General features: G+C 63.4%; 57 protein-coding genes and 1 tRNA gene (1 of these 58 cut by a window edge). 35 read left to right on the top strand and 23 right to left on the bottom strand.

Annotated elements, in window-relative coordinates; all coding sequences use genetic code 11:
- A protein-coding gene (locus tag ACWGS9_RS11310) for an efflux RND transporter periplasmic adaptor subunit (RefSeq protein WP_454505318.1) crosses the window boundary here: on the top strand, window positions 1-998 show its 3' portion. The gene continues 76 nt to the left of window position 1, outside the view; the window shows 998 of its 1,074 coding nt (coding positions 77-1,074); the start codon falls outside the window, past its left edge; it ends in the stop codon at window positions 996-998.
- Window positions 995-4,087 carry an efflux RND transporter permease subunit gene (locus tag ACWGS9_RS11305; RefSeq protein ID WP_454505317.1) on the top strand — a complete coding sequence of 1,031 codons (3,093 nt, stop codon included), beginning with the start codon at window positions 995-997 and terminating at the stop codon, window positions 4,085-4,087. The genes ACWGS9_RS11310 and ACWGS9_RS11305 overlap by 4 nt, the downstream gene beginning before the upstream one ends.
- A gap of 525 nt (window positions 4,088-4,612) precedes the next feature.
- On the opposite strand, the gene ACWGS9_RS11300 is transcribed toward ACWGS9_RS11305, so the two are convergent.
- Window positions 4,613-4,774, bottom strand: coding sequence for a hypothetical protein (locus ACWGS9_RS11300; protein WP_454505316.1), 162 nt, complete (start codon window positions 4,772-4,774; stop codon window positions 4,613-4,615).
- 150 nt (window positions 4,775-4,924) lie between these two features.
- A tRNA-Ser gene (locus ACWGS9_RS11295) sits at window positions 4,925-5,014 on the bottom strand.
- A 463-nt stretch (window positions 5,015-5,477) separates the two neighbouring features.
- Here ACWGS9_RS11295 and ACWGS9_RS11290 point away from each other — a divergent pair.
- The 4 genes from ACWGS9_RS11290 (at window position 5,478) to ACWGS9_RS11275 (ending at window position 8,325) form a co-directional block, all read left to right on the top strand.
- Window positions 5,478-6,179, top strand: a complete 702-nt coding sequence (locus ACWGS9_RS11290) for a hypothetical protein (RefSeq protein WP_454505315.1) — start codon at window positions 5,478-5,480, stop codon at window positions 6,177-6,179.
- 84 nt (window positions 6,180-6,263) lie between these two features.
- Window positions 6,264-6,590, top strand: a complete 327-nt coding sequence (locus tag ACWGS9_RS11285; RefSeq protein ID WP_454505314.1) for a hypothetical protein — start codon at window positions 6,264-6,266, stop codon at window positions 6,588-6,590.
- A gap of 203 nt (window positions 6,591-6,793) precedes the next feature.
- Window positions 6,794-7,783 (top strand): BMP family lipoprotein, encoded by a 990-nt coding sequence (locus tag ACWGS9_RS11280; protein WP_454505313.1) that lies wholly within the window; start codon window positions 6,794-6,796, stop codon window positions 7,781-7,783.
- 86 nt (window positions 7,784-7,869) lie between these two features.
- On the top strand, window positions 7,870-8,325 hold the full coding sequence (locus ACWGS9_RS11275) for a GNAT family N-acetyltransferase (protein WP_454505312.1): 456 nt from the start codon (window positions 7,870-7,872) through the stop codon (window positions 8,323-8,325).
- Here the strand turns inward: ACWGS9_RS11275 and ACWGS9_RS11270 are convergent.
- Window positions 8,320-8,727 carry a hypothetical protein gene (locus ACWGS9_RS11270; protein WP_454505311.1) on the bottom strand — a complete coding sequence of 136 codons (408 nt, stop codon included), beginning with the start codon at window positions 8,725-8,727 and terminating at the stop codon, window positions 8,320-8,322. The two genes, ACWGS9_RS11275 and ACWGS9_RS11270, sit on opposite strands and share 6 nt — an antisense overlap.
- 21 nt (window positions 8,728-8,748) lie before the next feature.
- Complete coding sequence (locus tag ACWGS9_RS11265) at window positions 8,749-8,958, bottom strand: SlyX family protein (RefSeq protein WP_320214763.1); 210 nt, start codon at window positions 8,956-8,958, stop codon at window positions 8,749-8,751.
- Between the two features lie 193 nt (window positions 8,959-9,151).
- Between ACWGS9_RS11265 and ACWGS9_RS11260 the strand changes: the two genes are divergently transcribed.
- The 6 genes from ACWGS9_RS11260 to deoA all read left to right on the top strand — a co-directional run bounded on the left by ACWGS9_RS11260 (window position 9,152) and on the right by deoA (window position 15,448).
- The gene (locus tag ACWGS9_RS11260; protein ID WP_454505310.1) at window positions 9,152-10,684 is read left to right on the top strand and encodes an ABC transporter ATP-binding protein; all 1,533 of its coding nucleotides are present in this window, start codon (window positions 9,152-9,154) and stop codon (window positions 10,682-10,684) included.
- A complete protein-coding gene (locus tag ACWGS9_RS11255) occupies window positions 10,681-11,820 on the top strand; it encodes an ABC transporter permease (RefSeq protein ID WP_454505309.1) in 1,140 nt (379 codons plus the stop codon). Before ACWGS9_RS11260 ends, ACWGS9_RS11255 begins: the two co-directional genes overlap by 4 nt.
- Window position 11,821: 1 nt before the next feature.
- Window positions 11,822-12,793, top strand: a complete 972-nt coding sequence (locus tag ACWGS9_RS11250) for an ABC transporter permease (RefSeq protein ID WP_454505308.1) — start codon at window positions 11,822-11,824, stop codon at window positions 12,791-12,793.
- 61 nt (window positions 12,794-12,854) lie between these two features.
- Complete coding sequence (gene cdd / locus ACWGS9_RS11245) at window positions 12,855-13,247, top strand: cytidine deaminase (protein ID WP_320214832.1); 393 nt, start codon at window positions 12,855-12,857, stop codon at window positions 13,245-13,247.
- A gap of 81 nt (window positions 13,248-13,328) precedes the next feature.
- Entirely contained in the window at window positions 13,329-14,132 is an 804-nt protein-coding gene (locus ACWGS9_RS11240) for a purine-nucleoside phosphorylase (RefSeq protein ID WP_320309622.1), read from the top strand.
- Entirely contained in the window at window positions 14,132-15,448 is a 1,317-nt protein-coding gene (deoA, locus tag ACWGS9_RS11235; protein ID WP_454505307.1) for a thymidine phosphorylase, read from the top strand. The genes ACWGS9_RS11240 and deoA overlap by 1 nt, the downstream gene beginning before the upstream one ends.
- A 132-nt stretch (window positions 15,449-15,580) precedes the next feature.
- Here the strand turns inward: deoA and ACWGS9_RS11230 are convergent, their stop codons facing one another.
- The 3 genes from ACWGS9_RS11230 to ACWGS9_RS11220 form a co-directional block, all read right to left on the bottom strand.
- Entirely contained in the window at window positions 15,581-16,147 is a 567-nt protein-coding gene (locus ACWGS9_RS11230; RefSeq protein WP_454505306.1) for a TIGR02281 family clan AA aspartic protease, read from the bottom strand.
- Window positions 16,148-16,350: 203 nt separating this feature from the next.
- Complete coding sequence (gene upp / locus ACWGS9_RS11225; protein ID WP_027165262.1) at window positions 16,351-16,980, bottom strand: uracil phosphoribosyltransferase; 630 nt, start codon at window positions 16,978-16,980, stop codon at window positions 16,351-16,353.
- Between the two features lie 165 nt (window positions 16,981-17,145).
- On the bottom strand, window positions 17,146-18,120 hold the full coding sequence (locus tag ACWGS9_RS11220) for an adenosine deaminase (protein WP_454505305.1): 975 nt from the start codon (window positions 18,118-18,120) through the stop codon (window positions 17,146-17,148).
- A 168-nt stretch (window positions 18,121-18,288) separates the two neighbouring features.
- Here ACWGS9_RS11220 and ubiE point away from each other — a divergent pair, with 168 nt between their 5' ends.
- The 5 genes from ubiE (at window position 18,289) to coaBC (ending at window position 22,682) form a co-directional block, all read left to right on the top strand.
- Window positions 18,289-19,065: a bifunctional demethylmenaquinone methyltransferase/2-methoxy-6-polyprenyl-1,4-benzoquinol methylase UbiE gene (gene ubiE, locus ACWGS9_RS11215; protein ID WP_454505304.1), complete on the top strand. Its 777-nt coding sequence runs from the start codon at window positions 18,289-18,291 to the stop codon at window positions 19,063-19,065.
- 42 nt (window positions 19,066-19,107) lie between these two features.
- Window positions 19,108-20,682: a 2-polyprenylphenol 6-hydroxylase gene (ubiB, locus tag ACWGS9_RS11210; RefSeq protein ID WP_454505303.1), complete on the top strand. Its 1,575-nt coding sequence runs from the start codon at window positions 19,108-19,110 to the stop codon at window positions 20,680-20,682.
- Between the two features lie 76 nt (window positions 20,683-20,758).
- Window positions 20,759-21,019: a FitA-like ribbon-helix-helix domain-containing protein gene (locus tag ACWGS9_RS11205; protein ID WP_320214753.1), complete on the top strand. Its 261-nt coding sequence runs from the start codon at window positions 20,759-20,761 to the stop codon at window positions 21,017-21,019.
- Window positions 21,016-21,423: a type II toxin-antitoxin system VapC family toxin gene (locus ACWGS9_RS11200; RefSeq protein ID WP_454505302.1), complete on the top strand. Its 408-nt coding sequence runs from the start codon at window positions 21,016-21,018 to the stop codon at window positions 21,421-21,423. The genes ACWGS9_RS11205 and ACWGS9_RS11200 overlap by 4 nt, the downstream gene beginning before the upstream one ends.
- Before the next feature lie 26 nt (window positions 21,424-21,449).
- A complete protein-coding gene (gene coaBC, locus ACWGS9_RS11195; RefSeq protein WP_454505393.1) occupies window positions 21,450-22,682 on the top strand; it encodes a bifunctional phosphopantothenoylcysteine decarboxylase/phosphopantothenate--cysteine ligase CoaBC in 1,233 nt (410 codons plus the stop codon).
- Here the strand turns inward: coaBC and ACWGS9_RS11190 are convergent.
- From ACWGS9_RS11190 to ACWGS9_RS11150, 9 genes are all read right to left on the bottom strand, one after another.
- The gene (locus tag ACWGS9_RS11190) at window positions 22,679-24,145 is read right to left on the bottom strand and encodes an MFS transporter (protein WP_454505301.1); all 1,467 of its coding nucleotides are present in this window, start codon (window positions 24,143-24,145) and stop codon (window positions 22,679-22,681) included. The genes coaBC and ACWGS9_RS11190 overlap by 4 nt on opposite strands.
- 153 nt (window positions 24,146-24,298) lie before the next feature.
- The gene (locus ACWGS9_RS11185; RefSeq protein WP_454505300.1) at window positions 24,299-24,781 is read right to left on the bottom strand and encodes a DUF992 domain-containing protein; all 483 of its coding nucleotides are present in this window, start codon (window positions 24,779-24,781) and stop codon (window positions 24,299-24,301) included.
- 85 nt (window positions 24,782-24,866) lie between these two features.
- Entirely contained in the window at window positions 24,867-25,343 is a 477-nt protein-coding gene (locus ACWGS9_RS11180) for a DUF992 domain-containing protein (protein WP_454505299.1), read from the bottom strand.
- A 153-nt stretch (window positions 25,344-25,496) separates the two neighbouring features.
- Complete coding sequence (locus tag ACWGS9_RS11175; protein ID WP_454505298.1) at window positions 25,497-26,075, bottom strand: DUF4274 domain-containing protein; 579 nt, start codon at window positions 26,073-26,075, stop codon at window positions 25,497-25,499.
- A 141-nt stretch (window positions 26,076-26,216) separates the two neighbouring features.
- Window positions 26,217-27,068 (bottom strand): tetratricopeptide repeat protein, encoded by an 852-nt coding sequence (locus tag ACWGS9_RS11170; RefSeq protein ID WP_454505297.1) that lies wholly within the window; start codon window positions 27,066-27,068, stop codon window positions 26,217-26,219.
- Between the two features lie 132 nt (window positions 27,069-27,200).
- A complete protein-coding gene (gene rpsU, locus ACWGS9_RS11165) occupies window positions 27,201-27,467 on the bottom strand; it encodes a 30S ribosomal protein S21 (RefSeq protein WP_027165252.1) in 267 nt (88 codons plus the stop codon).
- A 176-nt stretch (window positions 27,468-27,643) separates the two neighbouring features.
- Window positions 27,644-28,030, bottom strand: a complete 387-nt coding sequence (locus ACWGS9_RS11160; protein ID WP_454505296.1) for an SET domain-containing protein — start codon at window positions 28,028-28,030, stop codon at window positions 27,644-27,646.
- 109 nt (window positions 28,031-28,139) lie between these two features.
- Window positions 28,140-28,898, bottom strand: a complete 759-nt coding sequence (locus tag ACWGS9_RS11155) for an SDR family oxidoreductase (protein WP_454505295.1) — start codon at window positions 28,896-28,898, stop codon at window positions 28,140-28,142.
- Between the two features lie 102 nt (window positions 28,899-29,000).
- Window positions 29,001-29,372: a DUF2568 domain-containing protein gene (locus tag ACWGS9_RS11150; RefSeq protein ID WP_454505294.1), complete on the bottom strand. Its 372-nt coding sequence runs from the start codon at window positions 29,370-29,372 to the stop codon at window positions 29,001-29,003.
- A 209-nt stretch (window positions 29,373-29,581) separates the two neighbouring features.
- On the opposite strand from ACWGS9_RS11150, the gene ACWGS9_RS11145 reads away from it, so the two are divergent.
- From ACWGS9_RS11145 to ACWGS9_RS11125, 5 genes are all read left to right on the top strand, one after another.
- Window positions 29,582-30,835 (top strand): sarcosine oxidase subunit beta, encoded by a 1,254-nt coding sequence (locus ACWGS9_RS11145; protein ID WP_454505293.1) that lies wholly within the window; start codon window positions 29,582-29,584, stop codon window positions 30,833-30,835.
- Between the two features lie 84 nt (window positions 30,836-30,919).
- Entirely contained in the window at window positions 30,920-31,216 is a 297-nt protein-coding gene (locus ACWGS9_RS11140) for a sarcosine oxidase subunit delta (protein WP_320214743.1), read from the top strand.
- Window positions 31,213-34,221, top strand: a complete 3,009-nt coding sequence (locus tag ACWGS9_RS11135) for a sarcosine oxidase subunit alpha (RefSeq protein ID WP_454505292.1) — start codon at window positions 31,213-31,215, stop codon at window positions 34,219-34,221. Before ACWGS9_RS11140 ends, ACWGS9_RS11135 begins: the two co-directional genes overlap by 4 nt.
- Complete coding sequence (locus ACWGS9_RS11130; protein WP_454505291.1) at window positions 34,214-34,798, top strand: sarcosine oxidase subunit gamma; 585 nt, start codon at window positions 34,214-34,216, stop codon at window positions 34,796-34,798. The genes ACWGS9_RS11135 and ACWGS9_RS11130 overlap by 8 nt, the downstream gene beginning before the upstream one ends.
- Window positions 34,799-34,970: 172 nt before the next feature.
- Window positions 34,971-35,195 (top strand): hypothetical protein, encoded by a 225-nt coding sequence (locus ACWGS9_RS11125; protein ID WP_320214740.1) that lies wholly within the window; start codon window positions 34,971-34,973, stop codon window positions 35,193-35,195.
- 86 nt (window positions 35,196-35,281) lie between these two features.
- On the opposite strand, the gene ACWGS9_RS11120 is transcribed toward ACWGS9_RS11125, so the two are convergent.
- The 6 genes from ACWGS9_RS11120 to ACWGS9_RS11095 form a co-directional block, all read right to left on the bottom strand.
- The gene (locus tag ACWGS9_RS11120) at window positions 35,282-35,509 is read right to left on the bottom strand and encodes a DUF680 domain-containing protein (protein WP_454505290.1); all 228 of its coding nucleotides are present in this window, start codon (window positions 35,507-35,509) and stop codon (window positions 35,282-35,284) included.
- Between the two features lie 167 nt (window positions 35,510-35,676).
- Complete coding sequence (locus tag ACWGS9_RS11115) at window positions 35,677-36,321, bottom strand: TetR/AcrR family transcriptional regulator (RefSeq protein WP_454505289.1); 645 nt, start codon at window positions 36,319-36,321, stop codon at window positions 35,677-35,679.
- Window positions 36,322-36,453: 132 nt separating this feature from the next.
- Entirely contained in the window at window positions 36,454-37,230 is a 777-nt protein-coding gene (locus ACWGS9_RS11110; protein ID WP_454505288.1) for an SDR family NAD(P)-dependent oxidoreductase, read from the bottom strand.
- A gap of 18 nt (window positions 37,231-37,248) precedes the next feature.
- Window positions 37,249-38,328 (bottom strand): phosphotransferase family protein, encoded by a 1,080-nt coding sequence (locus ACWGS9_RS11105; RefSeq protein WP_454505287.1) that lies wholly within the window; start codon window positions 38,326-38,328, stop codon window positions 37,249-37,251.
- Entirely contained in the window at window positions 38,325-38,810 is a 486-nt protein-coding gene (locus tag ACWGS9_RS11100; protein ID WP_454505392.1) for a MaoC family dehydratase, read from the bottom strand. Before ACWGS9_RS11100 ends, ACWGS9_RS11105 begins: the two co-directional genes overlap by 4 nt.
- A gap of 85 nt (window positions 38,811-38,895) precedes the next feature.
- Window positions 38,896-39,711, bottom strand: coding sequence for an SDR family oxidoreductase (locus ACWGS9_RS11095; RefSeq protein ID WP_454505286.1), 816 nt, complete (start codon window positions 39,709-39,711; stop codon window positions 38,896-38,898).
- Window positions 39,712-39,830: 119 nt separating this feature from the next.
- Here ACWGS9_RS11095 and ACWGS9_RS11090 point away from each other — a divergent pair, with 119 nt between their 5' ends.
- From ACWGS9_RS11090 to ACWGS9_RS11065, 6 genes are all read left to right on the top strand, one after another.
- Window positions 39,831-41,072 carry an acyl-CoA dehydrogenase family protein gene (locus ACWGS9_RS11090; protein ID WP_454505285.1) on the top strand — a complete coding sequence of 414 codons (1,242 nt, stop codon included), beginning with the start codon at window positions 39,831-39,833 and terminating at the stop codon, window positions 41,070-41,072.
- A gap of 5 nt (window positions 41,073-41,077) precedes the next feature.
- The gene (locus tag ACWGS9_RS11085; protein WP_454505284.1) at window positions 41,078-42,115 is read left to right on the top strand and encodes a zinc-binding dehydrogenase; all 1,038 of its coding nucleotides are present in this window, start codon (window positions 41,078-41,080) and stop codon (window positions 42,113-42,115) included.
- Window positions 42,116-42,416: 301 nt separating this feature from the next.
- Complete coding sequence (locus ACWGS9_RS11080; RefSeq protein ID WP_454505283.1) at window positions 42,417-43,406, top strand: glycosyltransferase 87 family protein; 990 nt, start codon at window positions 42,417-42,419, stop codon at window positions 43,404-43,406.
- Window positions 43,399-44,367: a glycosyltransferase family 2 protein gene (locus tag ACWGS9_RS11075; protein ID WP_454505282.1), complete on the top strand. Its 969-nt coding sequence runs from the start codon at window positions 43,399-43,401 to the stop codon at window positions 44,365-44,367. The genes ACWGS9_RS11080 and ACWGS9_RS11075 overlap by 8 nt, the downstream gene beginning before the upstream one ends.
- Entirely contained in the window at window positions 44,364-45,182 is an 819-nt protein-coding gene (locus ACWGS9_RS11070; protein ID WP_454505281.1) for a ChbG/HpnK family deacetylase, read from the top strand. The genes ACWGS9_RS11075 and ACWGS9_RS11070 overlap by 4 nt, the downstream gene beginning before the upstream one ends.
- Window positions 45,179-45,589, top strand: a complete 411-nt coding sequence (locus tag ACWGS9_RS11065) for a GtrA family protein (protein ID WP_454505280.1) — start codon at window positions 45,179-45,181, stop codon at window positions 45,587-45,589. The genes ACWGS9_RS11070 and ACWGS9_RS11065 overlap by 4 nt, the downstream gene beginning before the upstream one ends.
- Before the next feature lie 268 nt (window positions 45,590-45,857).
- Here the strand turns inward: ACWGS9_RS11065 and ACWGS9_RS11060 are convergent, their stop codons facing one another.
- On the bottom strand, window positions 45,858-46,682 hold the full coding sequence (locus tag ACWGS9_RS11060) for a MurR/RpiR family transcriptional regulator (RefSeq protein ID WP_454505279.1): 825 nt from the start codon (window positions 46,680-46,682) through the stop codon (window positions 45,858-45,860).
- A gap of 143 nt (window positions 46,683-46,825) precedes the next feature.
- On the opposite strand from ACWGS9_RS11060, the gene ACWGS9_RS11055 reads away from it, so the two are divergent.
- The 7 genes from ACWGS9_RS11055 (at window position 46,826) to ACWGS9_RS11025 (ending at window position 54,225) form a co-directional block, all read left to right on the top strand.
- Window positions 46,826-47,650, top strand: a complete 825-nt coding sequence (locus ACWGS9_RS11055) for an N-formylglutamate amidohydrolase (protein WP_454505278.1) — start codon at window positions 46,826-46,828, stop codon at window positions 47,648-47,650.
- Between the two features lie 21 nt (window positions 47,651-47,671).
- Window positions 47,672-49,213: an amino acid permease gene (locus ACWGS9_RS11050; RefSeq protein WP_454505277.1), complete on the top strand. Its 1,542-nt coding sequence runs from the start codon at window positions 47,672-47,674 to the stop codon at window positions 49,211-49,213.
- 81 nt (window positions 49,214-49,294) lie between these two features.
- Window positions 49,295-50,665, top strand: a complete 1,371-nt coding sequence (locus ACWGS9_RS11045) for a glutamine synthetase family protein (protein ID WP_454505276.1) — start codon at window positions 49,295-49,297, stop codon at window positions 50,663-50,665.
- A gap of 61 nt (window positions 50,666-50,726) precedes the next feature.
- Window positions 50,727-51,203 carry a DUF7662 domain-containing protein gene (locus ACWGS9_RS11040; protein WP_454505275.1) on the top strand — a complete coding sequence of 159 codons (477 nt, stop codon included), beginning with the start codon at window positions 50,727-50,729 and terminating at the stop codon, window positions 51,201-51,203.
- On the top strand, window positions 51,200-51,616 hold the full coding sequence (locus ACWGS9_RS11035) for a type II toxin-antitoxin system VapC family toxin (protein WP_095817064.1): 417 nt from the start codon (window positions 51,200-51,202) through the stop codon (window positions 51,614-51,616). Before ACWGS9_RS11040 ends, ACWGS9_RS11035 begins: the two co-directional genes overlap by 4 nt.
- Window positions 51,617-51,648: 32 nt before the next feature.
- Window positions 51,649-53,034 carry an aldehyde dehydrogenase family protein gene (locus tag ACWGS9_RS11030; protein WP_454505274.1) on the top strand — a complete coding sequence of 462 codons (1,386 nt, stop codon included), beginning with the start codon at window positions 51,649-51,651 and terminating at the stop codon, window positions 53,032-53,034.
- A gap of 18 nt (window positions 53,035-53,052) precedes the next feature.
- Window positions 53,053-54,225 carry an iron-containing alcohol dehydrogenase gene (locus ACWGS9_RS11025; protein WP_454505273.1) on the top strand — a complete coding sequence of 391 codons (1,173 nt, stop codon included), beginning with the start codon at window positions 53,053-53,055 and terminating at the stop codon, window positions 54,223-54,225.
- Window positions 54,226-54,451 lie beyond the last annotated feature (226 nt).

Below are 54,451 nucleotides of genomic sequence, written 5' to 3'. Positions count from 1 at the left end.
CACCGGAGGCCCGCCCTGTGCGGACCGTGGTCGCCTCGGCCAGCACGGAAGGGGAGCCCGTGTCGCTCACGGGCCACGTCCGCGCACGCACCGAGGAGAACCTTGCTTTCCGCATCGACGGCCGGATGATTGGCCGCAAGGCCAGTGTGGGGCAGGTGGTCCAGCCGGGCGACGTTGTCGCCGAAATCGATCCGCAGCCCCAGCAGGATGGGCTGCATGCCGCACAGGCGCAGAACGAAGCAGCGCAAGCGGCCCTCCACGAAGCCGCCAACACCCTGGAGCGTCAAAGGACACTGCTCGGGCAGGGCTGGACCACCCGGGCCCAGTTCGATGCCGCCGAGAGGGCATATCTTAACGCGAAAGCCCAGGTGGATTCTACGGCGGCCGTATTGCACACGGCCCAGGACCAGTTCGGCTACACCAAACTGGTCGCCGACTCGTCCGGCGCCGTGATCGCCACCGGTGCGGAGGCCGGGGAGGTTGTCAGGGCAGGTCAGACGATTGTCACGGTCGCGCACGGTGACGGTGCCGACGCGGTATTCGACGTGCCCGCGAGCCTCATGCGCCAGGTCGCCCCGGACGCGTCGATCGACATCGCGCTGACCGATGATCCATCGGTGCGCGCCGTTGGCCAGGTCCGGGAGGTGGCGCCACAGGCCGATCCCGTCACCCGCAGCTATCGGGTTAAAGTTGGGCTCAGCGCCTGGCCGAAGGCGATGCGCCTTGGGGCAACGGTGACCGGTCAGACGCATATGCAGGTAGCGAGCGGCATAGAGCTGCCAGCAACCGCCCTGACGACGGCAGGGGACCGGCCGGCGGTCTGGATCGTCGACGGCAAAACGCAGCAAGTCTCGCTTCGCACCGTCGACCTGCTTCGACAGGATTCTTCCCGCATCGTGATATCGCGGGGGGTCGAGAGCGGCGAAATCGTGGTGACCGCCGGCGTGCATGCGCTGCGGCCCGGCCAGAACGTCCGGCTGCTGGGAGGTTCCCAATGAGCCGCTTTAATCTCTCCGCTTGGGCGCTCGCGCATCGCTCGGTCGTCTACTATCTGATGCTCGCTGTCCTGGTCCTTGGCATTGGGGCCTACCTGCAACTGGGGCGCAACGAGGATCCCACTTTCACCATCAAGACCATGGTGGTGCAGGCGAGATGGCCTGGCGCCACGCTCGACGACACCCTGCACCAGGTAACCGAGCGCCTGGAGCGCAAACTTCAGGAAACACCTTATCTCGACTACCTGAAGAGCTACACCAAGGCCGGCGAGTCCACCGTCTTCGTGTACCTCAAGGGATCGACGGCACCGAAGACGGTGGCGGATACCTGGTATCAGGTGCGCAAGAAAATCGAAGACATCAAGCTGACCTTGCCGCAGGGCGTGATCGGCCCGGTAGCCGATGATGAGTTCGGCGACACCTACGGCATCATCTATGGTTTTACCGCCGACGGGTACACCAACCGCGAGCTACGAGATTACGTGGAAAGCGTCCGTTCTCGGCTCTTGCAGGTGCCCGACGTCGCCAAGGTGAATTTGATCGGCGCGCAGCCTGAGCGCATCTACATCGAGTTCTCGCCTCAAAAGCTCGCGGGCTACGGCCTTACCGCGGAAGCTCTGACAACAGCGCTGCAGGCCCAAAACGTCGTGGTTCCCTCGGGTGAGATCGTCACCGATCAGGAAGGCATCAAATTGCAGGTAAGCGGCGCGCTGAAATCCGAGAAGGATATCCTCGCCGTCAACTTCGCCGTGGGCGATCGCATCATTCGCCTTGCCGACATCGCTCAAGTGCGCCGCGAGGATGCCAACCCGCCAGATCCGATCTTTCGCATCAACGGCAAGCCTGGCCTGGGCCTCGGGATCTCTATGCGCGACGGCGGCGATGTGCTGGCGCTCGGTCGCAACGTCGAAGAAACGATAAAGGAACTTAGGAAGGACCTGCCGGTCGGCATCGAGCCCACAATGATCGCGAACCAGCCAGAGACAGTCAGTCATGCAATCGGCGACTTCATGGAAGCGCTGTGGGAAGCGATCGCCATCGTCCTCGTCGTGAGCATTTTGAGCCTCGGCTTCCGCGCAGGCTCTGTTGTCGCGATCTCGATTCCGCTGGTCCTTGCGATCGTATTCGCGGCAATGCTGGCCTTGGGCATCGACCTTCAGCGTATCTCGCTTGGCGCCCTTATCATCGCTCTCGGCCTGTTGGTCGACGATGCCATGATCACCATCGAGACCATGGTGAGCCGTCTCGAACGTGGCGACGACAAGCCGACCGCGGCCGTCTTCGCCTACGCTTCGACTGCCATGCCGCGGCTTGCCGGGACGCTCGTCACCGTCGCTGGCTTTGTGCCAGTTGGTTTTGCGCGCAGCGACGCGGGCGAATACACTTTCTCGCTCTTCGCCGTGGTGGCGCTGTCTCTAATCGCTTCCTGGGTGGTGTCGGGCCTCTTTGCCCCTGTCGTGGGCGTCGCGCTCCTGGGAAAGCCAAAGCATTCGCATAGTGAAATGCTGAGCGCGCCGATGCGCTTGTTCAAGCGTGCTCTGCTGGCTGCAATGCGCGCCAAATGGATCACCATCCTTGTGACCGCGGGTCTCTTCGCTGCAGCCCTGGCCGGAGCCAATCTCATCCCGCAGCAGTTCTTTCCGTCCTCCGATCGGCCTGAGTTATTGGTGGATCTGAAGCTGCAAGACAACGCCTCGATTCTTGCGACAAACGAGGTCGTGCAACAGTTCGATGAGATCGTGGCCGCCGATCCTGACGTCGAGCATTTCTCGACCTATGTCGGTCAGGGCGCCATTCGCTTCTATTTGCCGCTCGACGTAGCCCTACCGAATCCGTTCTTCGCGCAGTCAGTCATTGTCACCAAAGGACTTAAGGAACGTGAGCAGGTTCGCGCGCGTCTCGAGAAGGCTTTGGCGACGCGGTTCCCGCAGGTCGTCGCGCGTGTCAATCCGCTGGAACTCGGTCCCCCTGTCGGCTGGCCGGTGAAATACCGAGTGGACGGACCAGACCCGTCCCAAGTTCGCTCCATTGCTCTGCAGGTTGCCGATGCCCTGGGCAAGACGGCGGGCCTCCGCAACGTCAACTTCGACTGGGTCGAGCCATCACGGGTTATGCGTGTCCGCGTCGACCAGGACCAGGCGAGACAGCTGGGCCTTAGCTCCGCCGTGGTGGCGACCGCGCTCAATGCCATTGTCTCCGGCACGACGATGACGCAGGTTCGCGACGATATTTACCTGGTCGACGTGGTCGCGCGCGCCGAGCAGACGGAGCGGACCTCTCTTGAATCGCTTCGCTCATTGCAGATCCCGCTCCCGGGCGGGCGGGTGGTTCCCCTAAGGCAGATCGCAACCTTTGACTATTCCCAGGAATACCCAATCGTCTGGCGGCGCGATCGTGTTCCAACCCTGACCGTGCAGGCCGATGTGGTGCCTGGTGTGCTGCCGGCAACGGCCGTCAAGGCCTTTGAGCCTCAACTCGGCAAACTCGTGGCGGCGCTTCCGAGCGGCTATCACATCTCGACTGGCGGCTCGGTGGAGGAGAGTGGCAAAGCCCAAGCTTCGGTTATGGCGGTGCTGCCGGCGATGGGTCTGCTTGTGCTGACGATCCTGATGTTCCAGCTACAGAGCTTCCAGCGCATGTTCCTGGTCTTGAGTGTTGCTCCGCTCGGCATCATCGGCGTGGTGGCGGCCCTGCTGCTTGCACAAGCTCCGCTCGGCTTCGTCGCGATCCTGGGTGTGCTGGCGCTGACCGGCATGATCGCGCGCAATTCGGTCATCCTGATCGATCAGATCGAGACTGAAAGGAGGACCGGCGCCGATCCGTGGGACGCCGTCGTCACAGCCGCGCTGCACCGGACACGTCCGATCTTGCTCACGGCGGCCGCCGCGACACTCGGCATGGTGCCGATCGCGCCGACTGTCTTCTGGGGGCCAATGGCCTTCGCCATCATCGGCGGCCTCGCCGTCGCGACGGTTCTTACCCTGATCTTCCTGCCGGCTCTCTATGTCGCGTGGTTCCGGATCAGTGAACCGCATCAGGCTGAATCCTGCGCGGAGCCCGCTGAGACAGGAATTCTTGCGTTGCAAGCGTGATCGACAGGCGGGCCACGGATCGGCCGTGGCTCGCCTAACGGGGTTTCAGGAGTAGCTTGCCCGGAGCTACAGACCGAACGCCATATATGGCAGCCCAGGCCGCTCCAGTGAATCCGCGGGACGTTCGGTTCTGCGACCAAAAGCGCCCGGCTGGTCCATCCGGCTGAACAATGAGGTTCTACATGATATGCATAGCATGCAGCCGCCTATTTAATAGTCGCCCGGTGCGGTACTACTTCTGCTCGCCGATGTGCTGGGAAGACGCCAAGGCAAACACCCCTTGGAGGATCCTCGCACAGGGTTGGCACCCGTCCTGGCCCCCTGCAAAGCTCACCACTACCGCCCACTTTCCTAAGCCATTCGAGTCGCGCCAGCAGAGGAGCACTCTACGCGACATGAGTGCCCCTCGCACGCCGGATGGACCTTCGGCAGAATCCCGTTGGGGGAATTCTCGGGAGAGCAAGGAGCCACGGGTCAGTCCTCGGGTGAAATGGTCGTTAGCACGCATTCGAGGGCTTGCCGACGTCAACCGATGATTTCCGCCTCTTGATCGATAGCGCTTTGTTGTTGGCCTCGAGCCCGCCGTATCATCTTCTCTCGATCGCCCGCTTCGGCGATCGCGGTCGCGATGAAGATCGGGTTTTCAACCAAATAACCCGAAAGCAGGCAGTCCGTTTGCGGCCCCAAACAGGACGCTGACCTCCTCGATGTTGAGCGACGCCATGGCGGACTATGCGGATTCTGACCGTTTGTTACACAGACTAACGATGCGTCGACCTTGAAGCGCCTCTATGAGTTACCTAACTATCTGAAATAATTTACTTATTATCAAAAATCTGGCGGAGAGAGCGGGATTCGAACCCGCGTTACGGTTTCCCGTAAACACACTTTCCAGGCGTGCGCCTTCAACCACTCGGCCACCTCTCCGTCCTTAGCATCTCGCGCGGCCGGTTTCGCCGCGCGGGTTGGGGAGATGCTCCCATGGGAAGTCCTCAACGGACTAACTGGTGTGCCTTCAACCGGCGGGCAACCCTTCCCTGCACCGCTAGCCGTCTAGGCAAACAGTCGCGGGGGCTCATCTAGTCGATCCGAAAGCGAATGCCAAGCCATAATGGCATTGCGGCGGCTTTTGCCGTGGATGGCGCAAAGGCGGGGCACGGGAGGGGCCGATGCGTTCGAATGATGTGCACAGGCCGGACGCCTCCGGCCGGCGATGCTTGACTTCGGCTCCGCCCGGCTGTCGACTGCCGCGAATCTTTGTTTTCATGCAATCCCGGTTGGAACGGTTGCGAGCTTTCCCTGGAATTGACGGTTCAGTTTTTGCAATTCCTGACGGAAAGCCCGTTGCGCGCTTTCCTGGAATAGCTTGGGCAAGGGGCATCGTCCTGGCATGGCGTCGATCGACCAGCAACCCGCGGGGCGGCCGGATAGCGGGCTTTCCTTCATCCCGGTGGGGTGGCTCGTCATCGTCATGGGCCTGTCGGCATACGGCCTGATCTCGAACTGGCGGCTGATCGGCGACTTCAGCCTGCCGGATAACGTCTTCTTCCTGATCTATGGCGGCCTTACCGGCGGCGTCATCACCATTCTGTGGGGGCTGTACCTGCTTGGTCTTGCCTTCAACCGGTCCGCCCGTTTCCCGCGCCATTACACGATCTGGCAAATCGCCATCATCATCTGGCTCCTCGTGCGCCAGGCCTATGTGTTGCTCATGTCCGACTTCGTCTTTTCGGCCGAGGCGCTGGGTTTCACCATCGCCGAGATCGCCATCGGCCTGCTCTGTATCTATCTCCTGCGCCGCGGCGCCGGCGCCGAGACGGTTTACGCCAACCCGGAGACCGAACGGCCGCCGGTCTTCGTCTCGATCCTTGCCGCGCTGCTCGGCATCATCCTTGGCGGCGCGATCGGCGCCTGCGCCGGATTCTTCGCCGGCTCGCTGATCGCGGACCTGACCCATATGAGCTGCTTCGAGGGCGCCTGCGGATTTTTCGCGGCTTTCGTCGGCCTGGGAGGCCTGATCGTCGGCGCGATCGCCGGCGGCATTTTCGCCATCTGGCGGGTCAACCGGCGCAGACCTGCGCGGACCCGTTAATTTCATCGGTCGCGATTGCGCGGGAACTATGCACACTCTATGTCGATTGCGGGGTAGACGGGAGCGTTCCCGGGGAGAGCGTGGATGTTGCGTTTCATCTTTCGGCTGGCAGCCATGGTTGCGCTGTCGATTTCCGTCATCATGGCGGTGACCGACACGACACGCTCGGTCGCCGCCTCGTCGCTGGTGATGACGCCGCTCAACGCAAGCTGGCTGGCGGTCTCGCCGGATACCCGCGCAGCCTTCGAGACCTTCGTGCGCGCCAAGGCAAGCCCTCTGGTCTGGGACGGCGCCGTCGCCTTGGTGCTTGCGCAACCCGGTTTTGCCGTGTTCGCGGTGCTTGCCTTCCTGCTCTACGCCGTCGGCTACCGGCGCAAGCGCCGCGGCGCGAAATTCGCTCCAAGTCCCTGAAGCAGTCGAGCACAGATGGGCCGGACTGCCGGTACCCGCTTTTTCCAACAGGTCAAAATTCCACGTGAATTTTGTTTCGCGCCGTGCCAGATTGACCGCGAGCGGGAGGGGCAAACACTTCCTGCCTGGCGTCGCAAGCCGGCCGGAGAACCGGGCAGGCAGGCGGCGCAAAACGGAAAAATAACCTACAGGGTGTGGATCACATGAAACGTATCGTTCTCGGCCTTCTGGCCGCAACCGCAATGGTTCTTCCGGCTTTCGCCGCGGATGTGCAACCGGCCATCCTTTATGATCTGGGCGGCAAGTTCGACAAATCCTTCAACGAGGCTGCCTATCACGGCGCCGAGAAATTCAAGACCGAAACCGGCGTGGGTTACGTCGAATTCGAAGTCTCCAACGCCTCGCAGCGCGAACAGGCGCTGCGCCGCTTCGCCGAGGACGGCCGCAATCCGATCGTCATGGCGGGCTTTGCCTGGGAGGATGCGCTGAAGAAGGTCGCGGCCGAGTATACCGACCTCAACTTCGCCATCATCGACGATGCCGTCGACCTGCCCAATGTCCGCTCGCTGGTATTCAAAGAGAACGAAGGCTCGTACCTCGTCGGCATCATGGCGGCGATGGCCTCGAAATCGAAGAAGGTGAGCTTCGTTGGCGGCATGGACATCCCGCTGATCCGCAAGTTCGAGTGCGGCTATGTCGGCGGCGCCAAGTCGGCAGGTGCCACCAACGTCATCCAGAACATGACCGGTGACACGCCGGCCGCCTGGAACGACCCAGCCAAGGGCGGCGAGATCGCCAAGACGCAGATCGACCAGGGCTCCGACGTGGTCTACGCGGCCGCCGGCGGCACCGGCGTCGGCGTGCTGCAGGCTGCCGCGGATGCCGGCAAGCTCGGCATCGGCGTCGATTCCAACCAGAATGGCCTGCAGCCCGGCAAGGTGCTGACCTCGATGATGAAACGCGTCGACGTGGCCGTCTACAACGCCTTCATGGACGGCAAGAATGGCACCTTCAAGGGCGGCGTCCAGAATCTGGGCCTCAAGGAAGGCGGCGTCGACTACGCCATGGACGACAACAACAAGGCGTTGGTGACCGACGACATGAAAGCGGCCGTCGAAAAGGCCAAGGCCGACATCATCTCCGGCAAGGTCCAGGTGCACGACTACACCACCGACAATGCCTGCCCCTATTGATCGGGCTTGCCCCTATTGATCGGCAGCTGAAGCAAGGTTTGAACCGCCGGGCCAACGCCCGGCGGTTTTGTTTTGGAGTTGGGATCATGCCGCCGATAGTCGAAGCCATGGCCGAAGGCGACATCGAGGTGATCGCGCGGCTTCGCCTAGAGGCTTTCTTCGAAGGCACCGGCCGGACACTCGACGAAGACGTGGCCGGGCTGCGCGAACTGGTAGCCGGCGATGGATTTGAGGCAGCCTTCGTCGCCCGCGGCCGTGGCCAGCCGATCGGGAGCTGCCTTCTCGTCCGCAAAGAAATCAGTTCGCCGCACAGTCTGACGCCATGGCTGGCCGGGCTGATCGTCGAGGAGGCACATCGCGGCGGCGGTGTCGGCACGGCGCTGGTCAGAGCCGCCGAAGCCCATGCCGCCACGGCTGGTGTCGGCACACTCTACCTCTACACATGGCAAGCGCGCGGGTTCTACGAAGCGCTTGGCTGGTCGGCAGTCGAGACTTTCGAGCAGGACGGCGGGCCGATGCTTCTGATGTCGCGTGACCTATAGCGTGCCGGCGATATAGCCGAGCGCAAACGCGGCCAGCAGGGCAAGCGCGATGGCGAAACCAAGCCTGCCGCCAAGCGAATGCAGGCCGACGCCATAGGGCTTGCGCTCGAGCCGGTGGATCATCAACGGCGGCGGTTCGGCCTCGGGGGCGGCAATGCCGGCAAGGCGCGTCTGCATCTGCGGTAATTCGGCAAGGCGTTGCGTGACCAACCCCCAGCGATTGTCGTGTCCGTCGGGCGCCGCGGGATCAAGGGCGCGCAAGCGCTCGGCGAGCCGCAGCACCGTGTCGCGAAAGGCGGGATCGATCTCGAGGTCGCGCTCGGCGCGGGTGCGTTCCCTGTCGTTCATCAGGCCGAAGACATAATTGCCGGCCCTGGCGACACGGTCGCTTTCACTGGACATGGCTATCGTCTCCCATGCTCCTCACCAGTGCGGCGGCTTGGTCACCGGCACATCGGGGGCGGCCTGCTCCTCCAATTCCAGGAACCGGTCGGTGAGCGCTGCGAGCTTACGCTCCATGCGCTCGATCACCTTCCACTGCTCGGCGATCTGGCCGGACAGTTCCTCTATGGTCTTTTCCTGCTCGGCGGCGCGGATTTCCAGCGTCGTCAACCGGTCGGCGGGCGTATTCATCCGAGGGCTCGCTCCCAGTGCCATGATGCGAATTGCAGCATCGCCATATTAGCGAATGTGAAGCTCCCGGCCACGTTCGAAATTGACAAGCGTGCGGGGATTTGTCGAGAGTGAACGGCCGATTGGCATAAGCGGGGCATCATGCTAGGCATTTTGACCAAGCGATAAAAAAATAACAGTGGGAACAGGCTGCATGGCGCAAGCCGCAATCGAGCTCATAGGCATCAACAAGAGCTTTGGCGCCGTGCGCGCCAACCGTGACATCAACCTGGAAGTTGCCCGCGGCACCATCCATGGCATTGTCGGCGAGAACGGCGCCGGCAAGTCGACGCTGATGTCGATTCTCTACGGCTTCTACCAGGCCGACAGCGGCGAAATCCGCGTCGGCGGCAAGCCAGTGTCCATCCACACCTCCAACGATGCCATCGCGCTCGGGATCGGCATGGTGCACCAGCACTTCATGCTGGTCGACAATTTCACGGTGCTGGAGAACATCATCCTTGGCGCCGAAAGCGATGCGCTGCTGAAGAGCAGCATCGCCAAGGCGCGCTCGGAGCTCGACCGGCTGGAGCGCGAATACGGCCTCGAGGTCGAACCCGATGCCATCATCGAGGAACTGGCGGTCGGCCTGCAGCAGCGCGTCGAAATCCTCAAGGCGCTCTATCGCGGCGCCGAGATACTGATCCTCGACGAGCCGACGGGCGTGCTGACGCCGGCAGAGGCCGATCATCTCTTCCGCATCCTCAAGCAACTGAAGGACCAGGGAAAAACGATTGTCCTGATCACGCACAAGCTGCGCGAGATCATGGCCATCACCGATACGGTTTCGGTGATGCGCCAAGGCACGATGGTGGCCACCAGGGTGACAAAGGAAACCACGGTCGGCGAGTTGGCCGAACTGATGGTCGGCCGGCGAGTGCTTCTGCGGGTCGAGAAGGGCGAGTCGGAAGCCGGCGCGATAAAACTCTCGGTCAAGAACCTGACGGTCAAGGATTCCCGCGGCGTCACCATGGTCGACAATGTCTCCTTCGACGTGCGCAGCGGGGAGATCGTCGGTATCGCCGGCGTTGCCGGTAATGGCCAGTCCGAGCTGCTGGAGGCGATCTCCGGCATCAGGCATGCGGTTTCCGGCGAGGTGATGCTCGAAGGCAAGCCGGTCGATCTCACCGGCAAGGCCGATCCCGGCGAATTGCGCGACCGCGGGCTTGCCCATGTGCCCGAGGATCGCCACCATGTCGGGCTGGTGCTCGCCTTCGAGGAGAACGAGAATTCGATCCTCGGCTATCACGACGACGAGCGTTACCTGAAGGGGCCGTTCCTCAACGTCGACGCCATCATGGCCGACGCGAAGGACAAGATCGCGAAATACGACATCCGCCCCGGCAATCCGCGCCTCAAGACCGCCAATTTCTCCGGCGGCAACCAGCAGAAGATCGTGCTGGCGCGGGAAATGGAACAAGACCCCGGCGTGCTGATCGTCGGCCAGCCGACGCGCGGCGTCGATGTCGGCGCCATCGAATTCATCCACAAGCGGCTGATCGCCATGCGCGACCAGGGCAAGGCCGTGCTGGTGGTATCGGTCGAGCTCGACGAGATCCGCTCGCTGTCCGACCGCATCCTGGTGATGTTTGCCGGCCGTATCGTCGGCGAGCGCGGTCCGGACGCGACCGAAGGCGAGCTCGGCCTCTTGATGGCCGGCGTCGAGCACCAGGAGGCCGCGCAATGAGCACGCCCTATGCCAAGCTGCCGGCCTGGGCCGACTATGGATTGATCCCGCTGATCAACCTGTCGGTTGCCTTCATCGTCGCCGGCTTCGTCGTCATGCTGGTCGGGGAAAACCCGTTCCGCGCCGCCGTCATCCTGGTCGAAGGCGCCTTCGGCAAGGGCACGGGCATCGCCTTCACCCTGTTCTATGCCACGACCTTCATCTTCACCGGGCTGTCGGTGGCGGTGGCGGCGCATTGCAGCCTGTTCAACATCGGCACCGAGGGCCAGGCCTATATAGGCGGCCTCGGCATCGCGCTCGTTTGCCTGAGCTTCGACAGCGTGCTGCCCTGGTGGGTGATCTTTCCAATCGCGATCGTCGCCGCGGCGGCGTTCGGCGCGCTTTGGGGCCTGATCCCGGCCTATCTGCAGGCCAAACGCGGCTCCCACATCGTCATCACCACCATCATGTTCAACTTCATCGCCGCCTCGGTGATGGTCTATCTGCTGGTCGGTCCGCTGAAGCCGGCCGGGTCGCAGGCGCCGCAAACGCGCAATTTCCTCGCCGGCGCGGAACTGCCGAAGCTCAACTGGGTGATCGAATTGTTCGGCGCAAAGATCCGCTCGGCGCCGCTCAACATCTGCTTCCTGCTGGCGCTGGTCATGGCCTTCCTAGTCTGGCTTTTGATCTGGCGCACCAGACTTGGTTATGAAATGCGCACCTATGGCCACAGCCCGAAGGCGGCGCGTTACGCCGGCATTTCGGAGACCCGCATCATTATCACCGCGATGGTGATCTCAGGGGCATTGGCCGGCATGATGGCGCTCAACCCGGTGATGGGCGACCAGCACAATGTCGCGATCGATTTCGTTTCCGGCGCCGGCTATGTCGGCATCGCGGTCGCGCTGATGGGCAGGCTGCATCCGATCGGCATCGTGCTGGCGGCGATCCTGTTCGGCATGCTCTACCAGGGCGGCGCCGAACTTGCCTTCGAGATGCCGGCAATCAGCCGCGACATGATCGTCATCATCCAAGGCCTGGTCATTCTCTTCGCCGGCGCGCTGGAGCATATGTTCAGGCCATACATCCAGACGCTTTTCGCCTCTTTCAGCCCGAAGTCGGTCGGCATGCAGGCGGTCAAGGGGACGGGGGCCTGAGATGGACGTTTTCTACGCAATCATCCAGGTGCTGGATTCGACCATCCGCCTTTCGGTGCCGTTGCTGCTTGCCTGCCTGGCGGGCCTTTATTCGGAGCGGGCCGGCATCTTCGACATCGGGCTGGAGGGCAAGATGCTGGTCGGCGCCTTTGCCGGTGCTTCCGCGGCCGCCGTCTTCCATTCGGCGCTGATCGGCCTCGGCACGGCGATCCTGATCTCGGTCGCGTTCGCCCTGGTGCATGGCTTTGCCTCGATCACCCATCGCGGCAACCAGATCGTGTCCGGCGTGGCGATCAATTTCGTCGCCGCCGGATCGACCATCATCCTTGGCCAGGCCTGGTTCAGCCAAGGCGGGCGCACGCCGGCGCTGCAGCCTGGCGAGCGGTTCGAGGCGATCACTTGGCCCGGCGCCGACGCGATAAAAGATGTGCCGATTGTCGGCCCGATCTATGCCGAGCTGATTTCCGGCCACTCGATCCTGGTCTATTTCGCCTTCGCCATGGTGCCGTTCACCTGGTGGGTGCTGTTTCGCACCCGCTTCGGGCTCAGGATGCGCGCCGTCGGCGAAAATCCCGCCGCCGTCGACACCGCCGGCATCTCGGTCGCCTGGCTGCGCTATCGCGCGCTCATCTGCACCGGCATCCTCACCGGCGTTGCCGGCGCGTACCTCTCCATGGTGCAAAATGGCGGCTTCGTGAAGGACATGACCGCCGGCAAGGGCTATATCGCGCTGGCCGCGCTCATCTTCGCCAAATGGAAACCGGTCAACGCCATGTTCGCCTGCCTGCTGTTCGGCTTTCTCGATGCGGCGGCGATCCGCCTGCAGGGCTCGCCGCTGCCGGTCATCGGCAAGGTGCCGGTGCAATTCATGCAGGCGCTGCCCTATGTGCTGACCGTCATCCTGCTCGCGGGCTTCATCGGCAAGGCTGTTCCGCCGCGTGCCGGCGGCGTGCCTTACGTGAAGGAACGCTGAGGCGGGATTTTCGTCTAGCGGCGACCGGCATTTGAACAAGATCGTGGGAGAGAAGAACCGGATGTCGCATGATCTGTTCGAGGCGGCGAAGACGGCGATGGCCAAGGCCTATGCGCCCTATTCGAAGTTCCCGGTGGGTGCGGCGTTGCGCACCGAGGACGGGCGCGTCTTCACCGGCGCCAACATCGAGGTGGCGTCCTATCCCGAAGGCTGGTGCGCCGAGACGACGGCGCTCGGCCACTACATCATGGGCGGCGGCGGCAAGATCGTGGAGATCGCGGTGATTGCCGAACACATGGCCAAATGCTCGCCTTGCGGCGGCTGCCGGCAGCGGCTGGCGGAATTCTGCCGGCCGGATACAAAGCTCTATCTTTGCGACAACACCGGCGTGGCCGAAACCGTGACCATGGGCGACATGCTGCCTTACGGCTTCAGAGGCGACATCCTGAAATGAAGAGCGGGCTGAAATGAAGAGCGGGCTGAAATGAAGAGCGGGCTGAAATGAAGAGCGGGCTGAAATGAAGAGCGGGCTGAAATGAAGGAAGCGCTGGATCATCTGGTCGAGAAGCTGGACGGGCTGGCGCCGACCGCGGCCCTCGTGCTGGGTTCGGGCCTTGGCGGGCTGGTCGACCAGGTCAAGGATGCCAGGCGCATCTCCTATGCCGAGCTGCCCGGCTTTCCGCGAAGCGGCGTCAGTGGCCACGCCGGCGAGGTGGTTGCCGGACATTTTGCCGGCACGCCGGTGCTGATGCTGTCCGGCCGCGCGCATTATTACGAGCATGGCAATGCCGCTGCGATGCGTCCGGCGCTCGAGGTGCTTGCCGGCATCGGCATTTCGCACCTGATCCTCACCAATGCCGCCGGCTCGGTCGATCCGCAGATGGGACCGGGCTCGGTGATGCTGATCACCGACCACATCAATTTCTCCGGTTCCAACCCGCTGATCGGCGAGCCGAGCGACCGCCGCTTCGTCGGCCTCACCGAGGCATACGATGCCGGCTTGCGCGGCGCGATCGAGAAGGCGGCGAAAGCTACCGGCACGGCGTTGCATCAGGGCGTCTATATGTGGTTCTCCGGACCATGCTTCGAGACGCCGGCCGAGATACGCATGGCGCGCGTCATGGGAGCGACGGCGGTCGGCATGTCGACGGTACCGGAAGTCATCCTCGCGCGCTTCCTCGGGCTCAAGGTCGCCGCCTGCTCGGTTATCACCAACCTGGCGGCCGGCATGACCGGAGCGGAGCTCTCGCATCAGGAAACCAAGGACATGGCGCCGGTCGGCGGCGCGCGGCTGGCGACGGTCCTGCGGCGCGTCTTTCAGGACGGCTTACCCGACTGATGCTGCCGCAGGAGATCATCCGCCGTAAGCGCGACGGCCTCAGGCTCTCGACCGACGAGATCGCGGCTTTCGTCAAGGGGCTGACGGCGGGCGCCATCTCCGAGGGCCAGGTCGGCGCTTTCGCGATGGCCGTGTTCCTCAACGGCATGAGCCGCGAGGAAGCGGTGGCGCTGACGATCGCCATGCGCGATTCCGGCGATGTGCTCGACTGGTCAGACCTGCCGGGCCCGGTCACCGACAAGCATTCGACGGGTGGCGTCGGCGACAATGTCTCGCTGATGCTGGCGCCGATCGTCGCCGCCTGCGGCGCCTATGTGCCGATGATCTCGGGCCGCGGCCTCGGCCACACCGGCGGCACGCTGGACAAGATGGACGCCATTCCCGGCTACACCAGCCAACCGGACGTGGCGCTTTTCCGCAAGACAGTGCTCGAGACGGGCTGCGCCATCATCGGCCAGACCGCCGATCTGGCGCCCGCCGACCGCAGGCTCTACGCGATCCGCGACGTGACGGGGACGGTCGAATCGATACCGCTTATCACCGCCTCGATCCTGTCGAAGAAGCTTGCAGCGGGCTTGGGCTCGCTGGTGCTCGACGTCAAGGTCGGCAACGGCGCCTTCATGGAAAAGTCGCGCGACGCGGTCGGCCTGGCGAACAGCCTGGTCGAGGTCGCCAATGGCGCCGGCTTGAACGCGTCCGCGCTGGTGACCGGCATGAACGAGCCGCTGGCTTCGGCCGCCGGCAATGCGGTCGAGGTGAAGAATGCCGTCGATTTCCTCACCGGCCGCTATCGCGACCGTCGGCTTGAGGACGTGACGCTGGCGCTGGCCGCCGAGATGCTGCAGTCGGCGGGGATCGTCTCGTCCAACCAGGACGGTATCAGGCGCGCCACCGAAGCGCTTGCCGGCGGCCGGGCGGCGGCCGTCTTCGCGCGGATGGTGTCCGTGCTTGGCGGCCCTGGCGATTTCATCGAGAACCCGGAAAAGTATTTGCCGAAAGCGGCGGTCGAACTGGCCGTGACAGCGGAACAGGACGGGTTTGTGGCCGGCATTGCCACGCGCGATATAGGGCTTGCCGTCGTCAAGCTCGGTGGCGGGCGTTCCCATCCGGACGACAAAATCCATCATGCCGTCGGTTTGACCCGACTGTTGCCGGTCGGCGCCGAGGTGCGGACCGGCGAGGCATTGGCGCTGGTCCATGCCCGCACCGACGCGGAAGCCGAAGCGGCAGCGTTTGCCGCGCATGCCGCCTACACGATCGGCGCGTCGAAACCGCCCGCTGAGAAGACCGTGCTCAGGCGGATATTGCCGCGTTAGAGCAGTTCATCGTTTCGAGGAAACGGTGAACTGGTCTAACTTTTGCTTTTGACGCAATTCCGGACGGAAGGCTACGGCGAAGGCGCCGAGCCTAACCGCTGCACGCTTTTCCTGGAATTGCTCACGTGGACGTTACTGAACGAGCAGCAGCGCGCCGTCCTGGACCTGGTATTTCTGCAACCGCTGCAGGAAGCTCATGCCGATCAGATTGACCTGCAGCGCCCTGTCGTCGAGCACCATCGCCTGGACGTTGTCGATCGCGATCTTGCCGATCTGCAGGTGGTCGACCGTCACCACGGCGGCCTTGATCGCGCCGTTGGCGGTGTTCACCTCGCGGTTGAAGTCGGAAGGGTTGAGCGAGATGCCGATCCTGCGCGCGGTCGAGGTGTTGATGGCGACCATCGTCGCGCCGGTGTCGATCATGCCGTCGATCTGCCGGCCATTGAGCTTGAACTGCGATGTGAAGTGGCCGCGCCCATCGGCATTGATCAGCACCTGGCGGCCGAGCGGCATCGGCGGCGCCGGCTTGTCCGGCACCGAAGCGAGATTGACCTGCGGCGGCGGCTCCGGCACTGCCGGCTGCGAGGCGACGGTCGATTTCAGCAGACCATCCACCAGATGCGGATTCGCCTGATAGACGATCGGAATCGAAGCCGAGGTTCCGGCAAAGATGCCAAGGATGAGAAGCTTGCGCAGCATGGATGCCCTTAGAGCGTTTCACCGTTTCACGGAAACGGTGAAACGCTCTATCTCCTTTTTTACGCAATTCCGGACGGAAAACCGCTACGCACTCTTCCTGGAATTGCCCGAGCGAGGCTGCATCCTTAAGCCGATATGGTGTTTTGAACTTTAACGTGCGCCGGAACCGCGCGGTTGTGTAAACGCGCGGTAAACGGCTGCGCTCACTTTGTCCCGTACATGCGGTCGCCGGCGTCGCCGAGGCCGGGCATGATGTAGCCCTTGTCGTTCAACTGGCGGTCGATCGAGGCGGTGAAGATCGGCACGTCCGGATGCGCTTTGGTGAAGCGCTCGATGCCTTCAGGGGCAGCGAGCAGGCAGAGGAAGCGGATGTTGGTGGCGCCGCGGCCCTTCAGCTTGTCGATCGCGGCGATCGCCGAATTGGCGGTTGCCAGCATCGGATCGACGACGATCACCAGACGGTCGGCAAGATCGCTCGGAGCCTTGAAGAAATACTCGACGGCTTCCAAAGTCTCATGGTCGCGGTAGAGGCCGATATGGGCGACGCGCGCCGCCGGCACCAGGTCGAGCAGGCCTTCGAGCAAGCCGTTGCCGGCGCGCAGCACCGAGGCGAAGACCAGCTTCTTGCCTTCCAGCGTCGGCGCCTCCATCTCCTCGATCGGCGTCTCGATCATGGTCGTGGTCAGTTCGAGGTTGCGGGTCACCTCGTAGCCGAGCAGGAGTGAAATCTCGCGCAGCAGCCGCCGGAAGCCGGCCGTAGAGGTCTCCTTCTTGCGCATGATGGTCAGCTTGTGCTGGACAAGGGGGTGGTCGACGACGGTGACGCCCTGCATGATGTGCTCCAACTGGTTCGCAGTGGGTGGTGAATAGTCAGTAGTGAGTAGTGAATAGTGAGCCGATTTGCGAGTCCTCGCCTCGGGGAAAGCTCCGGCCTTCAACCGATCTATGCGCGCTCGGCCAAATCCATAACTACTGACTACCGACTACTCCCTACTCACTCACCGCATCTTCGCATCCAACCGGCCTAGCAGCATCGCTTTGGTCTTCTTGTCCACGAACGCTGCCTCGATGGCCGTTCTGGTGATCCCGGCGAGCGCCTTGTCGTTCATCGCAAATTGCTCGGCGGCGATATCGTATTCCCGCTTCAGCGACGTCCAGAAATAGGGCGGGTCGTCGGAGTTGAGCGTCACCTTGCAGCCGGCGGCGCGCAGCGCCGTAAAGGGATGGTCGGCGAAGCTGTCGAACACTTTCAACGCGATGTTGGAGCCCGGGCAGCATTCCAGCACGACGCCTTCGGCGGCGATGCGGCGGACGAGGTCCGGGTTCTCGATGGCGCGAACGCCATGGCCGATGCGGGAAGGGCGGATGTGGTCGAGGGCCGCCTTGACACTTTCCCAGCCCATCAGCTCGCCGGCATGGATGGTAATGCCGAGGCCGGCTTCGCGCGCGATCTCGAAAGCGCGCACATAATCCTCGAAATCGCCGATGCGCTCATCGCCCGCGACGCCGAAACCGGTCACCAGCGGATGCCCGCAACGCGCCGCAAAGCGTGCTGCCTGCTCGATCGCCTCGACCCCGACATGGCGCACGCCGGTGACGATCATGCGGCCCTCGATGCCGGTCTTGGCCCTGGCGCGGGCCATGCCTTCGCCCAGCGCATCCGTATAGGCCTTCGGCGACAGGCCGGCCTTTTTCGCATGGTCCGGCGAGGTGAAGACCTCGGAATAGATGGCGCCGTCACGGGCGAGGCTGGTCAGATAGTAGTCGGCGAGGCGCGCATAGTCCTCTTCCGTGCGAAACAGGTCGGAAGCGAAATCGTAGGCGGCCAGAAACGAGGTGAAATCGTGCCAGACGAAAGAGCCGTCGCGGATATAGGGCGATGGATCCTTGCCGTATCTGCGGGCCTGGCCGACGACAAGCTCGGGCGCCGCCGCCCCTTCGATGTGGCAATGCAGTTCGGCCTTCAAAATCATGCGGTCATCTCGTCCGGTATGCTGCTCTCGCACAGATTCTGGCCGGAAAATCATGCGGGACCTTTCTCGACCGGGTTTTGGAAGCGCGGCCGAAAACCGCGCCTTGGACAATAGCGTCGGCACCATCGATCGGCTATGGTCCCGCCGGTTTTATGACGGATCAAAATAATGTCAGTTGAGAGAACCACGGCCGCGGGCGGCATGGAAACCTCCTATGGTTTCAGGAAGGTCGGGGAAGGCGAGAAGCAGCCCCTGGTCAACGACGTCTTCCATAAGGTGGCCAATCGATACGACCTCATGAACGATCTGATGTCGGCGGGGTTGCATCGGTTGTGGAAGGACGCGATGGTTGCCTGGCTCAACCCGCCGAAACGTCCGGGCTGGAAGGTGCTTGATGTCGCCGGCGGCACCGGCGATATCGCCTTCCGCATCGTCGAGGCCAGCCAGCGCCAAGCCCATGCCACGGTGCTCGACATCAACGGCTCGATGCTGGCCGTCGGCCGCGACCGCGCCGAGAAGCAGGGCCTTGCGGCAAACACCGACTTCGTCGAGGCCAATGCCGAGGCGCTGCCTTTCGAGGACGGTACGTTCGACGCCTATACGATCGCGTTCGGCATCCGCAACGTGCCGCGCATCGAGGTCGCGCTTGCCGAAGCCTATCGTGTGCTGAAGCGCGGCGGGCGGCTGCTATGCCTCGAATTCTCCGAGGTCGATATGCCGTTGCTCGACAAGGTCTATGAGACCTGGTCGTTCAACGCGATCCCCAAGATCGGCAAGGCGGTGACCGGTGACGGCGAGCCCTATTCCTATCTCGTCGAATCCATCCGCAAGTTTCCCAACCAGCAGAATTTCGCAGCGATGATTACCCGCGCCGGCTTTGGCCGCGTCACTTTCCGCAACTATTCGGGCGGTATCGCCGCCCTTCATTCCGGCTGGAAGCTTTGAGGCAGGCCCTTTGAAGCAGGCCCTTTTGAATAAGGCTTGGCAATGAGCAGCGTCGCCGCGGCTTTCAGGCTCGCCCGGGCCGGCTGGGTGCTGGTCCGCGAGGGCGTCGTCGCGGCATTGCCGGGCGAAGAACTGTCCGGCATGCCGAAATTCGGCTGGCGCGTGGCGCGGCTTTTTACCCGCCGCCGGGCGCTGAGCTATCAGCGTGGCGACAGGCTGGCGCGAGCCGTGGTGCGGCTCGGACCTTCCTACGTCAAGCTCGGCCAGTTCCTGGCAACGCGGCCCGATGTCGTCGGCAACGACATGGCGCTCGACCTCGCGCTCTTGCAGGACAAGATGCACACCTTCCCGAAGGCGGAGGCGGTTCACGCGATCGAAGCCTCGCTCGGGCGCAGGATCGACGATCTCTATGCCAGCTTTGGAGATCCCGTTGCCGCCGCCTCGATCGCGCAGGTGCACGGCGCCGACGTGGCTCGTGAGGGAACGACGTCGCGCGTGGCGGTGAAGGTGATCCGGCCCGGCGTGCGGCGCCGCTTCTTCCAGGATCTCGAAAGCTATTTCCTCGCCGCCCACCTGCAGGAGAGATACATCCCCTCGTCACGCCGGCTACGCCCGGTCGAGGTGACCCAGACGCTGGCCCAGACCACCAAGGTCGAGATGGATCTGAGGCTCGAGGCGGCGGCGCTTTCGGAACTCGGCGAGAACACCAAGGACGATCCGGGTTTTCGCGTGCCCGCGGTCGACTGGGAACGGACCGGCCGCGACGTGCTCACCATGGAGTGGATCGACGGCATCAAGATGAACGATCTCGCCGGCCTTGCCGCCGCCGGTCACGACCTCAAGGCAATTGCCGCCAATCTCATCCAGTCGTTCCTGCGGCACACACTGCGCGACGGCTTCTTCCACGCCGACATGCATCCGGGAAACCTGTTCGTCGAGGCGAGCGGCACCATCGTTGCCGTCGATCTCGGCATTGCCGGGCGGCTCGGCAAGAAGGAGCGGCGCTTCCTCGCCGAGATACTCTACGGCTTCATCGTGCGCGACTACCTGCGCGTCGCCGAGGTGCATTTCGAGGCGGGCTACGTGCCGCGCCAGCACAATGTTTCGGCCTTCGCGCAGGCGATCCGTGCCATCGGCGAGCCGATCCACGGCCAGTCGGCCGAGACCATCTCGATGGCGAAGCTCCTGACGCTGCTGTTCGAGGTTACGGAACTCTTCGACATGGCGGCGCGGCCGGAACTGATCCTGCTGCAGAAGACAATGGTCGTCGTCGAGGGCGTTGCGCGCACGCTCGATCCGGCCTTCAACATGTGGAAGACGGCGGAGCCGGTGGTCGGCGACTGGATCGCCGGCAATCTCGGTCCGCGCGGGCTGCTCACCGATGCGCGCGACGGCGCCAAGGCGTTGTTGGCGCTGGCAAGGCAGGCGCCGGACCTTGCCGTCCGCACCGACCGGCTGTCGCGCGAGATCGACCTGATGGCCGAAAACGGCCTGCGCTTCGACGAGGCAACCGCGCGCGCCATAGGCAAGGCCGAAGCGCGCCACACCCGCTCCGGCCGGGTGGCACTGTGGGTGATCGCGCTGACTTTGATCTACATTGCGTGGAGATTGCTTTAGCCGCATGCAATGACTGCAATGCTAGCATTGCAGTCATTAATTGCCTTGCCTATATTGAAAGCCAAGGAGCAGCGTCATGAGCACCATCACAATCCGTAATCTAGATGACAGCGTGAAACAGGTCCTGCGCCAGCGCGCTGCGGCACGGGGCGTCTCGATGGAACAGGAGGCCCGAGATGTCTTGCGTGAGGCAACTATCCCTCAAGCCAAGCTGCGGACCGCAGGGTGGCGGCTGAAAGCTTCTCGTGACGAAATCCTGGCGCTTGGGCGGAAACCTGAACGTCCATTCGATCTCAAGGCGCTTACGGATCAAATGTGGGACGAGGGGCTTCTATGACGGTCGCGGTCGATACGTCAGCGCTAATCGCCATTATTGGAGCGGAGCCGGACGCCGGTGAGCTTATCGATGTCTTCGGTACATCGTCTGCCGCACTGATAAGCGCTGCGAGCCTCTTGGAGGCGCATTGCGTTGTCTGTCGGTCAAGCGGTGGGATCAGCGCTGCCGAGCTACAGGTACTTGTCGACCGCCTTGAGCTTACCGTTGTTCCGTTCGATTCGGCGCAGCTTGAAGCTGCACGACTTGCCTATTCTCGATATGGTCGAGGATCTCGTCATCGCGCCGCCCTGAATATGGGCGATTGTTTCGCCTACGCGCTGGCTAAGACGCGCAATCTGCCGCTGCTCTTCAAGGGTGACGACTTCATCCATACCGATATCAAGCCAGCGCTGAGGTCGGAATGACAAAGGGCAAGGAACTGGTCATTGGGATGGCCCTCTCCGGCAAACGCATCCTGCTCATCATCGGTGGCGGCATCGCCGCCTACAAGGCGCTCGACCTGATCCGGCGGTTGCGCGAACGCGGCGCTTCTGTTCGGGTGGTGATGACGGCTGCCGCGCAAGAATTCGTCACCACGCTGTCGGTCGGCGCGCTTTCCGCGGATCATGTCTTCACCGAGCTGTTCGACCGCAATGACGAGCATGATGTCGGCCATATAAGGCTGTCGCGCGAGGCCGACCTCCTGGTCGTGGCGCCGGCCACCGCCGACCTGATGGCGAAGCTCGCCAACGGCCATGCCAACGACCTTGCCTCGACCGTGCTTCTGGCCACCGACAAGAAGGTGCTGATGGCGCCGGCGATGAACCCCAAAATGTGGTCGCACCCGGCGGCGCGGCGCAACCGGGCGACCTTGCAGAAGGACGGCATCGCCTTTGTCGGTCCAGCCAAAGGCGAGATGGCCGAAAGCAACGAGGCGGGCGAGGGCCGCATGGCCGAACCGCTGGAGATCGTCGCCGCGATCGAGGCCATGCTCGACGTGAAGCCGAAGCTGCTTGCCGGCCGCAGGATCATCGTCACATCTGGGCCGACGCATGAGCCGATCGACCCGGTGCGCTACATTGCCAACCGTTCCTCGGGCAAGCAGGGCCATGCCATCGCGGCCGCACTTGCAAAGCTCGGCGCCGATGTGCGGCTCGTCTCCGGTCCGGTCACCATCGCCGATCCGGCCGGTGTTGCGACCACTCATGTGGAAACGGCCGCCCAGATGAAGGAAGCGGTCGAGCAGCTGCTGCCGGCGGATGCCGCCGTGTTCGTCGCGGCGGTGGCCGACTGGCGCACGGCGAACGCCGCCGGCGAGAAGATCAAGAAGGTGGCGGGCGAGGGACCGCCCTCATTGCAGATGGTCGAGAACCCGGACATCCTGGCCGGCATCGGCCATCATGCCCAGAGGCCCAGCCTTGTCGTAGGCTTCGCCGCCGAGACACAGGACCTCATCGCCAATGCCGAGGCGAAGCTCAAGAAAAAGGGCGCCGACTTCATCGTTGCCAACGACGTTTCGCACGAAAGCGGCATTGGTCCGACCGGTGTGATGGGCGGCGACCGCAACAAGGTGCGCATCGTCTCCAGGACCGGCGTCGAGGAATGGCCGGAAATGGGCAAGGACGAGGTGGCGGCGCGGCTCGCCGCGCTCATCGTGGAGCGGCTGCAGTCGATCGTCGTTTAACTGGCAGCTTCCTGTGGCCGTGTGGGCGGCAGCGCGATTCTGAGCGCCGCCAGGCATCCAACAATTCCAAGCGGCACGAAAGCCAGGAACAGCCAGCCGGCGACATTGGCCGCAGCTTCGCGGGTCAGCCCTTCCGAGAAGCCGCAGGCATTGGCGATGATGCCGGCAAGTGCTGCGCCCACCGCATAACCAATGCGCTGCATGGTCGGCACCGCCGCCGAGGCGATGGTCTGCTCGCCGTCGCTGGCCGAGGCGACGATGACGCGGGTCAGGAACGGCCAGGAAACGCCGAAGCCGCCGCCCTGCAACAGAGCGCAGAGCAGGATCAGCGGTATCGAACCGGTTGGAATTGCATAGGCGAAGCCGGCAAGGCCGGCGGTGATCATCAGCGCACCGATGACGATGATCAGTCTTTCACGTTCCAGCGGCGCATTGGCGACGGCTATCGACAGAATCGACCAGGCGATCGATTCGGCAGCGATGATGTAGCCCGTCGTCAGGATCGGGATATCGTGCAGTGTGGTGAGCAGCAACGGCCCGTAAATGGCGAAGGTGCAGGTCGCCACGGAAAGGGCGGCAACCATGATCATGCCGCTGCCGAGCGGTGAGTTCCAGGAGAAGAGTTGCGAGGGAAACAAGCGCGAGCGCGGCTTCAGCGCATCGACGCGGAAGAACAGCGCAAGACCGGCAAGGCCGAGCAGTATGAACAGCGACGAGCGCAGCAGGGCGATGTCGACGCCGGCCGCGGCGATCAGCACGATGCTGACTGCAAGGCAGCCCAGCGCGACGAAGGGAAAGGACGGCGCCGTGCCGGCGCTGACCTGCGGTCGCTTCGCTTGTGGCGTGCTGAGCACAGCAAAGCTTGCCAGAGCCACTGCCGCGCCGCCAAGCGTGAAGACGCCGAAGGCCCAGCGCCAGGACAAAAAGTCGACCATGATCGCGCCGAGCATCGGGCCGCTGAAGGCTGCGACGCCCCAGATCGCCGACATGATGCCGAAAAGCTGCGGCCAGATGTTGCGCGGGAACAGCCGCTCGACGGAAACGAAAGCGAGCGACACCAACGCGCCGCCACCCAGGCCTTCGATCAGCCGGCCGGTCAGGAAGACCGGCATCGAGGGCGCCGTGGCGCAGACCAGCGCCCCCACGGCGTAAAGCAGGGCAGCCGCCATCATGTTGGTGCGCAGCGCGACGTAGCTGACCAGCCGGCCGGCGGCGGCACCCGCGACGATGGCGCCGAGTTCGTAGACGGCCAGCGACCAGCCGACGAACTGGACGCCGGCAAGGTCGCCGACCATCGCCGGCATGACGGTTGCGATCATCGTTTCGTTGGTGGCGTGGAGCAAGATGCCGAGGCTGATGAAGCAGAACCGCGCCAGGTCGCCGCTGGCCCACAGCGCCCGCCAATCTACCTTATTCGGTGCCACATTGTTGCCGCCCGTCTTGTCGCCACTTGTTGCCGTCACGTCGATCTCCTGCTTGCGATTCGCAGCCTCATCCGCATTGCGAATGGGCGCCAGATCCAGTTCGGCAGGGCTTGTAGAACCTCAAGCGCGGTTGAGCTCAAGAGGCTTTTTCGTGTTCGCGGCGGGCATGGCCGATCGGTCCTGGTGGAAAAGTCAATTTGCGCTGCTTCGCAGCTGGAACTGGCTGACGCCGATGGCGATGTTGAGACCGGTCTGGGTCTGCACGCTGAGCGGCTGCAGGGTGAAGGCGTTGCCGGTGCCGCCGACCAGCAGGTTGGCGCCGGCGCCGACCGCGGCGGTCACTTCGGCGCTGGCGCCGACATAGTCTCCGGCAAGCGCGCCTGGGGCATAGATGTTGTTCATGGGCGTCAGCACCAGCCAGCGCATCACGCTCTGGGTGGTGGTGCCGATGTCGAGGCCGTATTTGTTGACGGCGCCGAAATAGGCTTCCGGCGCGAAGGTCTTGTCGGCGGGCGTGAAGGTGCAGCTTAGATCCTTGCTGGAGCCGAAGACGAAACCGGTGCCGCCGCCGATGGCGCAATCCAGCACACCTAGCTCGACACCACCGGTCTCCGCTCGAGCCACTCCTGCCAGAGCCGCGATCGCGATGGCGGCTGCGGCGATGATCCTCGACATAGTGCTCCCCCAAAAGAATGCGGCCCGGAACGGTTACAATGTCCTGTTCCGGGCCGCGCGTATAGGGAGCGGATCTGGCCGTGCCTTACTTGTAGGAGTGGACCAGATCCAGCGACGCCACCGCGACGGCCAGGTTGACGCCGGTCTGCGCCTGGACGCTGAGCGGCTCCAGCATGAAGGCGCCGTTCAGGCCGCCAACCAGGAGATTGGCGCCGCCGCCGGTTACCACGCTCGCCTCGGCATTGACGCCGTAATAGCTGCCGGCGAGGTCGCCCGCCTCGTGATGACGGGTTGCGGCAAGCACTGCCCAGACGAGCTGGCCCTGATGCGTCTGGCCGAGATCGACGCCGAGCTTGGAGATCATGCCGGTATACCGCTCGTCCGGCCCGTGGTGAAACGGGCGGAAGGTGCAGGAGACGCCCTTGTTCGACGTGATGACGTAGCCGACGCCGCCGTCGATGGTGCAATCGAGCGTGCCGAGCTGGACCGTGCCGGCGCTGACCGGAGAAGCGAGGACCGTGGCGGCAACGGCGGCAGCGGCACAGGCAAGTGTCTTGATCATTGGAAAGGTCCTTTTGCGAAAACTTGGCCCCGGCTTGAAACGGTCGAGGTGCATTGAGCGTTCCGCCGAAAACTTGGCGCGAACATGGCAAAGGGTAACGCATCGACCCCGACGGTTAATGTGGAATGACAATGGCTTGCGGCGTTCGAGCGATCAGTGGCGCCACAGGCGTCCAAATGCCGACAGGGCCTTGCTCAAAGGACCGCTGTTGTCCGGATCGCCCTGGTCCGGCAGCTCGATCAGCACGGTGCCGTGGAAGTCCCTGGGATATCGCTGGTAGAAGTCGATGTCGTTGACGATCCGCCGTCCACGCAGGGCGCGCTTCATGTCCGGATGCGGCTTCAGCGGCGGATTGGCCAACCGCCTTGCATTTTCGGCGAGTTCGTCGAAATCGTCGCGCGTGTTGTCATCCACGTCGTAGGCGATCTTCGAACGGACATAGCCTTTTTCGTTGATGCGCTGCGCGATGAATTTCAGCATGCCCCAGGTCGGATCCTGGCTGTCGTCCGATCCGCCGTTCTCCACGGCCAGGATAAGGTGGTAGGCCGGCTGTCCCATCCAGAACATGGTCAATGCCGTGGCCTTGTCGCATTGCGACTGGCGCGCGATCCACAACAGCGGGTCGATGTCCCAATCCCAGTTGAAGTCGAGCACGGCCCGGTGCCAATCGTCCGGAGAGGCTTTTTCCAGCCAGGCGATCTGCTCCCGGATGTTCTTCTCGTTCTCATCCATCGGGATGCCGACCGGTGTTGCGGATGACCAGCCCCTGCCGGCCTCACCCGCTACCTTGACACGTAATGGTTGCGATTTGCCTGCGCCGGCGCGGCAAGTGGAACGATATCGAGGCCGGCGTCGTGAAACGCCGGCTCGCAATCAGCTGGCGTTGCCGCCGGTGCGCGACAGGCCGTCCTTGGCCGGCTGGTAGTTCGGGTCGAGGTGGACAGCCTCGCGGTAAGACTTGGCCGCCCGCACCTTGTCGCCGCGCTTTTCGTAGATCAGCGCCTGGTTGGCCCAGGCCTCGGCATTCTTGCCGTCGAGCTTGATGGCCATGTTGAAGTCGCTGAAGGCGTTGTCCTCGTCGCCTGTCGCCAGATAGGAGAGGCCGCGACCGTTGTAGGGCTCGGCGGCGTCCGGCGCCAGCGAGATCGCGGTCGAGAAATCCTCGATGGCGAATTTGTGCTGACCCTGGCTCTGATAGATCAGGCCGCGATTGTGGTAGGCGCGAGCGTCCGTGGTGTCGAGCTGGATCGCCTTCTGGAAGTCGTTGAAGGCATCCTGGGTGCGGCCCGCCTTGCGGTAGAGATTGCCGCGGCCGATATAGGCTGCGTCGTAGTTGGCGTTGATCTGGATCGACCGGTTGTAGTCGGCGAGCGCGGCTTCCTGATTGCCCAGGAAGCGCTGGATGAGCGCGCGGTTCGAATAGGCCTGGTAGAAGTTCGGGTTGAGCTGGATGGCCTGGTTGAAATCCTTGAGCGCCGCCTGGTACTGGCCGCCGCGGCCATAGGCCGAGCCGCGCACGTTGTAGCCCTCGGGATCCTGCGGATTGCGCTGGATGACCGCCGAAAGCGAGGAGATATTCCCGCTCGACCCTTGCGCCTTGTCGATCGAGTTGAACTCACCCGTCGGGGCCGTCTGGCATGCTGCAAGCGTCAGACCCGAAAGCAGGGCCGCCGTCAGGGCGAAGCCGCGAAAAGCGGTTCTGCGCTCCACGGAAATTGCGTTCATCTTTGTCCTCACTGCCGCAGCGCCGTCAGTCCGTTCCCTCTCCGAACCGGCTTCTATGCATAAACAAAAGGGTGGCGGCGATTCCGCATCGCACCACCCTCGGTATCCTTCGAAAAGGACGAAAAATAGGCGTTATGAGCGCGGCGAGCGCGATGCTCCGGCAGCACCAGCCGGAGCCGGGCGCGGGGTCATCGGCAGAAGGCCTTCGCGCTGGGCGCGCTTGCGGGCCAGCTTGCGGGCGCGGCGCACGGCTTCCGCCTTCTCGCGGGCACGCTTCTCGGACGGCTTCTCGTAGTGACCGCGCATCTTCATTTCGCGGAAAATACCTTCGCGCTGCATCTTCTTCTTCAGCGCGCGAAGCGCCTGATCAACGTTGTTGTCGCGGACGAGTACCTGCACGGGCAATCCTGTCTTCGGGTTTGAAATCGTAGGCAAACAGCAATAGCTGACATGCCTTCGCGGCGAGCTGCACCGCGAATTGTGGCGGCTGATAGCAGAATCAGCTTGGGATGTCCACCGTCGATTGCGGAAACCGCGATCAAAAATCGAATAGCCGCAATCTCTTCACCAAAGCACTACGCGGTCGTCAGATGCAAGCGGGCGAAATCCTCGAAAAACTCGCCGTAGTCGCAAGTGATTTCCTCGCCGGCGGCTATGTCGCGGGTAGCGGTAGCGCCGCCATATTGCGAGAAATCCGTATTCGGCCGCTCGGAGTGGTTCATGAAGCGGCCATTGTCGACCTCATAGACCATGAAGCCGGGCTTGTCCGGGCTCGGATAGGCATAGCGGTCGAGCAGTTCCCTCAGATGCAGGCCTGCGGCTTCATATTTTTCCATCGGGATCAGCCGGTCGAAGTCGGGATCGAGGCGCCAGATCGAAGCGCCTTTCCGGACAGGGTCGGCGGCGAAGACGCCGACACCCTCGATGGCGCTCTGGGCAACATAGGTTCTGATCAGCAGCATCGTTCCGGTCCGATTTCGACGGGCAACCAAGATCGTCAAATCCGACCGGAATGCAAGGCCGCCGAACGACATTTCAGCGGGTGAGCATGTTTGCCGCCCGCCGAACGCATCACGTCCGGTTGATCGAGACGCCGCCATCGGCGAACAGCGCCGTGCCGGTGGTGAAGCTCGAGGCCTCAGAGGCCAGATAGAGCGCCGAGCGGGCGATCTCTTCCGGCCGCGCCATGCGCTTCAGGGCATGAATGCCTTCAACGAAGGCGCGGGCCTCGGGCGTGGTGGTCGTGGCGCCCGGCGTGTCGGTGCCGCCGGGCAACAGGGCGTTGACGCGCAGCCCCCTCGGGCCGTACTCGGCGGCCAGCACCTGCGTCAGCCCGATCAGGCCGGCCTTGGCGGCTGCATAGGCAGCCATGCCCGGCATGCCGGCGGTGTAGCCGACGAAGCTCGAGGTGAAGATCAGCGAGCCGCCGCCGCGTTCCAGCATGGCCGGTATCTGGTGCCTGGCGGCGAGGTAGGCGCTGGTCAGGTTGGTGTCCATCGTCTCGTGCCAGGTTGCCGGCGCCATGTCGGGCACCGGCCCCATCACGCCGACCGCGCCGGCATTGTTGAAGGCGATGTCGAGGCCGCCAAATCTGGCGACGGCGAGTTCGACGAGCGCCTTCGCATAGGCCTCGTCCCTGACATCGCCGGCAAGTGCAGCCGCCGTGCCGCCGGCCGCTTCTATTTCGTCGACCAGCGCGTCGAGTTCGGCTTGACGGCGCGCCGCGACGACGAGGATGGCGCCCTGCTCGGCGAACAGCCTGGCTGTGGCGCGGCCGATGCCGGAACTGGCGCCGGTGACGATGGCGACTTTATCTGTGAGTGCGAACATTTTCGTCATCCTTCCCTTGTGCCGGGCTCGCCGGCGATGGGAAGCGAGGTCGCAAATGAGGATGGCCGCGGCCACCCGAAACCCGCAAAGACCGCGGTCGGTCTACTGCCGCAACAGCCAACCCAGGCGGTCCCATGAGAAGGCGTAGCTGAGGGCAATCAGCAGCGCCATGACAATGCCCGCGGCCGCATGGCCGGCCAGATAGAATCCAGCGGCACCGCCAAACAGTACTACAAGTTCCAGCACCAGCCTGACGGCCCCCGGCACAGGCACCGGAGCCCGGCCCGATCGGCTCGGATCATTGGGCACGGCGAAGGTGCCCCATGACACAGCCGCAGCGAGCGGCAAGGCGATTGCGAGGACCCAGCGCCCGTACCCGGCCGGGTAGCTCCAGCCGGCCATGCCGAGGCCAAGCAACGCGGAAAGCTCGAGCAGAAAGCGCAGGGTCAGATTCCACCAGGCGTTACCCATCATTGTCCTCTAGCGTCACGCGACAGGAGTGTCGCCGAAGACGGCCACCGAAGCCAGACCGGATGCCTCGTTTTGACTGCGGCGCAAAACGGCAAGCGCCGTCGCAAACAGCGCAAGGATGGCAGCGCGGTTTCGCTAGTGATACACCTCGCAAGCCGGGGTAGCGATGCCCGGCCGCAAATCCGCGAAAGCTATTGGCGCGAGGCTGGAACGTGAAGAAATACTCGGTATTCGCCATTGCCCGAGAGGCGATGCGCGGCCACAAGGGCTGGGAAGAGCAGTGGACATCGCCCGAGCCGAAGAAGGAATACGACGTCATCATCGTCGGCGCCGGCGGGCATGGCCTGGCGACGGCCTATTACCTGGCGAGCGAGCACGGCATCACCAACATCGCGGTGCTGGAAAAGGGTTGGCTCGGCGGCGGCAACACCGGCCGCAACACCACCATCATCCGCTCCAACTACCTCTATGACGAAAGCGCCGGCATCTACGACCATGCGCTGAAGCTCTGGGACGGGCTGAGCCAGGAGCTCAACTACAACGTCATGTATTCGGCGCGCGGCGTCATGATGCTCGCCCACAATGTGCATGACGTCCAGGTGCTGAAGCGCCATGTCCATGCCAACCGCCTCAACGGCATCGACAATGAATGGCTGACGCCGGAGCAGGCGAAGGAATTCTGCCCGCCGCTCAACATTTCCAGGGAAGCGCGCTATCCGGTGATGGGTGCGGCATTGCAGCGGCGCGGCGGCACGGCGCGCCACGACGCGGTCGCCTGGGGTTATGCGCGCGGCGCCTCGGCGCGTGGCGTGCACATCATCCAGAATTGCGAGGTCACCGGCATCAAGCGCGCGGCCAATGGCGCGGTCAGCGGCGTGGAGACGACACGCGGCTTCATCGGCGCCAAGAAGGTCGGCGTGGTCGCGGCCGGCCATTCCTCGGTGATCATGAACATGGCCGGCGTGCGCATGCCGCTCGAAAGCTATCCGCTGCAGGCGCTGGTGTCGGAACCGGTCAAGCCGGTCGTGCCCTGCGTGGTTATGTCGAACACCGTGCACGCCTATATTTCGCAGTCGGACAAGGGCGAGCTCGTCATCGGCGCCGGCACCGACCAGTATGTGTCCTATTCGCAGACTGGCGGCCTGCACATATTGCAGCATACGCTCGATGCCATCTGCGAGATGTTCCCGATCTTCACCCGCATGAAGATGCTGCGCTCGTGGGGCGGCATCGTCGACGTGACGCCCGACCGCTCGCCGATCCTGGCGAAGACGCCGGTCAAGGGCCTCTACGTCAATTGCGGTTGGGGCACGGGCGGCTTCAAGGCGACGCCCGGCTCCGGCAATGTCTTCGCGCACACGATCGCGAAGGACGACCCGCATCCGATCAACGCGCCCTTCACGCTCGAGCGCTTCCGCACCGGCCGTCTCATCGACGAAGCGGCCGCGGCGGCGGTGGCGCACTGACGATGGGCCAAATGACCCTCCAGCCGCTCTGCTATCAACCGGCCGGCGCGCGCGTCGGTCACGGCAAGTTTTAGGATCACCCAGATGCTTCTCATCCGCTGCCCCTATTGCGAGGAAGAGCGCCCGGAACTCGAGTTCCGCAATGCCGGCGAGGCGCATATCGCGCGCTCGGCCAACATGGCCGGCGAGAGCGACGACGATTTCGAGAAATTCTTCTTCATCCGCGCGAACCCGAAGGGCGTCATCTATGAGCGCTGGCGGCATATCCATGGCTGCGCGCGCTTCTTCAACGCGGTTCGCGACACCGTCACCGACAAGTTCGTCATGACCTACAAGGCCGGCGAGCCGAAGCCCGCGAAGTTGCCTGGAGCCTCGAAATGAACGCCGCGTTCCGCATTTCCGGCGCCGGTCGCCTCAGCCAGGCGAAGACAGCCTCCTTCAGCTTCGACGACAAGTCCTATACCGGCATCGAAGGCGATACGCTCGCCTCGGCGCTGCTCGCCAACGGCGTGCATCTGGTCGGCCGCTCGTTCAAATATCACCGCCCGCGCGGCTTCCTGTCGGCCGGCGCGGAGGAGCCTAACGCGCTGGTGCAGGTCGTGCGCGACGATGCGCGCAAGACGCCCAATGTGCGGGCCACGGTCCAGGAGCTTTATGACGGGCTGACCGCCAATTCGCAGAACCGCTGGCCGTCGCTCGCCTTCGACGTCGGCGCGGTCAACGACATCGCCTCGCCGCTGTTCTCGGCCGGCTTCTACTACAAGACCTTCATGTGGCCGAAGTCAGCCTGGAAGAACCTTTACGAGCCGAAGATCCGCGCAGCGGCCGGTCTTGGCGTTTCTCCCGACAGGCCGGATCCGGATCACTATGCCGCGCGCTACGCCCATTGCGAGGTGCTGGTGCTGGGCGGCGGCGCTGCCGGCATCGCGGCCGCACTTGCCGCAGCCGAAACGGGCGCGCGGGTGATCCTCGCCGACGAGCAGGCCGAATTCGGCGGCAGCCTGCGCTTCGAAAGCGGCGCCAGGATCGACGGCGAGACCGGCTATGCCTGGGCGCAGGCGGCGATCGCCAGGCTGAAGGCGATGGACAATGTGCGCGTACTCTCGCGCACGACCGCCTTTGGCTATTACGCGCAGAATTTCGTCGGCCTGGTCGAGCGGGTCAGCGACCATCTCAAGAGCCCGGGCCGCGAATTGGCGCGCGAACGCCTGTGGCAGATCCGCGCCAATCGCGTCGTCATCGCGACCGGCGCCATCGAACGGCACATGGTGTTCGCCAACAACGACCGTCCCGGCGTGATGCTGGCTTCGGCGGCGCGTACCTATCTCAACCACTATGGCGTGGCGGTCGGCAGGAATGTCGGCGTCTACACGGCCAACGATTCCGCCTATGCCGCCGCGATCGACCTCAAGAAGGCCGGCGTCAACATCGCGGCCATCGTCGACCTGCGCGACAACCCGTCGGGACCGGTGATCGACGAGGCGAGGGGCCTCGGCATCGAGATCAATTTCGGCCGCGCGGTGGTCAGCGCCGGCGGCAAGCTGCGCGTGTCCTCGATGACCGTGCAGCCAAAGAATGGCGGCGGCGAACGGACCATCCCGGTTGACGCCATCCTGATGTCGGCCGGCTGGACGCCGTCGGTGCATCTGTTCTCGCAGTCGCGCGGCAAGGTCGCCTTCAACGACGAGACCAAGCGCTTTGTGCCGGGGACCTATGCGCAGGACTGCGTCTCGGTCGGGGCCTGCAACGGCACAGACGGACTGGCCGCTTCGGTCGAAGAGGCTTATGCGGCCGGCGCCAAGGCGGCGCAGGAGGCCGGCGGCAAGGATTCCAGTGTCAAGACGGGCAAGGGCGCGAAGCCGAAGGTCGATGCCGGCGAAGGCTGGTCGCGCGGCATGCTGGGCGCGGCGCCCGGCGCCGGGCCGGACACAAGGGTCAAGGCTTTCGTCGATTTCCAGAACGACGTCACCGCCAAGGACATCCGCCAGGCGGTGCATGAAGGCATGCACTCGATCGAGCATGTCAAGCGCTTCACCACCAACGGCATGGCGACCGACCAGGGCAAGACCTCGAACATGCACGGCCTGGCGATCGCCGCCGAGACGCTCGGCAAGCCGATCCCGCAGGTCGGCCTCACCACCTTCCGCGCGCCCTATACGCCGGTGACCTTCGGCTCGATCGTCGGGCATGCGCGCGGCGCCCTGTTCGATCCGACCCGGCGCACGGCAACACATGGCTGGGCGGCTTCGCAAGGTGCTGTGTTCGAGGATGTCGGCCACTGGAAGCGCGCCTGGTATTTCCCCAAGGCCGGCGAGGACATGCATGCCGCCGTCGACCGCGAATGCGTGACGGTGCGAAAAGTGGGCGGCCTGTTCGACGCCTCGACGCTCGGCAAGATCGAGGTGGTCGGGCCGGACGCGGCGAAGTTCATGGAATTGCTCTACACCAATCCATGGGAGAAGCTGGAAACCGGCCGCTGCCGCTATGGCATCATGCTGCGCGAGGATGGCTTCATCTATGACGACGGCGTCGTTGGCAGACTGGCGCCCGATCGCTTCCATGTGACGACGACGACCGGCGGCGCGCCGCGCGTCATGAACCACATGGAGGATTACCTCCAGACCGAATTCCCGCATCTCAATGTCTGGCTGACTTCGATCACCGAGCAGTGGGCGGTCATCGCCGTCCAGGGACCGAAGTCGCGCGAGATCATCGCGCCGCTGGTCGAAGGCATCGACATGTCGGATGAGGGGATGCCGCATATGTCGGTGCGCGAAGGCAAGATCTGCGGCGTGCCGACAAGGCTGTTCCGCATGTCCTTCACCGGTGAGCGTGGCTTCGAGGTCAATGTGCCGGCCGACTATGGCGAGGCTGTCTGGGAAGCGCTGTGGGCCGAAGGCCAGAAGCATGGCGCGACCGCCTACGGCACCGAGTCGATGCACGTGCTGCGCGCCGAGAAGGGCTACATCATCGTCGGCCAGGACACCGACGGCACGGTGACGCCGAACGATGCCGGGCTCGACTGGGCGGTCGGCAAGAAGAAGACCGACTTTGTCGGCATCCGTGGCCTGACCCGGCCAGACCTTGTGGCCAAGGGCCGCAAGCAGCTCGTGGGCTTGAAGACCAAGGATCCGAAGGTGGTGCTGGAAGAGGGCGCGCAGATCGTCGACGATCCGAAGCAGGCGATCCCGATGAAGATGATCGGTCACGTCACCTCCAGCTATTGGTCGGAGAATTGCGGCCGCTCGATCGCGCTGGCGCTTGTCGCCGGCGGCCGCGACCGCATGGGCCAGACGCTCTATGTGCCGATGCCGAACGGCACGATCGAGGTGGAGGTCACCGGCATGGTGTTCGTCGACGAGAAGGGAGAGCGCCTCAATGGCTAAGGCCGCCGCCAAGACAAAAGCCGCCGTCGCCTCCGCTTCCGTCGAGCGGCGTCCCGCACTGGCTGGCCGCACGCTGTCGGCGCCAGGTGTGAAAGTCGAGATGCTGCCTCCGGCCGAGCGCGTTTCGCTGCGCGCGCCGCAGGCTTCGCTCGCAGCGCTTTCCAAGGCGCTAGGCGTAACGCTGCCGGCCAAGCCGAAGACCTCGGCCACGAAGGACGGGCGCACGGCGCTGTGGCTCGGACCGGACGAATGGATGATCATCGACGAGGCGGGTAAAGATCCGCTCGCCGACTGCGCCAAGGTGACAGTGCTGCATTCGGCAGTCGGCATCTCGCACCGCAATGTCGCCATCTCGGTCACCGGGCCAGCAGCAGCCGTGACGGTCAATGCCGGCTGTCCGCAGGACCTGTCGCTCGACGCATTTCCGGTCGGAGCGGCCTCGCGCACCATTCTGGGCAAATCCGAGATCGTGCTGTTGCGCACAGCCGCGGATTGCTTCCGGGTGGAGTGCTGGCGTTCCTTCTCGGACTATGTCTTTACTCTGCTATCGGAAGCGGCGAGCGACGCGGCGAACTGAGCTTTGTAGCGGTCGGTTCGAAGGAATTATCGCCGGTCCGCGCCGTTTCCGCGGCTGGAGCGGTTCGGCTTCTCAGAACGCTGACCCGCTCCAAGCGTTTGTTGTGACGCATTTCCGGACGGAAAACCGCTCCGCACCTTTCCCGGAGCTGCTTTAGCAAGGGAGATTGCCGATGCCATCCAAGACCGCGCCGAAATCGCCCAAAAAGACGCCCGCCGTCCGCTCGCTGGAGCATGAAAGGCGTCACGAGGTTGAGGAAGAAGAACTCGAGGAGGGTCTCGAGGACACATTCCCGGCCAGCGATCCGGTGTCGATCACCGGAACATCCATTTCCGGCGGACCGGCAAAGCCCGGCAAGGCCAAAACCGTGCCGGGAATGAAGTCGCGTAAGAAATAGGCTTGGGTGGATCGCTCATGGCCCGCAGAAAAAAGGGCGGCCAAGTGCCGCCCTTTTCGTTCGAGGTGTTGCCGATAGCACTTAATTTAGAGGCCGGGCACGAACCACGGGCTGACGTCGATGCCAAGCCGTGGGCTCTTGGTCTGGGCCTTTGCGGTGTCAGCCTTTTCGACCGAGCCGGTCGCGGTGCAATCAAGAACCACATTGGTCTGGGTGCAGGCAGCCGGGGCATGCTTGACCGGCTGCTTCGCACCGGCAAAAGCAGCGCCCGAGAAAGCCAGCACGGTGGCGAGAGCAAGGATGGTCTTCTTCATTTCCGTCTCCTGTCAATCTTGTTCGTACATGTACGATGCAATGTACAGATACGGTTAATGGAGGCGAAATTCAAGAACAAATTTGTACGTGTACGACAACTTTTTTTGAACGTAGGAATTCGCCCGCGCACATCAAGCGACCGACGACACAATGCCGGCGAAAGGGATCAGCAGTCGATCGGTGTCTCGGTGAGGGGAGGAACGTCGCGCACCGACAGTCCCGCCAGCGTGAAATCGCACATGCGCTTCACATAGGCCTGCGCGTCGCCGAACGGGTAGAAGGGAAAAGTGATCAAGAGCGAGATCGTGCCGTGGCCGACCGTCCACAGCATAGTGGCGATGGCGCGCGGGTCGCCCTTGAGCTTGCCGGCGTCAACACAGGCCTCGACGCGTTTGATCAGCACTTTCATGGCCGGATTGCCCTCTTCCATGTCCTCGTAGCTTCGCCCCTCCGGCAGCTTGGTCTTCTCGGTCATGAAGACGGTGCGGTATTCGTTGGGATTGCCAAGGCCGAAAGCAGCGTATTCGGTCATCACTGCCTGCAGCGCCTCGATCGGGTCGTCGGCGGGGTGCTCCTCGATGCGCCGCGCCAGCGTTTCGAAGGCGTCCTCGGCAAGTGCGAACAGGATGTCCTGCTTGTCGGCGAAATAGGAATAAACCGACATCGGCGCATAGCCGACGCGCTTGGCAAGCTTGCGGATGGTCAGGCCCTCATAGCCCTCCTCCTGCACCAGCTTGTGAGCTGCGGCGACCAGTTCCGAGCGAAGCTCTGCCTTCTGTTTTTCGCGGCGTTTCTGAACGCTCAGCGCCAATGTCCGCCTGCCTTTTATCGTTGGTTGCCTGACGAAATTATATACGCTGTACGGAAACGGGCAAGAGAGCGATCCGGTTCCGCTACGTTCGCTCCAACTCTCTGTTTTAACGCAGCTCTTTTCCTGAGTTGCTCAAATGGCACCGATGCCGCCGTCGAGCGCCAGCGTGTGGCCGGTCATGAAGGAATTGGCGGGATCGGCGAGGAACAGGACGCCGGTCGTGATCTCGTCGACCTCGCCGACACGCTTCATCGGCACGCCGCGGGTGAGCTCGGCAAGCGCTTCGGCTTCGGGTGCGCCGGTGAAACGGACGAAGCCGTCGACCATCGCCGTGCGTGTATGCGCCGGGCAGACAGCGTTGATGCGTATCCCTTTGCTGGCATATTCCACGGCCGCCGAGCGTGTCAGCCCGACGACGCCGTGCTTCGCGGCGGCATAGACCGAAAGCTTCGGTGCGCCCGAGAGGCCGGCGACCGAGGCGATGTTGACGATGACGCCGCCCTTGCCGCTTTCCCTGAACTGCCGTTCCATCCGCGGGATCTGGTGCTTCATGGCATAGAAGACGCCGAGCAGGTCGACCTCCACCACGCGGCGCGCCTCTTCCGAGGTCACCTGCGGCAGGCGTACGAAGCTGTGCACGACGCCGGCATTGTTGACGGCGATGTCGAGCCGGCCGAATTTTTCCGCGGCGAGCTGCACCAGATCCTCGGAGAGTTTCTCCTCGGCAATGTTGCCGGCAAGCACCGCCGTCTCGGCGTCAAGCGTCGAGGCGAAAGCGCTCAGCGCATTCTCGTCGAGATCGGAGAGCACCAACCGCGCGCCTTCGGCGGCGAAGGCCTTTGCCGCGCCGCTGCCGAGACCGCCGGTCGCACCGGTGATCAGCACCGTCATCCCATCGAAACGGCCCATCGCTCAGATCTCCCGTCTTCAGCTGTTCTTGTCGATCAGCTCCACCGCGAGCGCGGCGAGCAGTTGTACCGCTTGGCCGTAGGTCTTTGCCTTTTCCGGATTGGAGGCGTTGCCGTCCAGCGCGCGGCGATAGACGCCCTGGCAGATTGCCGCCAGCCGGAAGAAGGCGAAGGCCAGAAAGAAGGTCCAGTTGTCGATCGCCTCGATGCCGCGCCTGCGGCAGTAAGCGGCGACATAAGCCTGCTCGGAAGGCAGGCCGGCGGCAGCGCGATCGACACCGCCGAGGCCGCGAAAGCCTGAGGCATGCGGCAGACGCCATTGCATGCATTGATAGGCGAGGTCGGCGAAGGGGTGGCCGAGTGTCGACAACTCCCAGTCGAGCACCGCGATGACTTTCGGCGCGTCCGACGCGAACATCATGTTGTCCAGCCGGTAGTCGCCATGAACCAGGGAGACGCGGCCGTCATCGGCCGGCATATGCGTTTCGAGCCAAGCAATCAGCCGATCCATGTCGGCGATGGTTTCGGTTTCCGAAGCACGGTACTGGCTGGTCCAGCGGGCGAGCTGGCGCTCGAAATAGCTGCCGGGCTTGCCGAAATCGCCAAGGCCGACTGCGTGCACATCGACATCGTGCAGGGCGGCAAGCGTGGCATTCATGGCATCGTAGATCGCGGCGCGCTCGTCATTGCCCGAGGCATCCGGCAAGGACGGATCCCAGAAGATGCGGCCGTCGAGATACTCCATGACATAGAACATGCGGCCGACCGGGGACTCCTCGCCGGAGAGATGGAACATGCGCGGCACCGGCACAGCGGTTCCGGCAAGCGCCTGCATCACCCGGAACTCGCGGTCGACCTGATGAGCGGATTTCAACAGCTGCCCCGGGGGCTTGGCGCGCAGCACATAGCGACCGCTTTTGGCGGTGAGCAGATAAGTCGGATTGGATTGTCCGGACTTGAACTTCTCGATCGAGGATAATCCAGCAAAGCCTGGGATATGCGCTTCGAGGTAAGGCGCAAGCGCTGCTTGGTCGATCGCGAGCGACGACTTGTCGATCGCCAGCGACGACTTGTCTAAGGCATTAGCGTCGCCGCTCATGCGGTCTCGGGCTGGCGCTCGATCAGCGTCAGGGTCAGCCAGCGCGCGGTCAGCGCCGGCTTCTTCGATCCTTCGATCTCGATGGTCACGTCATGCGCCGTCTGTACCCAGCCGGACGGCCTCACCTTGACGTCCGCCAGCACGAAACGGGTGCGGATGCGCGAGCCGGTCTTCACTGGCGCCAGGAAACGCAGCGTATCGAAGCCGTGGTTGACACCCATCTTGGTGTTTTCCAGCGGCGGCATGGTCTCGAAGGTCATCGCCGACAAAAGCGACAGCGACAGGAAACCGTGCGCGATGGTGCCGCCGAACGGCGTCTCGCGCTCGGCGCGCTGCGGATCGCAATGGATGAACTGGTGGTCGTCGGTCGCATCGGCGAACTGATCGATCATGCGCTGCGTCACCGTTCGCCAGGGCGAGACGCCGACCTCCTTGCCGACGCTTGCCAGAAGCGTATCGAGACTGATCGGTTCCACGCTGATGTCCTCCGCACCCCCGCCCGGATTGCATTCCTTGAACCGGGCGCCCTATTCCTTGAACCCCGCCCGATTCCTTGAATCGGGCGCCTTATTCCTTGAACAAAGTCATCCCATGCTGCACCGACTGGCCGCCGTCGATCGGCAGGATGGCGCCGGTGACATAGCTGCCGGCGCGGCTGCACAAATAAAGCGTTGCGCCGGCAATGTCATCCGCCACGCCGATGCGGCCGAGCGGAACATGGTTACCGACATGTTTCGCCTGCTCCTTGGTGGCGGTGGCAAACGCCGTCATCCGGCTCTGGAAAGGACCCGGGGCAAAGGCGTTGACGGTGATGCGGCGAGCGGCGAACTCGATCGCCAGCGTGCGTGTCAAATGATGCACCGCCGCCTTGGAAGCAGCGTAGGAATAGGCGTCGTCGGCCAGCGGCTGGGTGCCCATCACCGAGCCCAGATTGATCACGCGGGCCGGATCGTCGTCTCCCGCGGCGGCGTCGAGCAGCGGCAGGAGCTCCCTGGTCAGGTGGAAGACGGCGGTGACGTTGACGCCGAATACCTTGGCCCAGGCGTGGTAAGGGAACTCCTGCAGCGGCGCGCCCCAGGAAATGCCGGCATTGTTGATCAGGATGTGCAGGCGCTCCGTGCGCGCTTTGACCTCGGCTACAAGTGCCGCGATGCCGGCTTCGCTGGACACGTCGCCGGCAAAGCCCTCGGCATGGCCGGAGCCGCCGAGCGCGTTCAATTCGTTGGCGACTTTTGCGCAATCCTCGCCCTTGCGCGAGGCGATCATCACATGAGCGCCGGCACGCACCAGCCCGGTCGCCACCATGCGGCCGATACCGGTCGCCGCACCCGTCACCAGCGCGGTCTTGCCGGTGACCGAGAACAGCTTGTCCAGATAGCTCATCGCATTCCTCTGCATTCCGCCCGGCCGGGACCCGCCCAAGGACTCACGTTGACAAGGCTAGCCGAAGTACGGTCATCCTTGCCACGGGTAAAGATTTATCTTCGGAAAGGCTGGAAGCGATGGCGGATATGAATCTCGGCATGACCGAGCGGCTGAAGCCAATCCATCAGCGGGTGGCGGCGATGGTGCGCGACGAGATCGCGCCGCTCGGCGAGGCGTTTCTCGCCGAAATCGGCAAGAATGGCGACCGCTGGGCCTATACGGCCAGGCAGGCGGAGATCCTGGAAGGATTGAAGAAGACGGCGCGGGAGCGCGGGCTGTGGAACTTCTGGCTGACCGATTCCAAGCGTGGCTACGGCCTTTCCACCGTCGAATACGCCTATCTGGCGGAGGAGATGGGCAAGGCGCATCTCGGCGCCGAGACCTTCAACTGCTCGGCGCCCGACACCGGCAACATGGAGGTGCTGGAGCGCTACGGATCGGACGCGCACAAGCGGGACTGGCTGGAGCCGCTGCTCGAGGGCCGGATACGCTCCGCCTATCTGATGACCGAGCCGGACGTCGCCTCCTCGGATGCGACGAATATTTCGATGCGCTGCGAGCGGCAGGGCGGCGATTATGTGCTGAACGGCGAAAAATGGTGGGCCTCGGGCGCCGGCGATCCGCGCTGCGCCATCTATATCGTCATGGTCAGGACCGGATCGGACAAGGAGCCGCAGCATCGCCGGCATTCGATGATCCTGGTGCCCTCCAACAGCAAGGGCATCACCAGGTTGCGGCCAATGCAGGTCTATGGCGACGACGACGCCCCACACGGCCATATGCATCTCAGATTCGACAATGTACGGGTACCGGCGGCGAACCTGATCCTCGGCGAGGGCAGGGGGTTCGAGATCGCGCAGGGGCGACTTGGGCCCGGCCGCATCCATCACTGCATGCGCGCCATCGGCCAGGCCGAGATGGCGCTTGAGATGCTGTGCCAGCGCTCGGTGCGGCGCGAGGCCTTCGGCCAGCCGCTGGCAAAGCTTGGCGCCAATTTCGACATCATCGCCGAATGCCGAATGGAGATCGAGATGGCGAGGCTGCTCTGCCTGAAGGCGGCCTGGATGATCGACCAGGGCGATGCGCGCGCCGCCGCGCCCTGGATCAGCCAGATCAAGGTGGTGGCACCGCGCGTCGCACTGAAGGTCACGGACGAGGCGGTGCAGATGTTCGGCGCGCAAGGCATCAGCCAGGACACGCCGCTCGCCCGCTCCTGGACGCATTTGAGGACGCTGCGGCTGGCCGACGGGCCGGACGCCGTGCACCGGCGCCAGGTGGCGCGCACGGAACTGAAGAAATACACGCAGGAAAAGGTCTGACAGCCATGACGCTTCCATCGCAAATGCAGGGTCTGCTGCTTGTCGGCGACGGCTATACGAGGACACCTTCAGCGGCCGCGCTGGAGGCGATGGAACCCTATCTCCAACCCGGCAGCATCGCGGTGCCGGCGCCCGGTCCGTCGCAGGCGCTGATCAAGGTCGGCCTCGCCTCGATCAATCCGTCCGACATTGCCTTCATCAAGGGCCAGTACGGCCAGCCGCGGGTAAAGGGCCGCCCGGCAGGTTTCGAAGGCGTCGGCGTCGTCGTCGCCACCGGCGACGACGCCTATGCCAGGAGCCTTGCTGGAAAACGCGTCGCCTTTGCCACCGGCGTGTCGAACTGGGGGGCATGGGCCGATTATGCGGTTGCCGACGCCGCGTCCTGCATACCGCTCATCGACACCGTACGCGACGAGGATGCCGCCGCGATGATCGTCAATCCGCTGACCGCTTTGGCCATGTTCGACATCGTCAAGCAGGAGGGCGAAAAAGCCTTCGTCATGACCGCGGGCGCCAGCCAGCTCTGCAAGCTGATCATCGGGCTGGCTAAGGAGGAGGGCTTCAGGCCGATCGTCACCGTGCGCCGCGATGAGCAGATCCCGCTGCTGAAGGATCTCGGCGCCGCCCATGTGCTCAACGAGAAGGCGGCGGATTTCGAGGTGGCACTGCGCGAAGCAATGAAGGCCGAGCAGCCGCGCATCTTCCTCGACGCGGTCACCGGCCCGCTGGCTTCGACCATCTTCAATGCCATGCCGAAGCGCGCTCGCTGGATCGTCTATGGCCGGCTCGACGCCGAGCCGACGGTGATCCGCGAGCCCGGCCAACTGATCTTCCAGCACAAGCGCGTCGAAGGTTTCTGGCTGGCCGAATGGATGCGCCAGTTCCGCGACAGGCTGGGCCCGGCGGTGCTGGAAGCGCAGAAGCGCTTTTCCGACGGACGCTGGTCGACCGACGTCACCGCGGTCGTGCCGCTGGACGAGGCGATGGCGCGACTGCCGGCTGAACTGGCCAAACCCAACGGAAAGGTGTTCATAAGGCCATGATGTCGGCAGGCGACGGGCTTGCGGCCGCTATGCCGCGCTGTTTTCGCCATGGTATGCCGGCCGCCATCAAAATGCCGGGACGGTGCTCAACTGATCCCGCTTGGAGCATTGCGTGGGGCATTCGATGACGATTTCCAAGCCGGTTTTCGACCGTTTGGGGTTTTGGCTGTGGGTTGGGTCGTTTCTTGTTGTGCTCGGCCTTGTGCTATGGTCGCCCAATACGCGTTCGGTGGTCCATATCTATAGACATGGCAGTGAAGCTTTTCTGAGCAGCCAACCGCTGTATCAAGTCGAAGTCGCCATGGGATATCTATACGCTCCCGCCTTCGCCGTCCTCTACGTTCCCCTGCTGAAGCTCGGGCCGTATATGGGCAATTTTTTATGGCACGCGCTGGGCTTCGGGGTGCTTACCTTTGCCGCGATGCGTCAGGCGCGCAAGGTCGGCGGCCAGGAGCAGACATGGCTGCTGTCCTTCGGTCTCTTCCTTGCCTTGCCGGTTTCGCTGGCGGCGCTTCGCAACGGCCAGGCGACGATCCTGCTCACCGGAGCGTGCTGGTTTCTCACGCTGTCGGCACTCGAGGGGCGCCGGGCCGAAAGCTTCTTCTGGGCCTCGCTTGCGATCATTGCCAAGCCCACGGCGATCATCATGCTGCTCCTGGCGGGGGCGCTGCGTCCCAGGTTGATACCGGTGCTGGCGCTGGCGGTCCTTGTCGTGCTCGCCATCCCCTATGGCTTTGCGTCCACGGGCTATGTCAACGCCCAGTACCACGATTTCTTCCGGATGCTGACTTCGATGGCGGTCGACCCAACCGGCCCCTTCGTCCCGGCCGACTTCACTGCGCCTTTCACAAGGCTTGGGATGACGCTTCCGGAGTTTGACGCGACGATCGTGCGCTTCGTCGCGGGCTTGCTTACGCTGTGGGTGGTGCTCCAGTTCGACCGCAGGCTGGACCCGAACGTCAGCGGGCTCGCCATCTTCCTGGTTGCGGCATTCTACATGTGCGTCTTCAATCCGCGGGTCGAGCAGAACACCTATGCCATGGTGGCGGTGCCAGCCGGCCTCTCCATCGCCCTGCTGTGGCAGGAGAAGCGGGCCGGCACCATGCGCTGGTTGCTGGCGGCGCTTCTTTTCGCTACCGGTCTGACCAGTATCGATGGCCGGCTGCACGATCTCTTCCACCCGTGGTTCCGGCCAATCAGCATCAGTATAATCGCTTGCGTTCTCATCGGTTGGTTCTTGACGCGCGGCAGCGAGAAGATGCCGGCCGCCGGGTCCGTCGCACATGGCTGAAATGCTCGACATCATCGCGCCGTTCTTCAACGAGGCCGAATCCGCTGTTGCCTTCGTCGGGTTGCTCGACAAGCTCGAGGCGGCCGTGGCGGAGCGCTTCGGCATGACGGTCCGCAAGATACTCGTCGACGACGGCAGCCGCGACGGCAGCGCCGAGACATTCGCGGCGACATTGTCGGGTTCCTGGGAGATCGTGCGGCTCAGCCGCAATTTCGGCAAGGAAGCGGCGGTGCTCGCCGGCCTGGACCATTCCCGGGGCGACATGGTCCTGATCATGGACTCCGACCTCCAGCATTCCATGGATATCAGCCTGAAGATGATCGGCGAACTGGTCGAGAATCCGCAGATCGATGTCGTCTACGCGCAGAACGATCGGCGCGAGGGGAGCTGGCGGCGCAGCCAGCTGGCGCGGCTCTTCTACAAGCTGATCAACAGCAGCCAGCGCTTCGATATTCCCGAGAATGCCGGAGACTTCCGCGTCATGCGCGGCGCGGTGGCGCGTGCCTTGACCAGCGTGCGCGACAAGCGTCGTTTCAACAAGGGCCTGTTCGCCTGGGCCGGCTTCCGCCAGAAGGCAGTGCTCTATTCGCCGGAAAACCGCGCCAGCGGCACGTCGAAATGGAGCAGGTTCAACCTGATCGCGTTCTCCCTGGAAGGGTTCACCTCGTTTTCGGTGATTCCGCTGCGCGTCATCAGCCTTGTCGGATTGCTGGCGGCGTTTGCCGGTCTCGCCTATGGCGCGAAGGTGCTCTTCGAGGTGCTGTTCTACGGCGTCGCCGTGCCCGGCTATCCCAGCATCATGGTCGCCGTCGTGTTGCTTGGCGGCCTCAACCTGGCGCTGCTCGGCCTGATCGGCGAATATGTCTGGGTCACGCTCAGCGAAAGCAAGGATCGGCCCGTCTACATCGTGCGCGATGTCCTCCACGGCAATGTCGCCGAGCAGGTCGCTCCCGGCAAATGATCCGGTCGATCCGCCTGATCGCCGACGACTACGGGCTGGCGCCGGGCGTATCGGGCGCGATTCTCGACCTGATCGAGCGCGGCCGCCTGACCGGAACCGGCTGCATGACCGGCTTTCCCGAATGGCAAGAGGCGGCGGCGTGCATAAGGCCGCTTCGCAAAAGGGCGGCCGTCGGCTTGCATCTGACCCTCACGGATCAGATCGCTGCGACCGGTTCATCCAGCCTGGCGCCGGATGGCAAGTTGCCAAGACTCGCTTCCCTTGCGCTGCCGGTGCGGCGCGGGCGTATCGACGAGCGGGACGTCCATGCCGAGCTCGACACCCAGTACGAGCGCTTCACCGAAGCGCTGGCCGGCCCGCCCGATTATATCGACGGGCACCAGCATGTGCATTTTCTTCCCGTGGTGCGAAATTGGTTGCTCGCGCGTTTTGCGGCGGCCGCTCATAAACCTGCGCTCCGGGGTGCGCCGGGGCTTTCCGGCCTGGACGCGGCGGCCAAGATTGCGGCGATCGCCACGCTGGCGGCGGGCTTCAACAGATCGATGCAGCGGGCCGGCTTTAGCGTGATGACACCGCTCTGCGGCATCTATGACTGGCGGCAGCCGGCGAAATTCGCTTCAACGCTGCGCGCCGCGATCGAGACCTTGCCCGAACAAGGGGTGTTCATGTGCCATCCGGGCCATGTCGATGAGACGTTGCGCGCGCGCGACCCGATGCAGGGCGTGCGTGAGGTCGAATTTGCGGTTCTCTCCTCGGAGGATTTCAGCGCCAGCCTCGACCGGGCCGGAGTCCGCGTCATGGACGCAGGCGCATGAGAAATGCCGGCCAGCCGCAGCGTTCGACCGGCAACAAGATCGTCCGCTTCGTGTTGGTCGGGCTGGTCAACACCGGCATCGACCTCACCGCATTTTTCCTGCTGCTCAAGCTCGCGGCTCCGGCTTTGGCCGCCAATGTCGGCGCCTGGTTCGTTGCGGTCCTCTTCTCCTTCGTGGCGAACCGGTTCTGGTCGTTCGAGCGGGACCCGGGCATCCGGCTGCACCAATCCTTCCTGCGCTTCGTCTCGCTGGGAGCGCTGATTTCGCTTGGCGTTTCCAGTCTTTCGATCGCCGTCCTGGCAGGGGCCGTCGGCGTGTGGCCGGCCAAGATCATCGGCGTCGCGGTGGCGGCCGTGCTGAACTTCCTGGCGGCACGCTGGTCGATCGAGGGCCGGCTATTCAAATAGCCTACTCGGCAGGATCGACGTGAGGACCTGATCCAACCATGGTCTTCCGAAACCGGCTATCATAGTCTGACGTAGGCGGCTTCCTCGAGCTCGCGCTTCAGACGCGCTTCCTCATGGCCAACCCCTCGATCTCGATCTTTACCGAATTTTCGCGGAAGCCGAACCCGCTAGGGCGGTTCAGCGTTTCACAGAATCGCCCAACCGCTCTACGTTTTGTTGCTGCGCAATTCCGGACGGAAAACCGCCACGCACTTTTCCTGGAATTGCTCTAGCGCAAGCTCTCCAGGTCGCGGATGCGCTTGGCGCCGGCGGCTTCCAATTGCCGCGTGACGGCACCGATCAGCGTTTCGGCGACGACGAAGAGAGCGGCTGACGAATCCCAGGCCGAGGGCACGGCGGTGCGTCCGGCGATCACATGGCGGGCCAAGCGGGCGATCGGCGAAAGCCACTGGTCGGTGAAGAGAATGATCTGGACGCCGCGATGATGAGCCTTCTCGGCAAAGCGGAAGAGACTTTCCTGGTAGCGGCGGATGTCGAAGATCACCAGAACGTCGCGCTTGCCCATGTCGATCAGGCGGTCGCGCCAGATGCTCTCCTGGCCAGCGAGGTGATAGACATCCGGCTGGATGATGGCGAGGTGGGCGGCCATATAGCGCGCCAGAGGATCGGTGAAGCGGCCGCCGATCAGGAAGGTCTTGCCGCGCCGCTCGGCAAGCCGTGCGGCTATGTCGGCGAGCTGCTTGTCGGTGAGGTGCCGGAACGTCTCGCGCATATTGTCGAGCGTCGCCTCCAGCATCGGCGAGACGGCGCCGCCGGTCGAACTCGGATTGAGCGTGCGCGAAGCGGGCGACTGCAATTGCGCCGCCAGCTCATCCTGCAGCGCCGACTGGAATTCGGGATAGTTCTGGAAGCCGAGCCTGGCGACGAAACGCAGGATCGTCGGCGAGGACACGCCCGCAGCGGTGGAGAATTCGGCGACGGTCTTCAGCCCGGTCAAAGGGTAGTTGGCAATCAGCGTCTGGGCGGCGCGGCGCTCGCCGGCCGGCATCGTGGCGATGCGGTCAGAGATCAGTTCGGCAATGCTGGAAATCATGGTTTTCCCCCACGCGTTGACCCGCCGCCGCCGTTTTCCCGAATTCGCGTTTGACAAAGCCTGCTAAACTGTATGAAATCATTCACAGGGACGCAATGAGACAAAATACGTAACATAAGATACAGCGTTCCGCAGGGGACGATATGGAGAAAGCTCGGCCCGCTAGCCTTGCACCGTCTGAAACCGTGAGGGTGACCAACCCCGGCGGATTCAGCCCCTTCGTCTTCACCTGCGACCACGCTTCCAATGTCCTCCCCGCCGAATTCGGAACGCTCGGCCTGCCGGCCGAGGCGCTTTCGCGCCATATCGCCTGGGACCCCGGCGCGCTTCCCGTCGCCAGCCGTATGGCGGAGGCGCTTGACGCCACTTTGATCGAGACGCGGATTTCGCGCCTCGTCATCGATTGCAATCGGCCGCTCGATGCGCCGGACTTGATATTGGAAGTCAGTGTGAGCGAAAAGATCGTGGTTCCTGCCAATCAGGATCTTTCGACTGCCGAAAGAGAGGCGCGCATTGCTCTCGCCTGGCGCCCGTTCCACGACACGATCGCCCAGATCATCGACCAGCGTCTGGCGCGTGGCCAGGAGACGTGGCTCGTGTCGGTCCACTCCTTCACGCCGCTCTTCAAGGGCAAGAACCGGCCCTGGCATATCGGCATCATCCATGACGACGATCGCCGCCTGGCGGCGCCCTTGATCGCGGCGCTGCAGCGGCTTGCCGGCGTCACGGTCGGCATCAACGAACCCTATTCGCCGGCCGACCGCGTCTATTTCACGCTGGAACGGCACGCGCGCTCTCGCGGCCTTGCCTGCGCGATGATCGAAATCCGCAACGACGAAATCTCCGGCGAGACCGGGCAGCGGAAATGGGCGGATCTGCTCACAGGTATCTTTTCTAATCTGGAGCCCGAGGAGGCCAGGGGCTCCCGACAAGGCGCAATGGGAAAATCAGTACAATCGGCCAGCTAAGAAATTAAAAGGGGACTTCAAATGGCAGCACCTGATCACACAGACAAATCTGAGGACGTCAAAATCCTTCACAGCATGGGCTACGCCCAGGAATTGGCGCGCCGCATGAGCGGCTTCTCCAACTTTGCCATTTCCTTTTCGATCATTTGCATTCTGGCCGGCGGCATCACGTCATTCCCGCTGGCCATGGGCACCGGCAGCGGCTTCGAGGCAACCATCGGCTGGGTTATCGGTGGTGTCTTCGCCCTTGTGGTCGCGGCTTCGCTTGGCCAGATCGGCTCGGCCTATCCTACCGCCGGGGGCCTCTATCACTGGTCCTCGATTCTCGGCGGGCGCGGCTGGGGCTGGGCGACGGCCTGGATCAATTTGCTCGGCCTGATCTTCGTCGTCGCGTCGGTGAATGTCGGCGTCTATCTGCTCTTTCAGGGTCTCGTCGCGGGACCGATCTTCGGCTGGGACACCTCAACCTGGGGCTTCTGGCAGCAGACGCTGGCCGTCGTTCTCATCACCATCACCCAAGGTCTGTTCAATCATCTCGGCATCAAGACGACGACAATGTTGACCGACTTTTCCGGTTATCTCATCCTCGTTGTCGCGGTCGTGCTGACGCTGACCTTCCTGATCTGGGGCGCGCATGGCTTCGATCTTTCGCGGCTGACGACCTTCGTCAACACGACCGGCGATCTCGGTGGCGGCTATGTTCCGACGGCCCGCACGGCGCTCGTGGCGTTCCTGATCGGCCTTCTCTATCCGCTTTATACGATCACGGGCTTTGACGCCTCGGCGCACACCGCCGAGGAAACGCACAATGCCCGCGTTGCCGTGCCCAGAGGCATGATCCATGCAGTGCTGTGGTCGCTCGTTTTCGGCTTCGTCATGGCGGTGTCGTTCGTGCTGGCGAGCCCCGATCTGGCGGCAACCGCCAAGGACGGCGGCAATGCCTGGTTCAACCTGTTCAACAACCTGCCGGCGCCGACCTGGCTGAAGGACCTGCTCGGCATCAGCATTGTGGTGTCGAATTACCTGTGCGCGCTGGCCGGACTCACTTCGACCTCGCGCATGATCTTCGCCTTCTCACGTGACGGCGGTCTGCCGGGGTCATCTCTGTGGAAGCAGGTTTCGCCGACGTGGCGCACGCCTGTCCCGGCCATTTGGCTCGGGGTTGTGCTATCGATCGCCGCTACCCTCTATTCGCCGGCGTTCGCGGCGCTTGCAGCAGGCTGTGCTCTCTTCCTCTACGTCTCCTATGCCATGCCGGTGGCGGCAGGCCTGCTTGCGGAAGGCAAGAGCTGGACCGAGTTCGGTCCGTTCCGCCTCGGTGTCTGGTCAAAGCCTTTCGCCATCATCACTGTGCTGGGTGTTCTGGTGCTGATGTATGCCGGCATCCAGCCACCCTTCGACATCCTGATCAACTATGCCATCGGGTTGATCATTCTGCTCGTGGTTCTGTGGTTCGGTATCGAATCGCGCCGCTTCAAGGGCCCGCCGATCGGTGCCGACATCGCTCGTCGCGCGGCGGAGATCGCGGCCGCGGAAAAAGCCGTCGGCCAGACCGCGAACTAACCGCAACGCAAGATCTCCCCGGCCGGCGCAAGCCGGCCGGGGAGTGTTGGACAATCAGTTTCAGCTTGAGGGTGCTAAGAAATGGCCGGGAATTTCTCGTTCGATCAGTTGAAGAAAGCGGTCTCCAATGGCGAGATCGACACGGTGCTGGCCTGCATCGTCGATATGCAGGGCCGGCTCTCGGGAAAACGCTTTCTGGCCCAGTATTTCGTCGATTCCGCGCATGGCGAGACGCATGGCTGCAACTATCTGCTGGCCTGCGACATCGATATGGAGCCGGTGCCGGGCTACAAGGCGGCGAGCTGGTCGAAGGGCTATGGCGACTTCGTCATGAAGCCGGATCTGTCGACGCTGCGGCGCATTCCGTGGCTGGAGAAGACGGCGCTGGTCATCTGCGACGTGCTCGACCATCACACGCATGACGACCTCGCGCACTCGCCGCGCGCCATCCTGAAGAAGCAGGTCAAGCGCCTGCAGGAGCGCGGCTATATCGGCTATTTCGCTTCCGAGCTCGAATTCTACCTGTTCAGCGAAACCTACGATTCGGCGCGCAAGAAGCACTGGCAGGGTCTCGACTCGGCTTCGCCCTATATCGGCGACTACCAGATCGGCATCACCAGCAAGGAAGAAGGCGTCATGCGCCGGCTTCGCAACGAGATGGAAGCGGCCGGAATTCCGATCGAGAATTCCAAGGGCGAGTGGGGTCCCGGCCAGGAAGAAATCAATGTGCGCTATGCCGAGGCGCTCGACATGGCCGACCGCCATGTCATCCTGAAGAACGGCGCCAAGGAGATCGCCGATTCCGAAGGCAAGGCCATCTCCTTCATGGCCAAGTACAATTACGGGCTTGCCGGCAATTCCAGCCACATCCACAATTCGCTGTGGAGCGCCGACGGCAAGGCGCCGCTTTTCTTCGACAAGAAGGCAGACTGGACGCTGTCGGGTCTCGGCCAGCAATGGGCGGCCGGCCAGCTCAAATACGCCAAGGAATTCACCTGGTTCCTGGCGCCCTACATCAACTCTTACAAGCGCTTCCAGGCCGGCACTTTCGCGCCGACCAAGATCATGTGGAGCGAGGATAACCGCACCGCCGGCTTCCGGCTCTGTGGCGAGGGCACCAGGGGCATCCGCATGGAATGCCGCATCGGCGGTGCCGACCTCAACCCCTACCTCGCCTTCGCGGCGCTGATCGCGTCCGGCCTTGCCGGCATCGACGAGAAGCTGGAGTTGCAGAAGCCGTTTGTCGGCGACGCCTACCAGGCTTCGCGCCTGCCCGAGATCCCAAAGACTTTGCGCGACGCCACCGAGACGCTGGCCAAGTCGAAGATGCTGAAGCAGGCCTTCGGCGACGATGTGATCGAGCACTATGTGCACACTGCACGCTGGGAGCAGTTCGAATACGACCGCCGCATCACGGATTGGGAACTGCACCGGGGGTTCGAGAGATACTAGAAAGATAGTAATATACTATGGCTAACTTGACCGGAAATGCGGACCGAACTAGATTCATGAGATGACCGAAGGAACCAAATATCATCCGCTGTTCGAGCATCTGCTGTTCTCGGGCCAAGGCCATTTGTCGATGAGCTTCGACGAGATCGAACAAATAATAGGTGGCCGCTTGCCGCCGTCGGCGCGACAGCGCGAGGAATGGTGGGCGAACAGCCCGAGCGGCCACAGCCAGGCGCGCGCCTGGCTGCGCGCAAATTACCGGGCGTCTGGTATCGATCTCGCGAACGAACGGGTGGACTTCAATCTGGAGGGATGGCCCGAGGGCTATCGAAAGCCGAATATGGCTAGCGCGGACAAGGGCCGCCCGGGAATGGCGGAATCGACGCAGGCAGGCTACGAACATCCCCAGGAAGGGAAGCTCTCGCATGGGCCAGGGGATGCTGATCATCCGCTCTTTGGCATATGGACTGGTAAGGTTACCATTCGCCAGGGGTATGATTACACCAAGCCGGCTTTGGAGCCGGACGCACTGCCGTGACACACAGGCTGCTGCTCGACACTTGCGCGATCATATGGATTGCGCTGAACGAACCGATCAGGCCGGAAGCCAGGACTGCCATCAATACCGCAGGGGCTGCTGACGAGAAAATCCGGGTTTCCCCCATTTCGGCTTGGGAATTGGGACTGCTGAGCGCCAAGGGCCGATTGGCGGCCGCAAAGTCGCCGGCGAGCATTTTTGGGGAAGTGATCGCCACGCCTGGCATCCGGGTCGAGGCTCTTTCGCCGGAACTATTGATTGAATCGTCTTTCCTGCCCGGATCGCTGCACGGCGATCCCGCGGATCGGATATTGATTGCGACCGCGCGGGCGTTCGATTTGACGCTCGTGACACGCGATCAGTCGATACTGGATTATGCAAGGGTGGGGCATGTTCGTGCCCTTGCCTGCTGACGCTTTGCCTTTCGATGCATGGAGACGCCTAATTGGAAACCGTGAAACTCAAATCCCCCATCGATGGCTCGATCTACGCCGAACGGCCGGTAGCGACCGATCAGGCGATCAACGCCGCGGTCGAGCGCGCCAAGGCGGCGCAGGAGAAATGGGCGCAGACGCCGGTCGTCGAGCGCGGCAAATACATGCTGGCGATGCTGGAAGCGCTGGTCGCGATGACCGACGAGATCGTGCCCGAAATCGCCTGGCAGATGGGCCGGCCGGTGCGCTACGGCGGCGAGTTCGGCGGCGTCAAGGAACGCACCAACTATATGGTGGAGATCGCTGAAGCCGCGCTGAAGCCGGTGCTGGCTTCCAACCCCAAGGACGGCTTCCGCCGCTATGTGAAGAAGGTGCCGCTTGGCGTCGTCCTGGTGATCGCGCCGTGGAACTATCCCTACCTCACCGCCGTCAACACCATCGTGCCGGCACTGATGGCGGGCAGCGCCGTCATCCTCAAGCACGCGGCGCAGACGCTGCTGGTGGGCGAGCGTTTCCAACTGGCTTTCGATAAGGCCGGCCTGCCCAAGGGCCTGTTCCAGAACCTCGTGATGAACCACGGCCAGACCGAAAAGCTGCTCGGTTCCGGCAAGATCGACCATGTCAATTTCACCGGCTCGGTCGGCGGCGGCCGCGCCATCGAGAAGGCCGCTGCCGGCACCTTCATGACGCTCGGGCTGGAGCTCGGCGGCAAGGATCCGGCCTATGTGCTGCCCGACGCCAAGATGGATCATGCGGTCGCCAATCTGGTCGACGGTGCCTTCTTCAACTCCGGCCAGTGCTGCTGCGGCATCGAGCGCGTCTATGTGCATGAGAAGGTCTATGACGAGTTCGTCGAGGGTTTCATCGCCGAGACCAAGAACTATGTCGTCGGCAATCCGCTGGAGCAGGCCACGACCATGGGACCGATGGCGCAGGCACGCTTTGCCGACCTCATCCGTGAGCAGAAGGCCGAGGCGCTGCGCAAGGGCGCCAAGGCGCATATCAACATGAAGGTCGAGAACGACAGAGAGGGCTCGCCCTATCTGGCGCCGGAGGTGCTGACCGAGGTCGACCACCAGATGAGCGTCATGCGCGAGGAAAGTTTCGGGCCGATCGTCGGCATCATGAAGGTGCGCAACGACGAGGAGGCGATCGCGCTGATGAACGACAGCCCCTATGGGCTGACCGCCTCGATCTGGACCCGCGATACCGATCGCGCGGTGGCCATCGGCGACCGCGTCGAAACCGGCACGGTGTTCATGAACCGCTGCGACTATCTCGATCCCGCGCTGGTCTGGACCGGCGTCAAGGACACCGGCAAGGGCGCCGCACTCTCGGCCATCGGCTACGACAATCTGACCCGGCCGAAATCCTATCACCTGCGTGAAGCAATCTGATTTTTCGAAAGACAAGACATGTCCAAGCTCATCTCCAAATGGAACTACCCCACCACCGTCCGCTTTGGCGCCGGCCGCATCAACGAATTGCCGGATGTGCTCAACGCCACGGGCATCAAGCGGCCGCTCTTCGTCACCGATCCGGGACTGGCGAAACTGCCGGTCGTTGCTTCGACGCTGAAGATCCTCGATGACGCCAAGGTGCCCTATGGCGTGTTTTCCGAGGTGAGGCCGAACCCGGTCGAGTCGAATCTCACCGCCGGCATCGCCGTGTTCAAGAAGGGCAAGCATGACGGCGTCATCGCCTTCGGCGGCGGCTCGGCGCTCGACCTCGGCAAGCTGATCGCCTTTCAGGCTGGACAGGCGCGCCCGGTGTGGGATTTCGAGGATGTTGGCGACTGGTGGACCAGAGCCAATTCCGACGCCATCGCGCCGATCATCGCGGTGCCGACCACCGCCGGCACCGGTTCGGAGGTCGGCCGCGCCGGCGTCATCACCAACGAGGCGACCCACACCAAGAAGGTCATCTTCCATCCGAAACTTTTGCCGGCAATCGTCATTGCCGATCCGGAGCTGTCGGTCGGTATGCCTGGCTTCATCACCGCCGGCACCGGCATGGACGCGCTTGCGCACTGCCTCGAAGCCTATTGCGCCCCGGGCTACCACCCGATGGCGGACGGCATCGCCGTGGAAGGCGTAAGGTTGGTGTTCGAAAACTTGCCGAGGGCTTTTGCCAACGGCAAGGACCTCGTCGCGCGCGCCCATATGATGAGCGCTGCCGCAATGGGTGCCACCGCTTTCCAGAAGGGACTGGGCGCCATCCATTCGCTGTCGCATCCGATCGGCGCGCTCTACGACACCCACCACGGCATGACCAATGCGGTGTTCATGCCCTATGTGCTGGCCTTCAACCGCGAGGCGATCGAGGACCGTATCGCCCGGCTCGCCGCCTATTGCGGCATCAAGGGCGGCTTCGACGGTTTCGCCAAGGCCATCATCAAGCTGCGCAAGGAGCTCAAGGTGCCGCACGCGCTGCCGGGCCTGATCAAGGGGCTCGACATGGACAAGAAGCGCAAGACGCTTATCGCCGACATGGCGGTGGTCGATCCGACGGCCGGCGGCAACCCCGTGAAGCTGACCAAGAAAGCGGCGCTGACGCTGCTCGAAAACGCGATCGCCGGCTCTGTCTGAGAGCCGGCTTGCAATGCCGGAAAGTTGAATGACGAGGCGTTCCAGAAGGGAAGGGAGGGGGCAAAAGGCAAGGTGACTAACCATTAGCCGGAAAATTAAGCGCGGGCTAATTGCTACGGTCCGTTAAAAAGAGTTAACTTTTTTCGCCGCGGGGGCTCCGGTTTCAAAAAGCCTTCATCTGGCTGTCACACGAAAACGATACCCGCATCGCAGGCGCCCAGCGCGC

The sequence above is a fragment of the Mesorhizobium sp. Arg314 genome (assembly GCF_053714275.1).
This window is presented reverse-complemented; position numbering and strand designations above follow the sequence as displayed.

Excerpts from the sequence above, each read along its gene's own strand:
- ACWGS9_RS11135 (WP_454505292.1), top strand. The coding sequence starts at position 31,213 with ATGAACGCCGCGTTCCGCATTTCCGGCGCCGGTCGCCTCAGCCAGGCG.
- ACWGS9_RS11150 (WP_454505294.1), bottom strand. The coding sequence starts at position 29,372 with ATGATGGGTAACGCCTGGTGGAATCTGACCCTGCGCTTTCTGCTCGAG.
- ACWGS9_RS11105 (WP_454505287.1), bottom strand. The coding sequence starts at position 38,328 with ATGAGCGGCGACGCTAATGCCTTAGACAAGTCGTCGCTGGCGATCGAC.
- ubiB (WP_454505303.1), top strand. The coding sequence starts at position 19,108 with ATGAGCAGCGTCGCCGCGGCTTTCAGGCTCGCCCGGGCCGGCTGGGTG.
- ACWGS9_RS11220 (WP_454505305.1), bottom strand. The coding sequence starts at position 18,120 with ATGATTTTGAAGGCCGAACTGCATTGCCACATCGAAGGGGCGGCGGCG.
- ACWGS9_RS11170 (WP_454505297.1), bottom strand. The coding sequence starts at position 27,068 with ATGAACGCAATTTCCGTGGAGCGCAGAACCGCTTTTCGCGGCTTCGCC.
- ACWGS9_RS11160 (WP_454505296.1), bottom strand. The coding sequence starts at position 28,030 with ATGCTGCTGATCAGAACCTATGTTGCCCAGAGCGCCATCGAGGGTGTC.
- ACWGS9_RS11280 (WP_454505313.1), top strand. The coding sequence starts at position 6,794 with ATGAAACGTATCGTTCTCGGCCTTCTGGCCGCAACCGCAATGGTTCTT.
- ACWGS9_RS11240 (WP_320309622.1), top strand. The coding sequence starts at position 13,329 with ATGAAGGAAGCGCTGGATCATCTGGTCGAGAAGCTGGACGGGCTGGCG.
- ACWGS9_RS11250 (WP_454505308.1), top strand. The coding sequence starts at position 11,822 with ATGGACGTTTTCTACGCAATCATCCAGGTGCTGGATTCGACCATCCGC.
- ACWGS9_RS11185 (WP_454505300.1), bottom strand. The coding sequence starts at position 24,781 with ATGTCGAGGATCATCGCCGCAGCCGCCATCGCGATCGCGGCTCTGGCA.
- ACWGS9_RS11155 (WP_454505295.1), bottom strand. The coding sequence starts at position 28,898 with ATGTTCGCACTCACAGATAAAGTCGCCATCGTCACCGGCGCCAGTTCC.
- ACWGS9_RS11095 (WP_454505286.1), bottom strand. The coding sequence starts at position 39,711 with ATGAGCTATCTGGACAAGCTGTTCTCGGTCACCGGCAAGACCGCGCTG.
- cdd (WP_320214832.1), top strand. The coding sequence starts at position 12,855 with ATGTCGCATGATCTGTTCGAGGCGGCGAAGACGGCGATGGCCAAGGCC.
- ACWGS9_RS11175 (WP_454505298.1), bottom strand. The coding sequence starts at position 26,075 with ATGGATGAGAACGAGAAGAACATCCGGGAGCAGATCGCCTGGCTGGAA.
- ACWGS9_RS11025 (WP_454505273.1), top strand. The coding sequence starts at position 53,053 with ATGTCCAAGCTCATCTCCAAATGGAACTACCCCACCACCGTCCGCTTT.
- ACWGS9_RS11130 (WP_454505291.1), top strand. The coding sequence starts at position 34,214 with ATGGCTAAGGCCGCCGCCAAGACAAAAGCCGCCGTCGCCTCCGCTTCC.
- ACWGS9_RS11065 (WP_454505280.1), top strand. The coding sequence starts at position 45,179 with ATGAGAAATGCCGGCCAGCCGCAGCGTTCGACCGGCAACAAGATCGTC.
- ACWGS9_RS11120 (WP_454505290.1), bottom strand. The coding sequence starts at position 35,509 with ATGAAGAAGACCATCCTTGCTCTCGCCACCGTGCTGGCTTTCTCGGGC.
- ACWGS9_RS11260 (WP_454505310.1), top strand. The coding sequence starts at position 9,152 with ATGGCGCAAGCCGCAATCGAGCTCATAGGCATCAACAAGAGCTTTGGC.
- ACWGS9_RS11045 (WP_454505276.1), top strand. The coding sequence starts at position 49,295 with ATGGCCGGGAATTTCTCGTTCGATCAGTTGAAGAAAGCGGTCTCCAAT.
- ACWGS9_RS11285 (WP_454505314.1), top strand. The coding sequence starts at position 6,264 with ATGTTGCGTTTCATCTTTCGGCTGGCAGCCATGGTTGCGCTGTCGATT.
- ACWGS9_RS11060 (WP_454505279.1), bottom strand. The coding sequence starts at position 46,682 with ATGATTTCCAGCATTGCCGAACTGATCTCTGACCGCATCGCCACGATG.
- ACWGS9_RS11080 (WP_454505283.1), top strand. The coding sequence starts at position 42,417 with ATGGGATATCTATACGCTCCCGCCTTCGCCGTCCTCTACGTTCCCCTG.
- ACWGS9_RS11140 (WP_320214743.1), top strand. The coding sequence starts at position 30,920 with ATGCTTCTCATCCGCTGCCCCTATTGCGAGGAAGAGCGCCCGGAACTC.
- ACWGS9_RS11205 (WP_320214753.1), top strand. The coding sequence starts at position 20,759 with ATGAGCACCATCACAATCCGTAATCTAGATGACAGCGTGAAACAGGTC.
- ACWGS9_RS11200 (WP_454505302.1), top strand. The coding sequence starts at position 21,016 with ATGACGGTCGCGGTCGATACGTCAGCGCTAATCGCCATTATTGGAGCG.
- ACWGS9_RS11040 (WP_454505275.1), top strand. The coding sequence starts at position 50,727 with ATGACCGAAGGAACCAAATATCATCCGCTGTTCGAGCATCTGCTGTTC.
- ACWGS9_RS11270 (WP_454505311.1), bottom strand. The coding sequence starts at position 8,727 with ATGTCCAGTGAAAGCGACCGTGTCGCCAGGGCCGGCAATTATGTCTTC.
- ACWGS9_RS11070 (WP_454505281.1), top strand. The coding sequence starts at position 44,364 with ATGATCCGGTCGATCCGCCTGATCGCCGACGACTACGGGCTGGCGCCG.
- ACWGS9_RS11055 (WP_454505278.1), top strand. The coding sequence starts at position 46,826 with ATGGAGAAAGCTCGGCCCGCTAGCCTTGCACCGTCTGAAACCGTGAGG.
- ACWGS9_RS11265 (WP_320214763.1), bottom strand. The coding sequence starts at position 8,958 with ATGAATACGCCCGCCGACCGGTTGACGACGCTGGAAATCCGCGCCGCC.
- deoA (WP_454505307.1), top strand. The coding sequence starts at position 14,132 with ATGCTGCCGCAGGAGATCATCCGCCGTAAGCGCGACGGCCTCAGGCTC.
- ACWGS9_RS11125 (WP_320214740.1), top strand. The coding sequence starts at position 34,971 with ATGCCATCCAAGACCGCGCCGAAATCGCCCAAAAAGACGCCCGCCGTC.
- ACWGS9_RS11085 (WP_454505284.1), top strand. The coding sequence starts at position 41,078 with ATGACGCTTCCATCGCAAATGCAGGGTCTGCTGCTTGTCGGCGACGGC.
- ACWGS9_RS11090 (WP_454505285.1), top strand. The coding sequence starts at position 39,831 with ATGGCGGATATGAATCTCGGCATGACCGAGCGGCTGAAGCCAATCCAT.
- ubiE (WP_454505304.1), top strand. The coding sequence starts at position 18,289 with ATGTCAGTTGAGAGAACCACGGCCGCGGGCGGCATGGAAACCTCCTAT.
- ACWGS9_RS11050 (WP_454505277.1), top strand. The coding sequence starts at position 47,672 with ATGGCAGCACCTGATCACACAGACAAATCTGAGGACGTCAAAATCCTT.
- ACWGS9_RS11305 (WP_454505317.1), top strand. The coding sequence starts at position 995 with ATGAGCCGCTTTAATCTCTCCGCTTGGGCGCTCGCGCATCGCTCGGTC.
- ACWGS9_RS11255 (WP_454505309.1), top strand. The coding sequence starts at position 10,681 with ATGAGCACGCCCTATGCCAAGCTGCCGGCCTGGGCCGACTATGGATTG.
- ACWGS9_RS11075 (WP_454505282.1), top strand. The coding sequence starts at position 43,399 with ATGGCTGAAATGCTCGACATCATCGCGCCGTTCTTCAACGAGGCCGAA.
- ACWGS9_RS11110 (WP_454505288.1), bottom strand. The coding sequence starts at position 37,230 with ATGGGCCGTTTCGATGGGATGACGGTGCTGATCACCGGTGCGACCGGC.
- ACWGS9_RS11180 (WP_454505299.1), bottom strand. The coding sequence starts at position 25,343 with ATGATCAAGACACTTGCCTGTGCCGCTGCCGCCGTTGCCGCCACGGTC.
- upp (WP_027165262.1), bottom strand. The coding sequence starts at position 16,980 with ATGCAGGGCGTCACCGTCGTCGACCACCCCCTTGTCCAGCACAAGCTG.
- ACWGS9_RS11290 (WP_454505315.1), top strand. The coding sequence starts at position 5,478 with ATGGCGTCGATCGACCAGCAACCCGCGGGGCGGCCGGATAGCGGGCTT.
- coaBC (WP_454505393.1), top strand. The coding sequence starts at position 21,450 with ATGGCCCTCTCCGGCAAACGCATCCTGCTCATCATCGGTGGCGGCATC.
- ACWGS9_RS11230 (WP_454505306.1), bottom strand. The coding sequence starts at position 16,147 with ATGCTGCGCAAGCTTCTCATCCTTGGCATCTTTGCCGGAACCTCGGCT.
- ACWGS9_RS11275 (WP_454505312.1), top strand. The coding sequence starts at position 7,870 with ATGCCGCCGATAGTCGAAGCCATGGCCGAAGGCGACATCGAGGTGATC.